This is a genomic window from Leptospira dzoumogneensis (genome assembly GCF_004770895.1).
GTDB lineage: Bacteria > Spirochaetota > Leptospiria > Leptospirales > Leptospiraceae > Leptospira_B > Leptospira_B dzoumogneensis.
On the sequence record NZ_RQHS01000005.1, the window covers coordinates 690,837 to 748,117 of the forward strand.

Genomic DNA, 57,281 nt, shown 5'->3' on the forward strand with positions numbered 1-57,281 from the left:
GAAAAATTTCCGGGATGAATGGTCGTATCCAAAATATGATTTTTATGAATATTTTCAGAAGGAGAATAACAAAGTATATTTCCTTTTTGATCTCTTGCTAAGATCACCGAACCTTCTTTATCGAACTCATACCATTCTTCTAAGATCAGATCCAATGGTTCTTGTCCGAGTGAACCGACCCATGCCCTGAATTCTTCTTTGGTTTTGAATTTGGTTTGTCCTTTTCCGTCATAACCGAAGGAAGAAGTTTTTAATACAGCAGGGAATTTGGAAGTCTCCGCCGCTTTCGTTGCTTCTGCCTTATTTGTGATCGGATAAAAAGGTACAGTAGGAAGTCCTAATTTAGTAAATAATGTTTTTTCTCTGATCCTATGTTGTGCGATCCTAATACATTCCGGACTTGGGAAAACAGGAAGGGAATTTTTTTTAGAATATTCGGAGATAAAATTTAGTTCTGCTCCCGGTATATTCTCGAATTCGAATGTAAGCGCGTCTATGGACTTTAAAAATATTTGAAGTGAATTTTCGTCTTCGTACGGGGCGACCGTTTCGGCAGCTCCTACCAAGGAAGCAGGACTGTTTCTTTCCGGAGAATAAACGGATACCTGATAACCCATTCGGATCGCTTCTTGGGCGAACATTCTTCCGAGCTGTCCTGATCCCATCACTCCAAGCCTTGCAGGAGGAACTAGAATTTTTGTCATATTAGATCTTTGTTCTTGGACAACGCTTCTTCTCTGATATCGTTTCTGTATTGTTCCAATTTTTGTGATAATGTTTCGTCTTGCAGGGACAATATTCTTGCGGCGAGTAGTCCTGCGTTTTTTGCTCCTGCTGTTCCGATTGCAAGTGTTCCCACAGGAACTCCTCCCGGCATCTGCACTATGGATAATAAACTGTCCATTCCGGATAGGGCCTTACTTTGTACTGGCACTCCGAGCACCGGTAAGGTAGTGAGAGAAGCCACCATTCCAGGAAGATGAGCTGCTCCACCTGCGCCTGCGATGATGATCTCAAAACCTTTGGATCTTGCAGATTTAGAAAATTCGAATAATAACTCTGGAGAACGATGTGCGGATACGATTTCCGTATGAGATTCTATCCCGAATTGTTTCAAGATGGAGACTGCTTCTTTCATGGTCTCCCAATCGGAACTGCTTCCCATTATAATAGCTACTTTCGTTTTCACACTAGCAAATTCCTTTAAGATCGATCCAACGGCAAGCCCGAAAACATTTTAAGGACCGTCGGTTTATGAATTTAATTCTTCTACGACCCTTTCTAATTTCATTCCTCTAGAGGCTTTTGCTAATAGATAAGAGCCGGGAGGCACTTCTTTGCGGATCGTCTCCACTAAATTTTTGAGTCCTTCTTCGTCGCCTGGAAAGGAGAAGGATAGAAGTCCCCGACTTGCCTTTTTTTGGAAACTCTTGAGTGCATGAGAAGATTCCGTTCCGAATAGGAAGAGTCCTTTGCAGTTCTTTAGATCCGCCGCAAAACTTCCGATCTCGGTATGGAACTTTCGGGAATAATTTCCTACTTCTTTCATGTCTCCTAGTACTGCGTAAAATCCTTCTTCTCCTGCAATTTGAGAACATGCTTCCAGAGAAGATAACATGGATTCTCTATTTGCGTTGTATGTATCGTTTAGGATTTTATAATTTCCTACTTGGAAATCCAATCGTTTGTCACCGGATCTGAAATTTTTGATCCCGTTCTGTATCCATTCCGTAGGAGTCCCAACTTCTTCCAAAACCGAAATACATAACGCAAGATTTTCCAGTAATTTGATGCCGGGGAGACTCCAATCTAATATAGAATTTAAAAATGAGATCTTAAATCCTTCTCGATTGGTTTCTACGATTTCTATTCTTCTTTTAAGCGGAACTGATTTGAATTTAATCCCGTAACGCAGGCATCTTCGTTTTAGAAAATTCTTATATTCTCCCGTTTCAGGGTAGAACAATATTCCGCCTTTATACATTCCTTCCAAGACTTCCGCTTTTGCTTTTGCGATCCCTTTATGAGATCCCAATAATTCTATATGTGCCGTTCCTATGGTAGTGATGATGGAATAATCCGGCCTTGCCATTTTGGTCAGCCTGGAAATTTCTCCTGCATGGTTCATTCCCATCTCGCATACTACATATCTTGTCTTTGGATTGATATTAAATAATGTGAATGGAACTCCTATCTCATTATTATAGTTTTTTTCAGTGACCAGTAAACCTTCTTCCAATGGTGAAAGACAAGAGGATAAGATCTCTTTTGTGGTGGTCTTTCCGCTGGAACCTGTGACTGCGATCAGTATCGGATTAAATCTAGATCTATGAAATGTAGCAAGTTTTCCTAACGCGAGTAATGTGTCCTTTACTTGGATGGATCTTGATCTTTGTTCAGGAGTGAGACTTTCTAAAACTGGATGATCCTTTTCACATAAAAAATAAGAGGCTCCTTTTTCCAAGGCATCCGATATAAATTCGTGTCCGTCCCTGTTTCCTCTTAAAGGTACGAATAAGGTCCCAGGTTCCACCATTCCGGATGCAGTGCTGATACTTTTGATCTCTGATTCTTTTTGAAAGGAGAAGTCGGACGGACTTTGTAATACCCTTCTTATTGTTTCCGGATCGTATTGGAATGGTGCTTTCATCAGACCCAATATCTTCCTGCCTAAAATACTCGCAGTCTATTTTTAAAAATTCCTCTTGCAGACATCCGGTTCCGGTTTTCAAATATGCGGGATGCGAAAGACCAAGGTTGTTTTAATCGGTTTAGGAAGGATCGCTTCTTCCTTGGAAAAAGATCCGTATAGATCTAAACCCTGCACTCATTCCGGGGTCCTATTCTCTTCTTGGGGCAAAAAAAATTTTGAATTTATAGGCGGAGTCGATCCCAATCCGGATAAAAGGGAAAAGTTTCACAAGCAGTGGAAACTTTCCGACCAGTTGACCTTCTCCAGTCCGGATCAATTGCCTTCTAAATATAAACCTGATCTTGCGATCATCGCGAGCCCTTCCGAATCTCATTATAGAAATGCGTTAGAGTGGATCGAAAGAGGTGTTAAAAATTTTCTGATCGAAAAACCGGTTTGTGAAACTTTTGTACAGGCAAAGGACCTGGAAAAAATTTCCCGCAAAAAAGGGATACGGATTTGGATCAATCATGAGAGAAGATACCATCCTAAATATGATTGGGCGAAGAAGGTCCTGGACTCTCAAAAATACGGACCGATCCGCACCATTCGAGCATCCGTTTTGACTTCCGCTCTGGCTCCGGGCAGGGCATTCCAAGGCAGGACCGGTCCTCTATTCCATGATGGAACTCATGCGGTGGATTTGATCTATTGGTTTTTAGGAAAACCGGATCGGATCCGTTCTTCTTTGACTAGAAGAAAGGGGATCCCGATAGAGGATAGGGCGCTTGCGTTCTTGGAATATAAATCCGGGCCGACAGTGTTTTTGGAAGCCGGGGGAATGAGGAAGTATTTCCAATTCGAAATGGATATTATGACTTCCGAGGCCCGTATCCTTCTATCCAACGATGGTATGAGACTTTTCGTTTCCAAACCTTCTAAGAAGTACAAGGGATTTAATAGTTTGACGGAAGTCTCATTTCCCGAAAAATCATTCCTCGGATCGAACCCTTTCATGAACCTTTATAAAGAAATACGAAATGTTCTTACGGGGAAGTCGGAAAGAATGACCGGGGATATCGGAGAAAATTTAGGCATCATGGAACTTCTACATAAGATCAAAACCGGCGCCGAAATCAGAACGGTTTCGGAAATCTAATCGTATGCCTGCAAGTTCCCAAACCACAAATTCAAATCAATTGCCTTCCTATTCCGCGAGAGGAAGATATTATCGTGGCAGCTTCTTTCTTTGGAAAAAAATATTTAGTCTATTCTGGTATTATAAATTTGTAAGATTATTCCTTTCTTCCAAATCAAGAGAAGAAAGAGAATTAGAATTTTATAAATCGCTGGGCTTGGAGTGCAGGGACTTCTTCCTGAAAATGGGAGGAGTATACGTAAAAGTCGGCCAGTATTTTGCATCACTCGCTCATCTATTCCCCGAAAGTTTCACGGAAGCCTTACAGGACTTACAGGATAGAGTTCCTCCCCATCCTTTTTCAGAAATTAAGGAAAGATTTAAAAAAGAATTCGGAAAAGAGATCGCAGAAGTGTTTCCGGATATTTCAGAAGCACCTTTAGCATCCGCTTCGATCGCTCAGGTACATTCGGCTACTTTTAAAGGCGAAAAAGTAGCGGTTAAAATTTTATATCCGGGAATCGAAGATATTATCGAAAAAGATCTGAAGGCGGTCCGTAAGTTCCTAAAGAGGATCAATCGTTTCCTGGTCACATTCGATTTTAAAATAGTTCATAAGGAAATTGCAAAGTTAGTAGGAAGAGAAACGGATCTTCGTCTAGAGGCTGAGTCCATGGATCGTATGGCCAGATATTTTGCAGAAGAGCCCGATTATGTTTTTCCTAAGCTGATCCCTGATTGGAGCGGCAAGAGTGTTTTGACCGCTCAGTTTATAGAAGGGAAACGTATCACTCAAGCAGGCACATTAAAAAAAGGACAAGCAAAGTCCAGACCCGTAGATCTTTTGATCCGAGCTTATATTCTTATGATATTCGAATATAGGTTTTATCATGCGGATCCTCATCCGGGAAATATGATCTATACTCCCGATGAAAAACTTTGTTTTATAGATTTCGGAGCGGTAGGAGAGATCCCTCCCAGCCAGGCTATCGCTCTTAGAAAGATCATACTTTGCGCAATGACAAAGGATTATCCTGCACTTGTCGAGGCTTTAGACGAGTTAGGACTTGTTTCTAAAAAGGCTGATAGAGAGAAGTTGGAAGAAGTGGTCCGTTATTCCATGGAAAAACTTTCCAAGTTCTTATCCGATACGGATTCATTTAAGAATATAAAGTTCGAACAGATCCATACACCCGAAGATCTGAAATTTTTAAAAGAGATCAATTCAAGTCTTCGCGGACTTCTACGAATGATCCAATTGCCTACCTCTCTTGTTCCATTGGAAAGAGTTCTTGGTCTTCTTGTCGGAATTACCGCAAACCTGGATCCTTATCGTACTGTTTTGGATTATGGTGAAAAACCTTTCAAAAGTTTGGTCTTCCAAGGAGAGAACCAATGGCAGAAGGTTCTGGTCCAGGAAGGTGGCATCTGGGGCCAGGCTGTTTCTTTGCCTGGAGAATTATTACAGGCTGTTAAAAATTTAAACCGAGGCAAGCAGTCCTATAAACTTCCGGATCTGGAACAACATACTAAGAAGATGTATTCTTTAGGTCATCAGATCATCTCTTCTGCATTTGTAATTTTCGGTATCCATTATGGAACGGATAGAATGGACAAGGGGATCGAAACACAAGCAATGGTGGCTTACGGAGTATCCGTTTTCTTCGGAATCCTCCTTGCTCTATCCGTTATCAAAAATAAATTCAGCTCTAAAAGGAATCGTCAGTGAAATATTTCGAAAAGAAATTCTTAGAGGTATACCCGCCTATCTTCATCATCAGTGTAATTGTTGGAACAGTTATAGATCTGGTTACCAAATACATCGCTATACTATATCTAAGACCTCATAACCCGATCGAACTGCTTGGGGATTTTTTCCGTTTAACCCTGACATTCAATACAGGTTTTGTGATGGGTCTCTTCCAAGGATTTCCAAGAACCTCTTTGGCTCTGACTGCAGTCGCGATCTTAGTGCTCATCGCATATCGTTGGAAAAATTCAGACCTAGGACATCCTGCGGGTTGGGCTCTTGTAATGTCCGGAGCATTCGGGAATTTTATAGATAAGTTTTTTGTGAAAATTATAGGGATCGGAGCTGAGTTCGGATTCGTAGAAAATCGTTACGAAGGAAGATTTATCGGAGTTGTGGACTTCTTAGACTTCGATTGGCCGAACTGGCTTTTGATCGATAGATGGCCTGCATTCAACTTCGCAGACTCCTGCGTTAGCGTAGGATTGGTGATCCTGATCCTTACCATGAAAATCGAAGAGGATAAGAAGTAGTTTTGAATTTCCTACAACTCCCCATATGGAAAAAGATCATAAAGAAAAAAGGGACTTCCAACCCGGAGATCATACGTTTCCTCCGAGAAACCTCCGTATTCGGAAAGTTAAAAAGAAGGACCTTACACGAGATCGCAAGATTAGTTCACGTTAGACAGTATTCCGAGGGAGAGGAAATTTTCAGACAGGGAGAAGCCGGAGCCGGATTTTACATGATCTTCGACGGAAAGGTCGCTATCCGTTCCGTTAGGGACGGGATAGAATTGGATCTGGCTCATTTAGACCAGCATTCATTCTTCGGAGAACTTTCCTTATTCTCAGAGGAGAGAAGGACGGCAACTGCAATCGCTCAGGAGCCTTCTACATTGCTCGGGTTTTTCCAACCAGACCTGAAAGAAATTATAGAGACGAAACCTAAGATTGGGATCGAGATACTTTTAAGTCTCACCGGAGTTGTAGTAGAAAGACTCCAGAAAACCAACCAGCTATTGGAAAAAGCATATTATAAGGGCAAACAAAAAAATGCCTGATACGAAACCGCTTTCTACATACGTAATCCGATTTATATTTTTCTTTTTGGTCGGAGCGGCCATCTTATTTTTCGTGATCGGTCTGCAGCTTCTTGTAGTTCCGATCGCACTTTCCTTAATTTTGTTCTATATATTTAATGGAAGTATAAACTATTTTGAAACGCTGGGAGTGCCCAGGATCCTTTCAGTTGCGATCCTTATATTTTTGCTTTGTCTTCCTATATATCTGATCGCGACAGAAGTTGCACCTCCTATCGTTTCCACTTTGCAGCCTATCATGAAGAACTGGAAACAGGATATAGATGATGCAAAGTTTAAGTATTTGGTAGTCGGTTTCCAACTTAGATTCAACGATTATCCTGCGAGCTGGGAAGACACGATCCGCCCTGATGAATTGGTAAAACAGGCGGCTGAATTGATCCACGCTCAAGTAAGCGGTATAGTTTCCGTAATTCCTACATTGATCGGATATTTGGTGGTCACACCATTATTTGCATTCTTGTTTTTGTTAAACGGGAACGGAGTGTATAAGAATATAATCAGTCTTGTACCTAATCGTTATTTTGAAATGACCATAATGGTAGCTGCAAAGATCAACGAACAGATCACCAATTATTTGAGAAGTTTGGTAATCCAAAGTGCGATCATTACCGGGATATCCATGATCGGTTTTTATGTGATCGGCTTAAAGTTCTTTTATATCTTTGCCTTATTTGCCGGGATTGCAAACTCAATTCCATATTTAGGACCTATTATCGGGATGGTCCCTCCATTATTCATGACCTTGACCCAGGGGGCGGGAATTTTTAATCCGAATGGAATCAATGAAGGAATGGGAATGTATGAACTGATGGTTGCGATCTTGGTTGTAGTGCTGATCGCACAAGCAGTAGATAACTTCTTCGTTCAACCCGTTATCATTTCGGACGCAGTTTCTTTACATCCGATCATTGTTGTAGGCGCTGTTACCGTTGGAGGAAGTTTGCTCGGGATAGCAGGGATGCTTGTGGCGGTTCCGCTTGCTGCGATCCTGAAAGTGACGATCGCTTCTCTTTATAGATCCATGAAAGACCATAAGCTGCTTTGAACAAAGCAGCCTGGTGTTTTCTTCTTATTACTCCGCTCCAATTCCTAAATAAACCCTGACTTTTTCGGATTCAAATTTAGCAGTAGCGTTTTCATCCGGAAACAGTTTAGAAAAAATGAATGCGGAAGCAAACGCTAAACTCATGGAAACGATCGCAGGATTTTTGAGCGGGAAGATTGCCTGATCGAATTTAAAAACATCCACCCAAACGGTGGGGCTGAATATTATAAACAATGTAGCCGATACCGAGCCGATCAGAATAGAAAATACTCCGCCTACAGTGCTGAAATTTTTCCAGACAATGGATAAGAATAATGCGGGGAAATTCCCACTGGCTGCAATCGCGAATGCCAGTCCCACCATAAATGCAACGTTCTGGTCTTTGAATAGGATCCCAAGAAGAATGCTGACTATGCTGAATACAACAGTCGCCTTTTTTGCAACGGAAACTTGTTCGTTTTCGGTCGCTTTGCCTTCCGTGAATACATTGAAGTAAAGATCATGAGAAATGGTAGAAGCGGCCGCTAATGTCAAGCCGGCAACCACTGCCAAGATCGTGGCAAACGCTACCGCTGCGATAAATCCTAAGAAAGGTGTTCCTCCGAGTAACTCCGCTAAAAGCGCGGCGGCCATATTCCCGCCCTTATCTATTCCTGCGATCTGTTCTCTGCCGATCAGGACCGCAGAAGCAAAACCTACGATAGGAATGATAATATAAAAGTAACCTATGAATGTAGTTGCATAAGCCACCGATTTTCTGGCTTCCTTTGCATCGGGCACAGTATAAAATCTCATTAGAATATGAGGTAAACCTAATAAACCGAACATTAAAGCAAGTCCCAATGAAATGGAATCGATCGGACTGGAGGCGAATCCTCCAGGTTCCAAAGCAGTCCTTCCGAATTTTGTCTCTACTGCGGAAAATAAATTCTCCAAGTTAAAGCCGAACTGTGCCAGAGACAAAATTACGAGTAGGGTAACTCCGAAAAGAAGAAGGCAGGCTTTGATGATCTGGACCCAAGTAGTCGCGATCATTCCTCCGAACAAAACATACAGAAGCATGACTCCGCCCACGATCACAACTGCCAACTCATAAGGAAGACCGAACATTAAGTTGATCAATTTTCCGGAGCCTACGATCTGAGCGATAGAGTAGGTGATCGTGACTAAAATCCCACCGATAGAAGCAACGATCCGGATGGGTTTTTGTTTTAAACGAAAAGCCAATACGTCCGCAAAAGTATATTTTCCTAAATTACGCAAAGGTTCCGCTAAAAGGAACATGAGTGCAGGCCAACCCACGAGCCAGCCGACTGCATAGATGATCCCATCATAACCTTTTAAGGCAACCATACCTGAAATTCCCAAAAAGGAAGCCGCAGACATGAAATCTCCGGAAAGAGCTAAACCGTTTTGAAACCCAGTAATGGATCTGCCTGCCGCGTAAAACTCGCTGGAAGTTTTGGTCTTTTTAGCGGCCCAATAAGTAATCCCTAATGTAAGAATTACGAATATTACAAAAAAAAGAACGGAGATGAAGTTCGGCTGGCCTAAGGAGGATCCCATTATTTAGTCTCCGATTCTAATTTAGATTTTAATACTTCTACTTCTTGGTCGTAATATCGGTTTGCCCAAAAAACATACAAGAATGTGAGTAACCAAGAGAATAAGATCACGGATGCACCCGCGTACAAACCGTAGTTACCGGTTCCTAGTTTTTCAGTGACCCATTCCTTTTTTAAGGCGATGATAAGTATAAATCCGTAATAGTTCAGGAATAGGAAAAACAATAAAACGAAACTAACTGTCCATCTGGTTCGAACTAATTTTTTAAACTCGATGGATTCGATCAATTGATGAGCTTTTATCTTCATATGAAGTCCTCGGAACGGCGGAGAGAATAGTATTATATCTCCGGTTGGCAAGGATAAAAAGCTTTCTTAAAATAAACCGTTGATCCCGTTTATGTTAACGGTTTTGATGATCTCTTTTTCTTGTTCTGTCTCTGCCACTTTCCAAGTAACTCCCGTTGGAGTGGAAAGCAGACTTCTTCCTATCCTCTTTTTACCGAAAGGGATGCCATAACCGGAGCTTCGAACTAAGAACATTCCATATTGAGAGGAAAGATCGGCGTAATTTTTGAGATCTTGGGAATAGTTAATACCGTTATCCGAAACGGAATCTAAATGGAATGCCAAATTGATCCTGTCAGATTTTAATTTTTCCAGCTTAGACTTGTCTTGGATCTCTTTTCCCGCAAAGATACCGAAACGAAACCCGCCTAAGATCAGAGAGTCTTCTCCAGAGCCTGGGATTGCAGGAGAATCTTCGGAAGATAATCCTTTTACGTCGTACCAATCTACTAGTACTATATTTTGCACGATAGGAATGGAGAATCTTAATTTACCCTCGTCGTCTCTGCGGAACATTCCTCCACCGAAGATCGCACCTTTATAAACTTCCGAGATCGCGAAGATCTCATCTAAAAAAGTTTTAGCGCGAGAGGCCAATGATTCAGGAGAACCATTTCCTCCTCCCGGAAAATATAGCGGTAGAATAAGGAAATCCGATTTTTCCTTAGAAAGTTTGGTTCTTTGTTCGGGAGAAACCGGCTGGGATAGATCCTTTTGGAAAAGGGTAATTTTTACTGAGGTCACTCTTTACCTGCGACTTTGAATTTAATCGGAAAGTATGGAAGGATCCACACCGAAACTATCGTCTTCTCCGTCGCCGGACTCTGCACCAGGACTTAAAATTTCTGCTTCAGGAGCAGTAGTTGCAGCCTTGATACCGAATTCCTTTTCCATCTCTTCCGCGGAAAGTTCAGGAACTCCGCCGAAAAGATCTCCGTTTTCCAAACGTTCGGAAAACGCCAGAGCATAACAATAAGATTCCATAATACACTGCTTTATAGGTTTCTTATTCAATCTCTTTTTGGATTCCATCAGATCGAAAGTCATTAAAGTTTCCATATTGGTCACGATCTCTTTTTTGCCTTTCATATCTGCGATCAATTTGGAAAGAAGTTCCGCTCCCTTCTGAAAAAAGTCCTTAGCGGTAACTCTTACGTTACGCGACTGTTGGCTTCTTTTTGTCTCCAGGGCGGAAGTTTTTTTGGAAGCCTCGATATAATTTGCGCCGGGGTTTTTGAGATGATTTTCCAGTTCTTTATAATACTGGTCGTAGATCCTGAATTGTTCATGGATCCCTCTGGTCGTTTCATAAAGATCGATCAGTTTTTCACGGTAATCCATTTTGGATCCGCCTACGATCGTAGGTTTTAGATCTATCTTTTTGGTGGTCATTACGAAGGAATATTCCTCGTCGAACTCCCTGAAAAATAACCAGGTCAAGAAGGCCTTGTCCCCTGCCGGGATAATATCGTGTTCCCCTCTGGCATCATGACGTTTTCTTAATTGATCCAAAGATAAGGATCTCATAAGTTTTAGGCCGTATTTCAGCTCTTTGCTTAAACCTTCTTCCGGATCGATCGGTTTTTCTTCAGGAGCTTCTTCCGTATCTTCCTCTTCCGGCTGGGCCCCTCCGGAGATTTCGTCTAACTCTTCTCCCTGTTTTCTTTGGCCGAGTTTTTCCTCAGGGAGAATTCCCAGTACATTCTCCATATACGTGCTTAAAAGCGGGATGTTTTTGTCCTCACTTCTGAGAATTGCAAGATATAGCTTATCAAAAATGGTCCCGTATAGAACGTCGAATTCCTGAAGGGCTCTTTTTCTTTTGGTATTATAAACAGTAGCGGGTTTGCCTTCCAGTTTTTCCAGAGCCTGGTAGCCCAAGGTCACTGCTTTTACGTAAGAACCTTGGAATGGATACATATAATACAGTTTTTTGAATATAGAATATAGAGGTTGTCTCACTCTAGAGACCGACACTGGGAGGTCCGGAGCTGCGTTATGCCCTTCTAAAAGCTGGTTCAGCTCGGTACTATCGTAGGCTTTGTGCATTCTGCCCAGAAGCTCAATATAAAGAGGATTTTGTCCGTCCAGTTCCTTTGCGATCTTAGAAGCGTAAGCAGGGTTTCCTAATAGGTCGTTCCCTACAAAGTTCATTTCTAGAAGCGCTTTTTTTCCCGCGATATTCAGCTCGGACATAAAAGCGGGGAGAAGGTCACTGGAAGAAAATGACGTTACGCGGGAGATCCAACATTTGAATCGGACCGCCATACGATTGAAAAAATTTCCCATCTCATCTTCCAAGGCTTTACGATCCATAATTGGATTCGGCTTGGAAGCTACTTGTTTTGCGGACGATCTTCCTGATTGAGAAGATTGGTTTTGCCTTGGGTCTCTTCCCCCGGCTTGGCTTCTTGCACCTTGGCGGATCTGGGGTTGCTCTTTCTGTTTACGAAGAGCTTCTTCCCTTTTTTTATCCTTATCGGAGACTACTTTTCCGCCGGCGGACTGAAACTTGTCGAACATTTCCCGCCTGGCTTTATCATCTAGGTTATTAGCACCGATACTTTTTCTGGTTTTATCGAATTCGGACATGGACTGGATTCCTTGGAAACCGCTCTGATTGTATCTTGGCTTTCTGGCGAAATAAATCAACAAAGATACTTATTTCTTGACATACTCTGAATTCCTGGGCCTGTTATTTTCCCATGATTCTTAAAAGTCTCGCCCGAGAAAATCACCTGGTACTTTCGGTCCAGGAGGATATCTTGATGGATAATTCCCGGGACTTTTACCTGGAGTTCGAGGACAGCGTTCGGGAGGGATATCCCCCCGTGGTCAGCTTTCATTTGGGTCTCGTAAAGTTTATCGACTCTTCCGGGATAGGCATTATCATCAAAGTCAGAAATCAGATCCGGGACCATCAAGGAACTGTGAATATATTCGGGCTAAATAAGTCCCTGCATTCCGTTTTTAGGCTTTCCGGTCTAGACAGAATTGTAAATCTGTACACCATCGAAGAATTTCTGGAGAAATACCCCGACTTTCGGGAATTTCTGACAGTAGAATGAACCGGAAATTCTTCTAAAAAGTTCCAACAAATAGATGAATCAATTCGGCAAGAGTCCTGTAATGAATTTTTCACTTTTAGATTTTATGAAGGGAAAAGCTCTCCGTACTTCCCTGATCCTTTTTTTGACCTTTAGTTTCTCCGGATGTTATCCTTATTTTTTCAAGGACCGGATGTTCCGCTCCGAAGGGATGGGATTTTTCACGATCAGTGTTTCCGATCTGCCTGATTTCGATAAAACTTCCAAGAATGAAGATATTAAATTGGAACATCCTATCCAATTGGATCAGGCCAAAATTAAAGACTATTTTGGAAATTTAAGATATTCTAAACGTTCTTCCGTAGGTTATTTTTCGGATTTCGTATTCTCGGACCATGAATTGGATCTACTCGCAAGGGACCTTCCTTTTACTTTAAAAAATCTGCCGGATGACAAACTTCTTCTTATCATCTCTAAATACGATGATACACAATCGGTGATCTCCTTCGACGAGATTACAAGTTGTGTTCTTTGGGCGGCAGAAGGTAAGATCAATCTTCTATTTGGACGGGTCAAACGTGAGCTTGTGGATAGAGATGCTGCTCTGGATTTTAGCCGTTGGACCAGGATCGAAAAGATCAGACTTGCTCATGGTTTTGACGGAACTGAGATCGCAGAAGGGGAGAATGTGGACTTCGGACAGATCGACGGACTTCCATTGCGTAAATGGGTTGTGTTCGATATGAAGAACCCGAGCAAATATAAGTTCACTCCTAGAAAACAATACCAGCCTGTTAAACTTACCGACGAGAATGATAGACCTTGATCCAAGGATCAAAGTTTAGTTCCTGAATTATCTTATCCGGTTAATACGAACTAAGTAAAAAGCGGCCTTAAACGGCCGCTGCGCAGCGTTTACAAAGACCGTTATGTCTTTCCTCGGCTGGGTGTCTCCAGCAGCGAGGGCATTCTTCTTCTTTAGGTTTTACCACTCTAACTGAGAAATGTTCATCCGAATATTCAGACAATTGTTCTCTGTCTGATTTTTCAAAACCAACTTGAGAAACTGTAAAGATCAGTTCTAGAGCGTCTAGAGAGAAATCCTTTTGTAATTTATTCTCCGCTTTAGAAGAGATTTCCACAGCAGCTTCTAAAGATTTTCCTAATTTACTAGCCTGTCTTGCAAGTTCCAAGGATTTGTGGACCGTTTCTCTTGCTTTTAATGCTTCTTCGAATTTAGCTTCCAGTTCTTTGTTTCTTAAAGAAGAAAGATCCGGGAATTCTTCCGTAAATACAGATTCTTTCTTACCATTCTCTTTCCAAACTTCTTCCGTAGTGAAACTTAAGATAGGGGCGGAGTATATACAAAGAGTTTCTAGGATGATCTGGAGTGCAGTACAGGAAGATCTTCTGGTTTTAGAATCTCTTCTGTCACAGTACATTCTATCCCTGATCATTTCGAAATAATCTTGGGAAAGAGTTACTGTACAGAATAACAGAAGTTTCTGATATACTTGGTGGAACTGATAATTCTCGTAATGGTTTTTGAGTTCCTCCGAGAGCTGTGCTAGTTTAGATAGATAATATTTATCTACTTCTTCCAAATCGGAAACGCCTAGGTTTTGGTCCGAAGAATGTCCTGCCAAATTTCCTAAAAGATATCTGAATGTGTTCCGGATCTTTCTGTAATTGTCAGCGATGATCTTAAGTCCTTCTTTTCCTACTTTTACATCGTCCCTGAAATCCTGGGAGCTGACCCAAAGTCTGAGTATATCCGCTCCGTATACATTGATAATATCCGTGGTTGGATCTATCCCGTTGCCCAAAGACTTGGACATTGCTCTTCCTTGTTCGTCCAAAACATACCCATGAGTAAGAACGGACTTATAAGGAGGAATTCCTCGCAGCGCCATGGAAGGCCAGAGGCTGGATTGGAACCAACCTCTATGTTGGTCTGAACCTTCTAAATATAGATCCGCAGGAGGTTCCCCGCCTCTTTCTTTTAAAACTGCAAAGTTGGAAACTCCTGAATCGAACCAAACATCTAAAATATCTTTTCCTTTTCTAAAAGAAGAAGATCCGCATTTGGAACATTTTGTATCAGGAGGAAGAAGTGAATCCGCAGGTTCGCTGTACCAGATCTCTATTCCTTTGGCTCTTACCAGGTCGGTGAAGAACTTTACGGATTTTGCATCTAGATGAGTTTCATTACAATTTTCGCAAGTGAATGCGGGAATTGGGACTCCCCAGTTCCTTTGTCTAGAAAGACACCAGTCAGGTCTTGTTTCCACCATGGAGCGAATTCTGGTGATTCCCCAGTTAGGTATCCAGCTTACTTTGTCGATCGCCTCTAATGATTTTTCTCTGAGTTGTTGGTAATCTATTTGAAAAAACCATTGTGGGGTCGCACGGAAGATAAGAGGTTTTTTACTTCTCCAGCTATGAGGATAGCTGTGTTCGAACTCTGAATAATGAAGAAGTAAATTTTTCTCTTTGAGCAATTCTACGATCTTAGGATTTGCATCCCAGACCTTGATACCTTTCATCATCGGGAATTCGTCGGTATATCTGCCGTAATCGTCTACAGGTGAATAAGGCTCCAAACCTGCGGCCAAACCGATCTTATAGTCGTCTTGCCCGTGTCCTGGCGCAGTGTGTACAGCCCCTGTTCCAGCATCCAGAGTTACATGTTCTCCGAAAAGAGGAATCGAGTCCTGATCCAAGAATGGATGACGGAATATCATCTTAGAAAGTGTTTCTTGGGAGACTGACTCTTTCTTAGTGAGTTGTACCTCTGCGGCTTTTTCTACCGCTTCTTTTAGTCCATCCGCGAGTAGTAATTCTTCTCCATTAGGAGTTGTATAAAATGAATATGCAAATTTAGGATTAAAGCTGATTGCAAGGTTTGCGGGAAGGGTCCATGGGGTAGTCGTCCAGATCAGACAGAATTTTCCATCCTGTCCTTTGATCGGAAATTTTACATAAATGGAAGGAGATTTATGAGGGTAATATTCTATCTCCGCCTCTGCGTGAGCGGTAGCAAGTTCTATACACCAGTAAACGGGCTTTTTGCCCCGGTATACATAACCTTTTTCGAATAGATTCCCGAAAACTTCTACGATCTTTGCCTCGAAATCAGGGCTCATCGTTTTGTAGATCTTACCTTCTTCCCAAAAACATAAGAAACGAGAAAGGTCCTGTCCCTGTTTTTGAACATACTGTTCGGCGTAATCTCTACAAAGTTTTCTTAATTCTTCCGGACCGATCTCTTTCGCTTTTTTTCCCAGGTTCTTTAGGACTTGGACTTCGATAGGGAGACCGTGACAGTCCCAACCAGGGATCATATCTGTTTGGTAGCCCGCAAAAAATTTGGACTTAACGATCATATCCTTTAGGATCTTATTAAGCGCATGCCCGGTATGGAAGTTACCGTTCGCATAAGGAGGTCCGTCATGAAGAATGAACTGAGGCCTATCCTTTCTTTTTTCCCGCATTTTACGAAGGATCTTTTCGGACTGCCAGGTTTTGATCTGATCGGGCTCTCTTGTGGAAAGTCCTGCCTTCATCGGAAAATCCGTTTGAGGGAGTATTACGGTATTTGAATATGGATTCTTCTTATCTTCTTCTTTCATGGGTTAAAATTCTATCTTCACTTTAGGCAGAAGTTTTCTTGCGGATTCTATTTGAGAAGGTTTTAATCCGGTCTCTTTTAGGATCAGAAGTCTTAGCTTAGGATGGCTTGCTAAAAATCCTAAGTTTTTAGGAAAAGATGTGATCTTTCTATTTCTTGCCAGATCCAAAACTTCAAGTTTAGGAAACCCCATAACCGTATCTATATCGGATTCTTTGAATTCTATCTTATTAGAATCCAAGTAGATAGCTTCAATGGAAGTCCCTGTCAGTTCTGTAGGAATTCCAACGAAGTCATTATTTCCCGCGAAAAAAAATCTGAGTTTAGAAAGTTTGGAAACTGAAGCGGGGAGTCTTTCTATATCGTTCCCATAAATATTCAAATGTTCTAAATTACTCCAGTCTCCCGCATTTTCCGGAAGAGAAGTAAGTTCGTTCATTCTTAGATCGAGCCATTTCAGGTTCGGAAAATTGAATAGAGCAGGAGGAACTGTTCCAAGTTTGCCAAGACCCAAATCCAATTTTTCGATAGAGGCAGGGTTTTTAGAAGCTTCGCTCAGAATTTCGGAAGCAGGGCGTCTACAATCTGAAATTATAAAAGCTGCACAAAGGATTAAATAGGCGATACCGATTTTTTGGCTGGTTCTCATTTGAATATTTCCTCTAAACCGGATTCATAAACCGATTTTAGTTCGTTCGAAGCCAAGGAAATTCCGTATCCTTGTATCTCGAGTTTAGGATCTGATTCTACGGTTCCGATAGAATGGAAGTCCAAACCTTTAGAGGAAACCAGTGACTTTATACTTTCTTCTTTTCCTTTTTCGTAACCGATCAGAACGGAACCTGAACTTTCTCCGAAAAGAGTAAGGTCTTTTCTGGATTGTTTGATTACGTTTAAGTCGGCCTTGATCCCGAGTCCGGAGAGTATTGCGATTTTTGCAAGTGCTACTCCGATCCCTCCAAGTGAAAGGTCCTTCGCGAACGATAGGCTTCCGTTCTTTCTTAAAGAGACTAATACTTCTAATAAAGATTTTTCGTCTGCGAGATCGAATTTAGGGATCTGGCCTTGTACTTTACCTAAGAAAGCTTTTTGGTATTCACTTCCGCCTAAGCTTGGATTAAATTTACCGATGAGCGCGATAGAAAGTCCTGCTTTTTTAGGAGCCCCCCAGACTACTTCCTTTTGATTATCCAGAATTCCCACCATACCGATGGTTGGAGTAGGGAAGATCGGTCCCTCAGGTGATTCATTATAGAAGGAAACGTTTCCTCCGGTCACCGGAAGTCCTAAAAATCTACAAGCATCTCCCATTCCACGAACACATTCTGAAAACATATAATAGTTTTCCGGAATATAAGGATTTGCAAAGTTTAAGTTATTGGTGACACCGAGTGGCTCAGCGCCCGTAACTGCTACGTTTCTTGCAGCTTCACAGACTGCGAGTGCCGCTCCCCAATACGGATCCAAATAGGTAAATCTGGAATTACAATCAGTTGCGGTAGCCAATGCCATGTCCGTTTCAGGGATTGCGGACAATCCTCCATCGGCACCCGGTCCGATCAGTTTGACTAGACCAACTTCTGTATCATACTGCTCTATGATCGGTTTTCTGGAAGATATATTCCAAGAATTTAATAGTTTAAGTAGTTTTTTGCCTGCTTCATTCTCTTGCAGGTCTTGCGTGGAATCAGGAGTCCAGGAAGAAACTTGATCCAAATACGCAGGACGTTTTGTCTCTCTGACATATCTAGGAGCGCCTCCGCCTAAAACTAAAGTATCGGCTGGGATCTTAGCCTTCAGATTTCCGTCTTTATAAACTTCTAATAGGCCGGTATCGGTAACTTCTCCGATCTGAACTGCGTTTAAATTCCATTTTTTGAATATAGCAACCAGTTCTTCTTCTTTCCCTTTTTGTGGGATTACCAACATTCTTTCTTGGCTTTCGGAAAGCATCGCTTCATAAGCATTCATTCCGGTTTCACGGAAAGGAACCAGATCCAGATTGATCTTCATTCCGGATTTTCCTTTGGCACTCATCTCGGAAGTTGCGCAGGAAATTCCAGCGGCACCCATATCCTGGATACCGACTAAAAGTTTTTTCTGGATCGCTTCGAGTGACGCTTCCATCAGTAGTTTTTCCATGAATGGATCTCCTACTTGGACGGCGGAACGTTTGGATTCCGATTCTTTGGTTAAATCCTTGGAAGCAAAGGATGCACCGTGGATACCGTCCCTTCCGGTGGTGGAACCAACAATGAATACTGCGTTACCCACCTTTCCTCCGGTGGTTGCGCTTGCCATTTGGTCATGCCTGACGATACCGACAGTCATTGCATTCACCAAAGGGTTTTTGGAGAAACATTCGTCTATGAATAGTTCTCCTCCAGAGACTGCGATCCCTAAAGAGTTACCGTAATCTCCGATCCCTTTTACCGCTCTGGATAATAAGTATTTGTTTCTGGATTCGTCAGGGTTACCGAACCTAAGAGAGTTTAAAGATACGATGGGTCTTGCTCCCATTGTAAAAATATCCCTCATGATACCGCCGACTCCTGTGGCTGCACCTTGGTAAGGTTCCACTGCAGTAGGGTGATTATGACTTTCTATTTTGAAAACAACTGCCAGTCCTTGGCCAATGTCCATGGCTCCGGCATTCTCTTCTCCCGCTTGGGCCAAAAGTTTATCAGACTTTGTAGGAAGAGTTTTTAATTGAAGGATAGAATTTTTATAAGAGCAATGCTCCGACCACATTGCGGAGAAAATCCCGAGTTCTGTGGAGTTAGGGAGTCTGCCTAGGATTTCCTGGATTTTGCTAAATTCTTCTGAGGTAAGACCGTGTTCGAGAGCGTCTTGGAGGGAGACGGATTCTTTTTCCATTACGGGACCAGTTTTTCGGACTTGGCCCCCACTGAAAACTATTTTAGGGCAGGGATTTCACCCCGTTAGGAAAGAGTTATAAATATTTGTATATTGCCAAGTATAAAGGAATAGCCCCGAATATCGCTGCGATCATCCATCTGGTTTGGGTTTGGATGGATTCCTGTAAAGAGCCTATCTTTTCGTGGACCCTGGCAAATTCCTTATATACATCCGTGAATTGTTCTTGGATCTTTCCGAAACCTGCATGCATTTCTGCTCGCAGCTTGCCTGTCTCTTCCACGAGTCTTCTTTCGTATTTTTCCATAGATAGTTCGATCATCGTTTTATTCCCAAATTGTTGATGCTTTTGAATGAATTCCGTTAACTCTTCCGTGACTTCCTCTCCAAGAGATTCTTTTAATTTTTTGGGAGGTTTCGGGACTAATTCTAAACCCATAATCTATCTCCTTGAAGCAGTCTTTGCAACCACTTCTCTCGAAGGCAGGTCGAATTTTGTATATCCCGCGCGTATTTTTTTTGTTTTTTAGAAATTTTTAATATTCTTATTTTTATTTTGGAATCTGGAATCCACATTCCAGAAAAAAACTCATCAATTTTGATTTGTGTAAATATGATTTGTTTAGAGAGAAGTCTTTCTTGCAGAACTACATTAAATTTTTATAAATTAATAGGCGGGGAGAAGGGCAGGAATTCCCGCCCTTTTGTTTTAAATATTATAGTAATTCCTGCGGTAATATAAAAGAGGTCTTTTGGAGTCATCGGATACTGCGAATAATACTCTTCCGATCACTATTGTATGGTCTCCTCCATCCACTTGTTTTTCCAACTCACATTCTATTCTGGACAATGTGCCGTTCAAATATGGCACTCCATTATGCCCTAGGTCACAGGCCAGCTTTTGGATCAGCTCATGTTTGTCTATTTTGCCGGATGCAAATTGGTTGGAAAGTTCCTGTTGGTCGGAAGATAGAATGTTCACAGTAAAGAGACCGGAAGCAAGCAGGGGATCATGACTTGTTATATTCTTCTGAAGATTAAAAAGAACCAAAGGTGGATCCAAAGAAAGTGAGCTAAAGCTGCTAACGGTTAATCCTCCGGCTCTAGTGGTGTCTGAAAAAGTAACCACAGTTACACCGGATGCAAAATGGGAGAGTGAATTTTTGAATTCGTCCGTGCTGAAAGACATAGTTATTAGATTGTTTTTAGATCCTATTTGTAAAGTTGGAATTCTTAAAAAAAAATCGGATTTCACGACCAAAGCCGACCTCAAGTGTAATTGAATATGTCGGCGGATCGTTTTTAAACCTTTTAAGACTTCTTAATATCCGCCCAAGGTCTTTCTTTTTCCAGTTGTCCTGCTAATCGGAAAAGTACATCTTCTCTTCCCCTTTTGGAAGTGAATAACATTCCTATCGGTAGACCAAGAGTCGTTTTGGAAAGTGGAACAGACATTGAAGGCTGCCCAGTAAGATTTGCCAGCTGTGTAAAAGGAGTCCTGGAAAGATTTTTTTCTACAAGTTGGTCCACCATACCGCTGGCCAAAAGTAATTTTCCTGTTCCTATCCTGCCGATGATCTGCATTGCAATTTCTTCATATAGTTTAGGTGCAAGTTCTCCGATTTTAGCGGGAGGTTCCGCAGTGGTAGGAGTCAGATAAAGATCATAATTTTCCAAAAAGGATTCCGAGATATAGGCCGCTTCATCCCAATACCGGATTGCGGATACAAATTCTCCCGCGGATATGGATCGTCCAAGCAATCCTAAGATCCAAGTAGTGGATTCCACATCTCCCATCTTCGCTTTTCTGCCTAATACTTTGTCTAAGCGGGAGATCTCAGAAGCGACTTCTCCGAAATACATGGTTACGTATGCTTTTGCCAAACGTTTCCCATCCACCTGAGGAGAGTTCTCTTCTAGTTTATGACCCAAAGATTTTAAAAGCTTCACTGTGTCGTGTAACGCGTCTATATGATCTTGGTTAACGGGAGTTCCGATGGGAGAAGAGAATGAATATGCGATCTTTAGTTTGCCTGGAGACTTCTTCGCCTCGGAAAGATAAGAAGTTTTATTTTTCTCCATGGAGAATGCTTCTTCTATCCCGACGCCTGAGACTAGATCCAAAACTGCAGCGCTGTCCCTAACTGATTTAGTAAGAACATGATCTTGAGAAGCACCTTGCCAAACTCTTCCGTAAGGACGGACCGGAACTCTTCCTCTAGTCGGTTTTAATCCGAATAGTCCGCAATACGCTGCGGGAATTCTGATAGATCCTCCGCCATCCGAACCGGTTGCAATAGAACTCATTCCGGATGCAACTGCTGCTCCTGCTCCGCCGCTGGAACCACCTGGAGTTCTTTCCGGATCCCAAGGATTTCGAGTTGGTCCGTGAAATTTTGGCTCGGTGATTCCCATCAGAGCGAATTCGGGAACATTCGTAGTACCTATAAAAACAAATCCCGCATTTCTGAGCCTAGAAACAAACACGCTGTCATCGGATGGAATGTAATTTTTGTAAGCCTTGGAACCTGAAGTGATCTTCTGTCCCTTCACATGATGTAATAGATCTTTAATAAGAAGTGGAACTCCGTAAAAGGGTCCCTTAAGTATCTTTCCGGATCTCAATTCTTCTCTTGCTTTGTCGATCGTGTTCAAAACGACTGCGTTCAATTCCGGATTAAATCTATCTATCTTTGCTTCAGAAAAATCTAATAATTCCTTGGGTTGGATCTTCTTCTTTCGGATCAGATCGGCAAGACCGATACTATCATAAGAATCGAATGGAAATTTTGTAGTACTCATATTCTTCCGCCAGAATGGATTTAGGACTCGGTCGAAGGGCCAAATCCAGACAGAATACTGGGAACCATTTACCGAATAAAACGCTCTAAGGGAGAGAGGCATAAAGCTTCCCTCACTTGGGTCAAGGATATTCCCCGGCCAAAGGGAATTTTCATTTATAGAATCGCAGCTAAAATCAGGATAGGTAAATATCGGTGTTCGGAATCATGGATTTATTGGCAAAATACGGCAAACTTAGACGCGGGGCAGGGGCTGTGCTCGTTTTCGTCTTCAGTTTGGCGATCGAGGCCGATACCGAACTGGACAAACAGTTTTTATCCGCGGTGAAAGAAGGAGATCTTCGTAAGGTAGAGTTACTTCTGAACCAGGGCGCCACAGTGGATGCCAAGGATGATGATGGCCGCACCGCGATCATGCTCGCAGAAGGCGAGGACGTAGTTGAGTTTCTTATCAAACATGGAGCGAATATCAACGCCCAGGATGTGGATGGGAACTCGGTATTATTCTATCGTTTACTTCCTATCTTAAAAGTAAAAATTCCGGATATGGACGATCTTGCAGAGGCAAAACGTCTGATCGAATCCGGTGCATTGGTGGAATACACTGCTCGTAAGGGTGAGGACCAAAAACCGGTCTCTTTACTCAATATGGCGATCCGTAACCAAAGTCTTGTTTTAGTAAAATTTTTGATAGAGAACGGTGCTAACCCAAATCATGACCCGGGTGGGATCGAAGAATATCCGCTTTTTTTAGCAGTAGGAGGAGCTTCTTCTCCTTCTAATCTTGCCATAGCGGAATATTTACTAGCAAACGGTTCCAAAGCAGTGTTCACTAGCAGATTGAAAGATGTTCATACTGCGAGCGGAACCTACCAGATTGGCGCAAGAAATGCATTTCATTATGCTACAGAGCCCAAACAGACCGACCTAAAAATTTTAGATGTTTTAGCTAAGGCTGGGACCAATCTAAATCATAGAGATGCAGAAGGAAAAACTCCTCTCATGGAAGCCATCCTCAGAAAAAATGTTTCTGCAGCCCAGAAATTGATCCAACTCGGATCCGACCTCACACTTGCGGATAACCAAGGTAAGACGGTATTAGATCTGGCAAAAGAATATCATCTGGATGAAATAGAGCGGATTTTGGCCGAAAAACTTTCCTCCAAGACACAATAATACAAAATCTCTTTAGTATACAGTTTTTAGAGTATACCGAACTGAGATTTCGGTATACTATTCTTTTTTCTAAAAACCTCTAACAATTGTAAGGTTGTCATGTAGATCCGTCGTCATATCAACGTTATATAGGCGAAAATTTCTTTCATGATCGTTCCATGCGAAGACAAAGTTGATCCTCCCCGAGAAAGCTCGGATACAAAAACCAAAGAGAAAGCCTTAGGTCAATTCTTCACGCCCTCCGGTTTAGTAGGGCCGATGTTGGAATGGGTTTCCGAAACCAAAGCCGCATTGGAAGGAAAAAAGATCAAAGTTTTAGATCCAGGAACGGGAGAAGGAATTTTTTTCCAAGAATTCCAGGATCGTTTTCCGAAATCTGACAGCGAGTTTTACGGTTGGGAGATAGATCCTATCCTACATGAGAAGTGTATACAAAACTTGGAGAAGGCCGGGATCTCCAAAAATCGTTTTCATCTGGTATTAGGGGACTTCCTGCAAAACGAAAAGAAAGAAAACTACGATATCATACTCTGTAATCCTCCTTATCTTCGCCTGAGCCATTCCAAACATGGAAAAAAAATGATCCGTCAATTTGCGGAGGACATTAAAGAGGAAATTCCAGGGACAGCGAACTTATATGTTTTCTTTCTACTGCGTATACTAAGGCTTTTAGGACCTGGGGGAAGGGCTTCCATTCTTGTTCCTTATGAATTCTTGAATGCGGGATACGGAGTTCCGATAAAAAAAGCGATCATTCAATCCGGATATCTTCGTCGTATACTTATCTTAGATTCTTCCTGGTCCTTGTTCACTGGAGCTGTTACTTCTTCCTGTATACTGTTCCTGGAAAATTCAAGGGAGAACGAAGAAGGTTTTCTTTGGTCAAGGACCTCATCATTCATTAAAGGAGAAAGTATAGAGCTTTCCGAGATGGTCTGGAGAAAAATCCATCCTGATGCAGAAGCAAAGTGGACTAGATTATTGAGCGATGACTCGGAGCCGGTACAAAAAATAAAAAATGATGATAAAAATTCACCTAACAATAATTATGTGACTATGTCCGAAGAGAATCGTCATGGATGGGTCCCTATTAAGGAATTCGGAAGTTTTAGGAGAGGAATCGCGACAGGGGACAACGGATATTTTCTTTTATCCGAAAAAGACGCTTCGAACTTATCTATTCCTCGAAACTATCTTAGGTCTTCTATTCCGAAAGCTCAGTATGCTCTTTCTCCATTTTTTACCGGAGATGATTGGAACACTTTGAAATCTCAGGGAGCCAAGGTCTGGCTCTTAGATGCAAAAGAAGTTCCGAACACTAATGAACAAGAAGGTATCAACAAATATCTGGAAGAAGGAATAAAACGAGGTGTACCTAAACGCTTTCTTCCTTCTAAAAGAAAACCTTGGCATTCTCAGGAAAACAGAGGACCTTGCAGGATCTTAGCTACTTCTTTTCATAGAGCAGAAGTAAGATTCGTATTCAATCAAAGTCCTGCGGTCCATCTCACATGCTTTCATGGATTTTCCGCGAAACCCGAATATGCTCATTTCGAAGAATATTTATTTGCCTATCTGATCACTCCTCATGTCCGCAAAGAGTTGGAATCTAGAACTAGAGAATACGCTCAAGGGCTGCGAAAAGTAGAACCTGGAGATCTGAATTCTCTTCTTGTACCTGATTTTAGAAAATTAAAAGAAGCGGAGAAGGAGAAGATCGGAAAATTACTCCATAATTATAGGAATATGATCCGCCCTTGGACTCCAGGCCGAAGACAAAAAGGGGAAAAAGGCATCCGAAACCCGGAAGAAGAAGCAATACTCAAAAGTATTGAGACTGAATTCTTAACCGGGTTATAAGAGAAACTACTTTAGATTTTTATAAAGTTTATCTAAAAGCCGGACTAGGTCCTTCTTTTCCGGCTCGGTAAAACCTTTATAAAGACCCGCAAGCAATGATCTGGAGATCCCAAGCATCACAGGTCGGATAGAATATGCCTTGCGTGTAAGTTGTAGATTGACCACCCTTTGGTCCTGGGTGTCTCTCACTCTTTCCACATAACCTAGATCTTGCAGTTTATCCACAAGTGCAGTCAGAGTCGACTTGTCTCTGTCTATCATCCTGGCAATATCCTGCATCGGAACTCTTTTTGACATTGCAAGAGCGAATAGAATATCCGCATGGGTAGTGGTTAGCTGGCCCAGGCCCTTGTCCTTCAGTTCCGAATTCAGACGTCTGTGGAATTCGTCCCTGATCCTAGAAATCAGATAAATGATCGTGCGAGGATTCATTTTAGAATGCCTTGCCTATCAGGCGAATTGGTAGAGATAGATCACTTCGCCGATAGCAGCAGGTTTTGCGGCGCCTTCTACTTCGAAACTAAGCTTTAAAGTCATTCTTGCGGTCCCTCTTAGGTCCTTTAATTCCACAAGTTCCGCTCTGAGTTTGAGTTTGGAACCCACCTTAACGGGATCTAAAAAACGGAGTTTTTCCATTCCATAGTTGATCCCCATTTTGATATTTCTCAATTCTAGGATCTGGCTTAAAAGATAAGGAGCCATAGAAAGTGTAAGATAACCGTGAGCGATCGTAGTTCCGAAAGGGGATTCTTTTGCGGCCCTTGCCGGATCGGTGTGGATCCATTGGTGGTCCAAAGTTGCGTTTGCGAATGTATCGATTTGTGCCTGGGTGATTTCGTGAGCGTCGGATACGCCTAGTTCTTTTCCTTCGTATGCCTGTAGTTCTGCGAAGCTGGATAGTACGAGTTTAGCCATTTGATTTTGTCCCTATCAATTCTGGATCTATATGTCCAATATCCTAAGCCCGTAAATAGTTTTGTCACCAACTTTTTAGGTAAAACCAGAACGACTGTTCTGTTCGTTACCCAAAGTTTTCACGCAGAGAAGAAGAGGAAAAAGAGTCGCAGAGAGGAATTGGCACGCAGAGGCGCAAAGACGCAGAGTTTTGTATAGGGTTACTTTAATAATATTTTTCCGTGACCCTTGTGTTCTCTCCGCGGCTTCGCGTCTCTGCGTGAGAAAAAACTGCGCCTCTCTTACCTGATCCTTACTTTAGAAAAATTTAAAGTTCTTTACAGAGGATTAGAACAGTCGTTCTGTTTTTTTCGAAAAAACTCTGCGCGACCTCTGCGGCTCTGACAAGCGTATTGAAAGACGTTCTCATTTCGAAAAAAGGAAAATTGTAAAATTCGAAAATGATAGAATCCGGTCTTCCGACCTCTTGCAAAGGCCCCTTTCGGGATTTTAGATTGACATAGGTGGGTAATCGAGTTTGATAGAAGTTAGATATGGGAAGTTCGCCGGACCATCTAGGCCCCCTGCTGATTCAATTCCTCTTGGGAGTAGGATTCTCCGCTCTCATACTCGGACTCGCGTTCCTTCTAAACCCCAAAAAAAAATCCAAACCTCATGATACTTTTGAGTGCGGAGTACCTTATTACGGGGATGCAAAGGGATTGTTTAATATCAAGTTCTACTTGGTCGCAGTTCTTTTTATACTTTTCGATATAGAAGCGATCTTCCTTTTCCCTTACGCCGTGAATTTAAAATCATTCAAAGAGGCGGGACTCGGGAATTTTCTCTTGATAGAGATGTTTGTTTTTATTTTCACCCTCGTGGTTGGACTGTATTATATTCGGAAGAAGGGGGCCTTAGAATGGGATTAAACGAACAACTCGCTCAACCCGGATCGTCTTACGGAGATTCTTTTCAGATTGCGACTGTAGACTCGGTCATCAATTGGGGAAGAAGTTACTCCTTATGGCCTTATCCATTCGCGACTGCGTGTTGCGGGATAGAATACATGAGTACTTCCTGTGCGGATTATGATATCGCCAGGTTCGGGGCGGAAAGACCTTCTTTCTCCCCTAGACAAGCAGACATGATCTTAGTTTTAGGGACCATCACTTATAAAATGGCTCCGGTGCTTCGTGAAATTTACGACCAATTAGCCGAACCAAAATTTGTGATCAGTTACGGGGCCTGTGCTTCTTCCGGTGGAATGTTCCATGCTTACTCTGTTTTACAGGGAATCGACAGGATACTTCCTGTGGATCTGTATGTTCCAGGTTGTCCTCCACGACCGGAAGCACTTTTAGACGCCGTAATCAAACTTCAGGAAAAAGTAAAAACCCAAGGGTTAGAAGCCAGAAGACAGGAAGTAATGGATAAGATCCGGGAAATGAACGAAAGAAACAAACCCCTGGTCGTCCAATGAAAGAAACAATCCAGAGTTTCCTAAAAGACAAATTCCCTCATTTTATTTCCAAGGAAGAAGAAATACTCACAAATCTTCCTACATTCTTCTTAAAGCCGGAAGGTATCGTTCCTGTTCTTTTCGCTTTAAAAACGGCGCCAGGGATTGAACTGAATTATTTAAACGATCTGACTGCAATCGATTGGTTGGGCAAAAAAACCCCAAGATTCGAAGTCTGTTACCTTCTCCGCTCCGGAAATAAATCCTCTACAAAAGTACAATTCCGCGTCGCATTAGAAGAAGATGAACAAGTTCCGAGTATCATCAGCATCTTCAAAGGTGCGAACTGGCCGGAGAGAGAAGTTTACGATCTATTCGGTATCCGTTTTGCAGGACATCCTAGAATGGATCGTCTCATCATGCCTGATAATTTCCAAGGTCATCCATTAAGAAAAGATTATCCTCTCGAAGGTTTCGGTCAGGATTATCTGGTAGAAGACCTTCTTACCATTCACTTAAAAGAAGATATGGAGGCTTAAGATGACAGCGATGTACGAAAAAACCGCGGAACATTTCAGCCTCAAACAGAAAAAACTCCCAGAGGGACATCTACTTGTGAACCTGGGTCCTTCTCACCCTTCTACTCATGGGATCTTACAGAATGTGATCCAGCTAGATGGAGAAAGAGTTGTGGATGCGGAATCCGTGATCGGATATGTGCATCGCAGTTTCGAAAAATTAGGAGAACGTTATACTTATAATCAGTTCTTAGTTTGTACTGACAGAATGAACTACGTATCCACTCCTTTGAATAATATCGGATGGATACTTGCTGTAGAAAAAATGCTCCAGATAGAAGTTCCGGATAAGGTGACTTACGTTCGTATGATCGTCTCCGAACTTTCTCGTGTGATGGACCATATCATTTGCAACGGTATTTTGGGTGTGGACCTTGGCGCATTCTCCGGAATGTTGCACTTATTCCATCATAGAGAGAATATCTATCAAGTTCTGGAAAAACTCACCGGTGCAAGACTTACTACTACGTTCTGTAGAGTGGGCGGACTCGAAAAAGATATTTATCCTGAATTCGAAAAGGATGTGAAGACAATCATCAAGGGTCTTCGTCCTGCGATAGAAGAGTTCCAGTCATTACTCGTAAATAATAGAATTTTTATGGATAGAACGGAAGGTGTGGGAGGTATCTCTGCGGAAGATGCTATCTCTTACGGTTATTCCGGTCCTAACTTGAGAGCTGCGGGAGTTCCTTGGGATATTCGTAAGGACGATCCTTATATGTTCTATGATAAGGTGGACTTCGATATTCCTGTGGGAGAGGACGGTTCCGTTCTTCACAGGACTTTGGTTCGTATGGAAGAGATGAGACAATCTCTTAGAATAGTAGAGCAGCTCATCAATGGTCTTCCGACAGGTGCTCACCACGCGGATATGCCTCATATTTATCTTCCTGATAAGAGCAAGGTTTATAAGAATATGGAAGAGTTGATCTACCATTTCAAATTGATCATGCACGGTATCAAAGTTCCTAAGGGAGAATATTATATGGCAACCGAGGCAGCTAACGGCGAGCTCGGATTTTATATCGTTTCCGAAGGGGAGAAGTCTCCCTGGAGAGTGCATGTTCGCAGGCCATGTTTCTGGTTTTATCAGTCTTTTCCTGAATTAGTGAAGGGTTCACTTCTTGCGGATACGGTCGCTACTATGAGTTCTATGAATGTGATCGCAGGGGAGTTGGACTGCTGATGAGTTATCAATTTTCCTCCCAATCGGTTGCAAGACTAGACAAACTACTGGAGATGTTCCCTGATAAAAGAAGTGTGATCCTTCCAGGGTTGTACCTCCTACAAAAGGAACAAGGGTATGTAGACAGAGAAGGAATGGAAGCTCTTGCGGACAAGATAGGTTCTCCCATTTCTCTCGCTCAAGTATACGGGGTTGCTACCTTTTATACCTTATACAATAAAAAGCCCGTAGGTAAGTATCATATCCAGATTTGCGGAACTTCTTCTTGTTATATGAGAGGGAATGATAAACTCGAAAAACATATTTGCTCTCGTTTAGGAATTGAAATAGGAGAAACCACTCCCGACAAAAAATTCACTTTGGAAGAAGTGGAATGTTTGGGTGCCTGCGGATACGCTCCAATGGTACAGATCAACGATGCATATTATGAAAATCTAACGTTCGAAAAAATGGATGAGATCCTGAAGGATTTGACCTAAGGGGAAACGTTATGGCAGAAATGAAAATCCTCACTAAATTTATAGATGATCCCCGTTCCAATGAATTGGAATTTTATGAATCGGTTCACGGCTATGACGGGATGAAAAAGGCTCTGTCGATCGCGCCGGAAGAAATTATAGAGATCGTCAAAAAATCAGGTTTGAGGGGAAGAGGGGGAGCAGGTTTCCCTACGGGACTCAAATGGTCCTTTATTCCTAAAGATATCCCGAAACCTAAATATCTTATCTGCAATGCGGATGAGGGAGAACCTGGAACATTCAAAGATCGTAAACTGATTGAGAACCTTCCCCACCAAATCATCGAGGGAATGGTGATCGGAGCTAAGGCGATCGGTGCAAACAAAGGATTTTTTTATATCCGCGGAGAGTTCAATAAAGGGATCGACTCCATGCAGAAGGCAATCGACGAGGCCTATGCAAAAGGATATCTGGGGAAAAATATCCTAGGCAGTGGTTTTGATTTTGATCTGGTATTATATGCTGGGGCAGGCGCTTATATCTGCGGAGAAGAGACTGCGCTCATCAATTCTTTGGAAGGTCGCAGGGGCCATCCAAGATTAAAACCTCCATTTCCTGCGGTTTCCGGTTTATATCGTTGTCCTACAGTGGTGAATAACGTGGAAACCTTCTCCACTGTTCCTCATATTTTGGATAAGGGCGCTGACTGGTATTCTAAGATAGGTACTGAAAAATCCCCAGGCACTCGTTTATTCTCGGTATCGGGTCATGTGAAAAAACCTGGAGTGTACGAGATTGAACTCGGAACTCCTTTATTAGAATTAGTGAATGATCTTTGCGGCGGAATGCTGGATGATGTTCCGTTAAAAGCGGTGATCCCAGGCGGTTCTTCCGTTCCTATCTTAACTGCAGAAGAATGTAAAACTGCAAATATGGATTTTGAATCCATGGCGGCTCATAAAACAATGCTTGGTTCCGGTGCGGTAATCGTGATCGGAGAAGGTACCGACCTGGTCGAGACAACATATAGATTTGCAAGATTCTACGCTCATGAATCCTGCGGGCAATGTACTCCTTGTAGAGAAGGTACTCATTGGGTGAGGGATCTACTACATAAGATCAGAGAAGGAGAAGGAACAAGTGCGGACTTGGATCTGATCCTTTCTTTAGCCAGAAATATGGAAGGTGGAACTACCATCTGTCCTCTTTCCGACGCATGCGTGGGAGCAGTCAGACCTACTATCTTAAAATTCAAACATGAATTCGAAGCCAGATTAAAAGACAAAGCAGGCAAAGAAGAACAAATTCCTGCTCAGACGGGAGTCTGAACCATGGATTGGAATATAGTTCTACTCTGGTTATTAAAAAGTGCGCTTTTTTTTCTAGTGTTCATCACCGCTTGTGCGTATTATACATTAGCAGAACGTAAAGTAGCAGGATTTATCCAGGACAGAAAAGGTCCAAACCGCGCGGGCCCTCTCGGTTTATTACAACCTTTGGCCGACGGGATCAAGTTCTTAACTAAGGAAGAGATCTTTCCTAAAAATGTGAATAGGGTCATGTATTTGATCGCACCTGCGATCTCCATGACCTGCGCGATCATGGCTTGGGCTGTGGTTCCTTTGGGCGGGACCGTGATCTTGCCTGAATTTTTGGCGAGAGAAGTAGGATTTACTTCTTTAGATCTGCAAATCGCGAATCCTGATACCGGGATCTTGTTCTTATTTGCGATCTCCAGTCTTTCCGTTTACGGGATTATCTTAGCGGGTTGGTCCAGTAATAATAAATATTCTTTGATCGGTGGGATCCGTGCTACCGCTCAGATGATCAGTTACGAATTGCCTCTGGGTTTGTCTGTTGCGGCTATCGTGATCTTGACCGGATCTTTAAAACTCACGGACATCAATGATGCTCAGATCGGTCTTTGGAATATTTTTAAACTTCCAGGCTTTATTGCATTTTCAGTTTTCGTGGTGGCTATGTTTGCGGAAACAAACAGGCTTCCTTTCGATTTAGCGGAAGCGGAATCCGAATTAGTAGTTGGATTTCATACAGAGTATGGTGCATTCAAATTCGCGTTATTCTTCATTGCGGAATATATGAATATGATCACCATGAGTTGTGTGGTTACCATTTTATTCTTTGGTGGATACCATCTTCCTTTTGGTTGGTTAAGCGGTTCGGTTTGGCAGGCCTGGGCGGGACTCGGTTTCTTTACTCTTAAGGTCTTATTCTTCGCATTTTTATTCATGTGGGTGAGATGGACCCTGCCTAGATTCAGATACGATCAGTTGATGACTATCGGCTGGAAAAAAATGATCCCTTGGGCGGTAGCGAATATAATAGTCGCAAGCGTTTACGTTAGTTTGGACGGTTTCTGGAAATGGTAGGAATATTCGATAATCCTCAGCTTCTGCTCTTTTTTATATTCAGCGGAGTATTGGTTGCCGGAGCATTGGGAGTTGTTTTTCATCCGAATCCTATCAGTTCTGCGGTTTTACTCGTGCTTTCCTTTTTTGCGTTAGCCGGAATTTATGCGGTTATCGGTTCCGTTTTCGTGGCAACCATGCAGGTTTTGGTCTATGCGGGTGCCATCATGGTGCTTGTGGTTTTTGTTCTGATGCTTCTATCTTTGCACGATGAAGGGATCGCAAAACTTTGGGATCATCCGCTTAAAAAAGTTTTGGTCCTTTCTGTTGTGGCATTGCTCGCTATTGTGCTAATCACTTCCGTTAGAGAAGGAATTCCGAATACGGAAGCTTCTCCTAAAGGATATTCTGATTCCGGTTCTTACGAGTATACATTATCCAAATCGGAAGAAGGTAAGGCAGGAGTGATCGCAGAAGGGAACACCGCAGCGGTAGGAAGTTCCATGTTTTTGGATTATCTTCTTCCTTTCGAAATAGTTTCCATATTACTTTTAGCAGCCGTACTTGGCGCAGTTATATTAGGAAAAAAGAATTTAGGTAAAAAAACAGAAGAAGGGGAGCCATGAATCCGGGAATTCTGAAACCAACTCTTGCGGGAATTCCCGTAGAATATCTGCTGATCCTTGCCTGTATTATTTTTTCCATCGGTGTAGCCGGTGTTTTGTTCAGAAGAAGTGCGGTAGTCATCTTCATGAGTATAGAACTCATGTTGAACTCGGTAAATTTGGTATTTGTCGTTTTTTCAAAATCACTTCATCAGGTACAGGGAGAAGTGGTCGTATTTTTCGTGATGGCAATCGCGGCAGTAGAGGCGGCGATCGGTCTCGCCCTGGTGGTTGCAATTCACAGAAAGAAAAAGACAAGTTTCGTAGACGAAATGAATTTAATGAAATGGTAATGCGATGAGTTGGGAAATCCTTATATCCGTTCTGGCTTTTTCTCCTCTTCTTGGGTCCGTATTAAACGCATTATTCGGAAGATATTGGAAAGGTCTCTCGGGGCCGATCGGGACCTCATTGTCTTTCGTATCCTTTGCTGCGAGTGTATTCGCTTATCTGCAATTCCATCCTTTGGAAAGACAAGATGCTCAGATTATAACTCTATTCAATTGGGTAGATGTCGGGAATTTCAAAGTGGATCTCGCATACCAAGTAGATCAACTTTCACTTTTTATGGCACTGATCATCACAGGGATCGGAAGTTTGATCCATCTTTATTCCATCGGATACATGAAAGGGAATCCTGGGATCGGAAGATTTTTTTCTTATCTGAACTTATTCGTATTCTTTATGCTCCATTTGGTTTTAGCGGAAAACCTGGTGGTCCTATTTTTCGGCTGGGAAGGTGTAGGACTTTGTTCTTATCTTCTGATCGGATTTGATACTCATAAGGAGAACGCTGCACAAGCAAGTATTAAAGCTTTTGTTACCAATAGGATCGCCGACTTGGCGATGATAGGAGGGATCGCGCTTACTTATTGGCTGGCAGGTTCCGTTTCCTTTATTACAATTTCTGAATCTTTGCCTCAGGCAAAGTTTTTACTGAACGCTCTTCCTTTTGTGGCGATCTGCTTCTTTATAGGTGCAATGGGTAAGTCCGCTCAGTTCCCGTTCCATGTTTGGCTGCCGGATGCGATGGCTGGTCCGACTCCGGTTTCCGCTTTGATCCACGCTGCAACGATGGTGACTGCAGGATTATTCCTGATCGCAAGATTGAATTTTATTTTTATTTTAGTTCCTAAGGTCGGCTTTTGGATCGTTTGTATCGGAACATTCACTGCATTTTTTGCAGCGACCATTGGTGTTTATCAGAACGATATTAAAAAAGTTTTAGCGTATTCCACTGTTTCTCAGTTAGGCTATATGTTTGTGGCGATGGGAACCGGTGCTTATGTGGCGGGGCTTTTCCATTTACTAACTCATGCATTCTTTAAGGCACTATTGTTCTTGGGTTCCGGCTCAGTGATCCATGGATTATCCGATGAGCAGGATTTAAGAAGAATGGGAGGACTCAAGTCCCAGATGAAGATCACTTGGTGGACCTTCCTTTTGGGAACCCTGGCGATTGTAGGAGCTCCACCATTCAGCGGATTTTTCTCTAAGGATCTTATCCTCGAGAAAGCGTTCTATTTTCATCCTGTATTCTTTGGAATGGGGATCGCTACCGCGTTCTTAACCACATTCTATATGTTCCGCTTAACGTTCTTGGCGTTTACCGGTAAATCCAGGGTTTCTAACCATGTACATCCTCATGAATCTCCTTGGACTATGACTGTGCCATTGGTGATCTTGGCATTAGGTGCGGCATTCTCCGGATATTTACTCATTCCTGAATCCTTAGGAGGAGGAATTGATTTCTTAGAGAAATACTTCTCTCCTGTTTTTGCAAAAGGGTTACTGTACTATTCTCAGCAAAAAGGTGCTTTGGAAGCTCATCATTTAAGCCATGAGTTGGAACTCCTACTAGCTGGACTTTCTTTAGGAGCAATCTTGCTTGGAGTAGGGGTCTATTGGTTCTTCTTCGGTAAAAAGGAGAAGTTACCATTGGATGAGTCCTCTTATACAGGTTGGAGAATTCTTCCTGCAAATAAGTACTTCATAGATGAAATTTTCAAAAACGTTTTGATCGGGCCGATCTCCGCTCTATCCGAATTTTTATCCGAAGTTGTAGAGAAACGTTTGATCGATAGAGTTTTGACCGGAACCGGAAAATTTTCCGGAGGCGTTGCCTCGATACTTCGCAGGGTCCAAACAGGAACCGTGGTAGATTACGCTTTTCTAATCGTCTTAGGGACCGTTTTGATCTTGTCCGTATTCTTATGGAGGGGAATCTAAGTGCCCCAGTACTATTTAAGCATTCTATTATTTTTGCCTGTTTTAGGGATCCCTTTCTTATTCTTTTCTAAAAACGAAAAATGGATAAGACTTTGGTCTTCGATCGTAACTCTTGGAGTGTGTGCGATGACCATGCCTCTCTTTTTGGAATTCTTGAAAGGAGACAGCGGTTTTCAATTTACGCACCATATCTGGAACTTTCTGAAATTACAGTCAGGAGGTTTGGATTATCATATAGCGATAGACGGATTCTCCTTATTGCTCGTAGCGATGTCCGCACTTCTATTCTTTCTTTCCGCCTTATCCGCTTTTTCTAATGTAAAGCATAGGGTCAGGGAATTTTTTATACTTCTTCTTTTAGTAGAAACAGGAGTGATCGGAGTATTTCTTTCAGTCAACCTGATACAATTTTACGTTTTCTGGGAATGGATGGTCCTACCTTTCACATTGATGGTAGGGATCTGGGGGGAAAAAGGAAGAATTAAGGCTGCGATGAAATATCTGGTATTCTCATTTACCGGATCCGTTTTCATGCTCGCGAGTATTTTAGTTTTATATCATTACACTCACACATTCGATCTGGAAGAATTGGCAGTAGTATCTCTGAATTCTATTCCTGCGAATATTAAGTTTTGGTTATTCGTAGGATTCAGTTTCGCATTCGCGATCAAGGTGCCTCTATTTCCTTTCCATACTTGGATGCCTGATGTTCACGAAGAAGCTCCAACTGTAGGTTCCGTGGACTTGGCGGGGATTCTATTGAAGATCGGACTATTCGCCTATGTTAGAGTAGTGATCCCGATTTTCCCTCAGGTATTTTTGGAATATCGTAATCTACTTACCGCTCTTGCTGTTGCAGGGATCGTTTACGGGGCTCTGGTCGCTTTAACTCAGAAAAACAGTAAACGCCTGGTTGCATTCTCTTCTCTTTCTCATATGGGATTCTGTATTTTAGGGATCTTAACACTTACCGAAGAAGGTGTGGCGGGCGGAATGCTCCAAATGGTGAATCATGGATTCACTTCGGGACTTTTGTTCTTTATATTAGGATTTTTACATGAACGAACAGGAAGTAATGAGTTAAAGGATTATTCAGGCCTTGCTAAATCAGCTCCATTCTTGGCAGTTGCGATCGGCCTGGCCGCTTTTGCGAGTGCCGGTCTTCCAGGTACAAACGGATTCGTGGGAGAATTTTTAGTTCTGATCGGAACTTTTAAATACAGTCTTCTGTATGGATTCTTGGCAGGAACTGCAGTCATCTTTGCTGCAGGGTATATGTTGTATTTTGCTCGAAACTTACTATTCGGAGAGCCGAATTCATTATCTTCCGGTTTGACCCCTTTAAATGCGCGGGAGAAGTTTATAATCTCTATAGTTGCAGGAATTATAATATTAACCGGGATTTTCCCCAATATTCTACTAACGTATTTGAAACCAAGTGCGAGAGTAGTATTGAACCTGACTTCTAAACAAGCACTGCAAGAAAGAGCCTTTTTGGAACAGGAAGGTACTCTGAAAAACACTAAAAAGAAATTTATAAATTATAGGACCTTGGGTGCCGAGCCTCCTAGTTATGAGGATAGGATCAGTTCCGGAAGAGGAGCAGGGATCCCAGGCAAAAAGACGGTATCTCAAGAGGCGGAAGAATGAATTTAATTCCAAATTCCAACGATCTAATTTCTATACTTCCGATCCTGGTACTTTCCGGAGGAGGGATCTTATTACTTGGATTGCAGTTCTTTTTCCAAGGATTCGAATTTAGGATCGTAAGATTCACTTCCGGTTTGGTTTTGATCGCCGCATTCTTCTCCTTATTCGTTTCTCAATCGAATCCCGGGTTAGGATCCTATTTTTCAGGACATTATGAGATTTCCACCATCGGCTTTTGGTTCGGGGCATTATACCTGATTGCAGCATTCTGTACTGTTCTTGCTTCCCCGAGAGTATTAGAACAACATAATATGGAATTTCCTGAATTCTATCCTCTTCTTCTTTTCTCAGTGGTAGGGATGTTCCTAATGACTTCCGGAACGGATACGGTTACCATCTTTGTCGGCCTCGAATTAATGTCCGTATGTTTGTATGTTCTGGTAGGAATGGCAAGAAGTGATGTTTATTCTTTAGAAGCCAGCTTGAAGTATTTTCTTTTAGGAAGTTTTTCCACAGGATTTTTCCTATTCGGAATGGCGTTCTTATTCGGAGGATCAGGCACAACTCATCTACAGGATTCGTTAAAACCTTTGCTCAGTTCAGGATTCGATTCCAATTTTACTAAGATCGGATTATTACTTCTATTGACCGGGATCTCATTCAAGATCGCATTATTCCCTTATCATTCTTGGACTCCGGATGCGTACGAAGGCGCCTTAACTCCGGTTACCGGATTTATGGCTACAGCTTCTAAGTCCGCTTCTATGGGATTATTGCTGGTTGTATTTTCAAAACTTCCTATTTCCAATTCAGGCGGAGAATGGACTTGGATCATGGGAATTTTAGCTTTGATGTCCATGACTTACGGGAACTTCGTAGCTTTAAAGCAGACAAGTTTAAAAAGAGTTTTGGCATATTCTTCCATTGCTCATGCAGGCTATGTGGTCGCGGGGATCTCCTTAGGCGGGAAAGAAGAAGCGTTATTCTACCTGATCGTATATTCTTTCATGAGTTTAGGAGCATTTGCTATTCTTTCTTTCTTGGAAGAAGGCAATCGCCACGTAACGTATGAATCTATCGCCGGACTCGCAAAGTCCAGACCTTGGACGAGCTTCACACTATTGATATTCTTCCTATCTTTAGCTGGAATTCCTCCTTTGGGTGGATTCTGGGCGAAATTATTCCTATTCCAAAAGATCGCAGAAGGAACGGATCAGATCTCAAGATTATTGCTCATCGGAGGGATTGCAAACTCCGCATTAGCATTATATTATTATGTTAAGGTGGGGATACTTGCCTATATGAGCTCTGAAGAAGGAGAAATTTCTAAATTAGATCCTCCTAAAGCAAGTTACGGAGTTCTGTTCGTATCCGCAATTTCTTTGGCGGCAGTGTTAGTCGGGTGGTATTTTATCCAGCCTAAGGATTTGAATAGTCTCAAGTTCGCAAATAAATCTGCAGAATTACAAAAGTAAGATGTCCGGTTTTAAAAACTTACTCTCTTCAGTTAAAGAATATTTTGAGCCTATTCCCAAGTTCGATGGAGAGAATGCGAAGTTCAGAGAGGCAATCTATCTTTATTCCAAAAATCGTTCCGAGAAAAACTTAGAAAAACTTTCCGCCGAACTTACCAAGGCTTACTTTCTGATCCCTCATGCCGGCGCGGATGCGGCTCCTAAAAAGGTAAAACCCAAGAAAAAAGCGGCCGCTAAAAAAAAGAAGAAGACTCCTCCTAAAAAAGGGCCTGAACCTATCATATTATTATACGTAAGCGATGAACGCGGCAGGGTATTCTTACCTGCATTCTCACATCCTTCCGAAGCGATCCGTTATTTTAAAAAAGAAACTGCTCTTGTTCCTATCACTGCCAGAGAATTGTGGGCCTTAGGTCTGCAGAACAAAGGGGTTTCCGGGGTTGCTATCGATCCTGGCTCTACGTTATGGTTGCTCTCCAGAGATCATTTGGAATTATTGCAAAAAGAAAAATAATCCTTCTTTTTTATCGAACTCGATCCCATGTGTTCTTCTTTTCGAATATATATTTTTAATTTTCTTCTTTTATCCGTTTTGTTCACGAACTGTATTTTGGTTTCCAGATCCGAACTTTCTTCTCCTTCCGCCTTAAACGAGGGAAAAGTATTAAAACATTATAAAAAAGCTTCTATTAAAGTGATCTATATTCCTGAAAAGGATGATCACGCATATAATTTGGAAGAGGAAGAGCAAAAGAATAGGGAAGAAACTTGGACCAATCTTTTAGTTTCCGCGTATGAGGATTCAGGATTGTTCAAAGAGGTAAGTACTTCCTCCGATGGAGATCTTAAGGTCCAGATTAAGATCGTGGAATCCCAAGCCGAAGACAGGGGAATGGATTATACATTTTCCAAAGGCTGGGGCTTTCGTCCATATAGAGAAGAGGGCTCTTTCGCTATGAGCACTGACTATTATAATTCTAAAGGTGAACTTTTAGGTTCGGTAGACTTAACCGAAAAATACGATTACTATTATCAGATTTTCTTTATATTCCTCATGCCTTTTTATTCTCCGGGCGGAGAATACGAAAGATTAGGACGTTTTATGGGACTAAAAACTTTGGATAGGGCTCTATCTAAGGAAATTTTTATCCCCAAAAAATGATCTTCAGATATTGTCTGAAGTAGTTCACCCAGATCCCGAACAAGATCAAATTGCTCGAAGCAAAAATGATCAATCTATGAATAACGTTATTATATGTGAGATGGATCAAACTATGTGCGAACCTGAATCCCACATAGATCCAAGCCAGTTTAAAATTTAAAGGATCAATCGAGTTAGTTAGATATTGTATCAGGCAGATCAGATAGAATAAGAGCGGCATTTCCAATAAGTTCATGTAATTCCGATTTGGAATAGTTACCCAATGAGGGACGTTTTTGGATTCTCCGAATTTAAAATCATCGACGATCACTTTTCCGATAAATCCTGCGTATAAGCGACGTATCGGGATCTGTAATAAAACGAAAAAAGTCAATAGAGCTAACGCTCCGATCGGAAGAAGCCAATATTCTTTTTGCATTTCTAAACCTTTGGATCGAAAAGAATTTTATATGAAATACTTTTGCTTTTAATCTGCAAGCAAAAGACACAGAATTTCAAAATCTTCCATTTCTATTTTCATTGACTCCTAGGGCTTTTTGAATAATCTATAGGCCCTTTATCTTCGTCTTATAACCTTATATTGAAAATGCAAGAATCCCTGGAAAAGTTAGTCTATCACTGGATACAAAACGATTGGGAAGTTTTCCAGTTCATTCAAACCGAAGGTTTGGATGGTGTTTGGGTTTTGGATCTTTCGGATAGAAATAGATTTTGGATCAATCCAAAGCTCAAATCTGTTCTTGGATTTTCGGGATCCGACTCCGATCTTTCTTCCGTTCATTGGAAGGATCTATTCTTTAAAAAAGATCATGAGCTGATTGATCCTCAAATAGATAAGATCCAAGGATCAACAACTCTTTCCATTCGTTATAAGACACTCTCCGGTGCGGAACTCGAGACGGATACTAAACTTAAAATCCTAAAGAACGGGTCCGGCGATCAAATTTGTATCGGAGGAATTAAGATCATCCAAGGATCGGAGATCCATTCCTTAAAAAAAGAATTAGATTTTCTTTTTCTGATAAATACTCTTCCGGATCTGGTTGGCTATTGGGATTCCAATTTGATCAATCGATTGGCGAATGACGCCTATCAAGAATGGTTCGGGATAGAGACGAAAAAGATAGTAGGTCAGCATATAAGGACGGTTTTAGGCGATCAGTTATTCGAATTAAATTATCCTTATATACAAGGCGCTTTAAAAGGAGAAACGCAGTTATTTGAAAGAAGGGTACCTTCTCCTGACGGGCAGCATTCCAGATATACATTAACAAAATATATACCTGACTTCAGGGATGGAAAGGTAGTAGGATTTTCGGTAATCGTTAACGATATTTCTGAGATCCGAAATGCGGAGCTCGCTAATCTTCGTCTGGCAAAAATTGTGGAGTCTTCCGACGACGCGATTATCGGCAAAGACTTGGATGGTAGTATTATATCTTGGAATCATGGGGCGGAGAAAATTTTCGGTTATAGTTCTGCGGAAATGATAGGAGCTAAATTTGATCTATTGGTTCCGGACGAATCCAAACCTTTAGAATCCAGGATCAATCTTAAGATCAAATCTGAAAAAGAGAACCTCCAGTTTGAATCGGTTCGAAAGGCAAAAGACGGTCATTGGATCGAAATGTCCATCACGCTCTCTCCTATGTTCGATTCCTCGGGAAAGATGACAGGTTCAGCGGAGATCGCAAGAGATATTGGCGAAAGAAAAAGAATGGAAAGTTCTTTTAGAAGCGCATTCGAATATTCTGCGATCGGAATGGCCATCTTAGATCCGCAGGGAAGATGGATGCAAGTGAATGGAAATCTGATTAAGTTACTTGGATACGATTGGGAAGAATTGTCCAAGCTTACTTTTAAGGACATAACTTACGAGGAGGATCTTGGAAAAGATCTTCAGTTGTTATCGGAGACTTTGGACGGTAAAAGGTCAGGTTATCATTTAGAAAAACGTTATATTAAAAAGGACGGAGAGATCGTATGGGCCCTTCTTTCCGTGGCATTGGTCCGAGATGCAGACGGGAGACCCAACCATTTTATCTCCCAGATCATGGACATAGACGAGATCAAAAAGGCCGAGGAACAATTACGTCATGCAAAAGAACTTCTGGAACAGACGAATAAGCTGGTAAGGATCGGTGTCTGGGATCTGGATCTAAAGAACAATAACGAAACCTGGTCGGGTGTTACAAGGGAAATGTTCGAAGTTCCTTCCGATTTTGAACCTAGTAAAAGAGGAACATTAAGATTCGTTAAAGAAGGAGAAAATCGAGACAAAACTTTCGAAGCAATCTCTAAGCTTATAAAAGATGGTGAACCTTACGATCTAGAAATCCAGTTGGTCACGGCAAAAGGGAACGAACTTTGGGTCAGGATCGTAGGGAGCGCGGAATTCGAGAATAAAGAATGTGTCCGGATTTACGGAGCATTCTACGATATTGATAAAAGAAAGAAGGCGGAACTGGAATTGTTCCGAGAAAAATCCAGGCTTTCCGCATTCGTTGAACATGCTCCAGCCGCAGTCGCTATGTTTGATGAGGAGATCAAATATGTAGCAGTCAGTGAAAGATGGTTAACCGAATATCAGATACCCGGAAAAAATATAGTAGGTCTCTCTCATTACGAAGTATTTCCGAATGTTTCTAAAGAATGGAAGGAAATACATCAGAGATGTTTATCCGGAGAAGTTTTAAAGAATGATGAAGATGTATGGAGACCCGAGGGTTGGGACCATGACCAATATCTTCGCTGGGAAGTAAGGCCTTGGTACCAGTTGGACGGTTCTATAGGCGGGATCATGATGTTCACCCAGGACATCACTGAAAGTTGTCTGCAAAGAGAAGAATTAAAAAAAGCAAAGCTGGCCGCCGAACAGGCGAATAAGGCAAAATCCGATTTCTTGGCAAATATGAGCCATGAGATCAGAACTCCTTTGAATGGGATCATAGGGTTCTCCGATCTACTCCTGAGAACTTCCATGGATTCCACTCAGCATCAATATATGATGACCGTATTTCAGTCCGCCGAGTCATTGCTGGATATTATCAATGATATATTAGATTTTTCTAAAATTGAAGCGGGGAAGCTGGAATTATCCTACGAAAAAACGAATCTTTTGGAACTTTGCAGTCAGATCGTAAATACGATCAAGTTCCAAGCCCAAAAAAAAGGATTAGAAGTAATAGTAAATGTCGCCTGGGACGTACCCCGTTTCGTAAAAGCGGATAGTATAAGGCTTAGACAGATCATAGTGAACCTGTTCAGTAACTCGGTAAAGTTTACCGAACAAGGTGAGATAGAATTTAAGATAGAACTTATTAAAAAAATATCGGAAACAGAAGGAGAGTTTAGGTTCTCCGTAAGAGATACAGGTATCGGGATCGCACCCGACGCGAAGGACAAAATATTCGAAGCATTTACTCAAGGAGATGTATCTACCACGCGCAGGTTCGGAGGGACCGGTTTAGGGCTCGCAATCTCCAATAAACTTTTATCTATAATGGGCAGCGGTCTCCAACTGAAAAGTGAATTAGGAAAAGGAAGCACATTCTATTTCGATCTTAAACTGAATATTTCCGAAACTGTGGGAGAAGATTGGATCAGACTTCGTTCGATCAGGAAGGTTTTGGTCGCAGACAAGGATCAAGAAAACGTAAAATTGATCGGAGAAATGTTGTCCATGCAAAATATTCCTGCGGACTTTTCCAAAAACGGAGAGGAGATGCTACAAACATTATCCAGCGGTAATAGATATGATATCATTCTGATGGATTCCGAAATGCCGGAAGGAGACGGCCTTGAGTTAGTTCGAAAAGTAAGAGAAGATCTAAAGATCAGAAGCGAGGATCAACCGATCGTATTGATCGTAAATCCGGAAGAAGGAGAGCTAGTCACCGAGAAGTCCAGAAAGCTTGGAGTCCAAGAAGTGATCTCTAAACCGATCCATATGCAAAAACTATTCGATATTCTCGCTAGAAATCAGATCTTTAAAGAACCATTCGAATTCCCTTTGAATAGAAGAGACCAAGAAGGAGCTACTATTCACAAAACTGCTACTGTTTTGATCGCAGAAGATAACTCGGTAAATATGATGCTCGCAAAAAGTATCGTCAAAAGGATCCTCCCCAAGGCAAAATGTATAGAGGCGCTGACTGGAAAAGAGGCAGTCGATAAATTTAGAGAGATCAACCCCGATCTGATCTTTATGGATATACAAATGCCGGAGATGAACGGTTACGAGGCTGCTAAGGCGATCCGTATATTAGAAAAAGACGGGCATAGGGTTCCTATCATTGCGGTAACTGCAGGTATCGTTTCCGGTGAAAGAGAAAGATGTTTAGAAGCAGGCATGGATGATTATATCAGTAAGCCTGCGGTAAAAGCGGATTTTGCCCGGATTATATTCCGCTGGATGAGTTGATCGTACTAAACTATTTTGATCTTCTTCCAATAGGTCCAGGATCTTAAGATCCATTCCATCGGGCCTAAAGAAAAGTTACTCTTCCAAATTAGAGAAAATGCTCCCCAAAAAATCCAAATAGGAACGGTTAAAAGTAGAACAATATAACTACCTATTTGATCGAAATAACCCAGTCCCCAGCCGCAAAAGATCCAGGTGCAAACCAAGGATTCACCCAAATAACAGGTTAAAGAGAATTTTCCCATCGTCTCGAACCAAATTCTGTCTGCAAAACTTCTTCCTGAATGATAATAATTTCCTAGTAAATACACATAACAGAATGTGAGTGCAGGTGCGCTGAAAGTATCCGAGATCGCGTACAGTATCTTTAAGAATACGTTCGGATTTTCAGGAAGAATGTGGCGGGAATGTAATGTATATACAAGATTCCCTAAAATACCTAGAACTAAGGCCCAAGGAAAAATTTTTTTAAATCCGGGTTTTGTTTTTTCCCAATCGGTAAAGATCGAATTTTTAGCGGCGTAAAATCCGAGTGCAAACATAGAAAGAACGGTAGGCCATTGATAAAATACCAGAAATGGAATGGAAAGAATGGTATCCTTAGTTCTCTGCAAATTACTTTCCCAGAACCCGCCTAAATACGCCTTCCTGCTTTCTTCCAATAGGCGGGGAAGGTTTGCCTCTAACTGGGATTTGAATTCTACTTCTGCCAAACTCATACCTATTCTGCAAAATACGGCAACTGTCAGACAAACTAGGGAAAGTTTAAATAACCAAGAAGAAGTCCTGTTCCTTAAGAACCAGAGCAAAGCGCCTAAAATCGCATAAGAAAGAAGGATATCCCCGATGAATAAAAAGATCCCATGAAGAAGTCCTAATATTCCTAAACCGAATATTCTTCTGAAATATCTGGATCTGGAATTTGTTTCCGGATTATTCTCTAATTGGATAAAAAATCCGTAACCGAATAAAAAGGAGAACAACACGTAAAATTTAGATTCAAAAAAGAATGCCACGATCCAAGAAGCTATCGAATCCAAAAGAGTGGAATTTTCTCCTAAGGAAGCGACCAGATACATAGGTTTAGAAAAGTAGGGCAGGTTGACTACGAGTATCCCTAATAGTGCAAATCCTCTTAAAAAGTCTATGAAACCTATCCTATCTTTCATGTTCGTACCTTAATGTTTAGGTTTCCAGTTCCAAGTGAATGCAAGCAGGGCTATGGCTAAGATCGCGGACGAGAATATTATAAATATAGAATATTCCCAGCGAAACCAGGAATATGTACTCATCCATCCTAATCCTTTGGAAAGTGCAGTCCTTCCTAAATAACCGAATAAACCTATAAATCCTGCGGCAGTCCCGACCGCTTTTTTAGAAGTAAAATCCAGTCCGGCAACTCCTAATAACATGACAGGTGGATAAATAAAAAATCCGACCACGCCGAATAGTGTAAGATCCGCCCATAAATATCCGGAAGGAATAAGTAATATCCCGAATAATGCGAATAAGATTGGGACCATACATACCAAGCTGACTAATCCTCTTTTTCCTCCCACTTTGTCGGAATACCAACCGACTAGTAAGGTAGAGCCTATTCCGGCGAATTCGTAGATTAGAGTGCTGATCCCTCCTTTTTCTAAACTCGCTCCTTTTGCGAATTTTAAATAAGAAGGCCCCCAATCAGTCAGGCTGTACCGGACTATATAAACGAAAAAGTTGGCTATTGCAAAAACCCAGATATACTTATTTAGAAGCACCAGATCTATAAAAATTTCCTTAAAGCTGAGTTCTCTTTCCGATTCGGAAACTTTTGCGGAATCAGTTTCGGTTCCCGAATACTCTTCGATGGAAGGAAGTCCAACGGATTGAGGTGTGTCTAATAATCTGAAATACAAATAGACCGCGGTTAAAAATGAAAGGGCGGCAGGAATATAAAATGCGTTTCTCCATCCGAACCAAGAAGCGCTATAAGCTGCGATCACTCCTACAAGCCCGCCCCCTACATTATGTGCAATGTTCCAAACCGCAAATTTTTCCCCTCTTTCTTTGACGGAGAACCAGTGGCCTAAGGATCTCCCGCAAGGTGGCCAGCCCATTCCTTGGAACAGGCCGTTTAGTCCCCATAAAACAAAATGTGTTTGGTAATCGGAAGAAGCGCCGAAACATATATTACAAATTCCTGTTAGAACTAAACCCAGCGGCATGAAGATCTTAGGGTTACTTCTGTCCGATAAGGCCCCCATCAGGAATTTTCCGATCCCATAGGAGATTGCGGTGATCGCTAAAATATTTCCGATCTGTTCTTGTGAATAAGAGAGTGCCTGACCTATTTCTTTGGAAACTACCGGGAAATTGTTCCGAACGGTGTAAAAGACGGAATATCCCAAAAAAGTGGCTTCTAAAATTCTCCATCTGAACTTTGGATAAAGAGTTTTGACTTCCGACTCGGGGCGTAATGGTTTAGAAGGGCTGGGTAGGATCCAGGAAAGCAGGCCGTTTATCATCGATCAGGAAGAATGATCGTATATTGTAGGACGCACAAGTAGAATTTGATCAGAAATGTCTAAATCCGGATTCTTTAGGAGAGTAAAATTTTCCTTCGTAGGAATATCTTACATGAGGAGATTCACCTTCTTCTAAGGAAAAAACATTTCCTATCTTTCGGATGGATATTCCTTCCCAAGAAGTAGGCAATTCTTCGGGAGATAAAAATAGAAGTTCTAATTCTTCTCCGGATATTAAAACTCCTTCTATCCCGATTGCTTCTTTAACCCCGTTCTCAAACGGTAATTTGTCCAAATCCAATTCTATCCTGACACCGGAAGATCTAGCTAATTTGAATACGTCCTGTTTAAGTCCGTCAGTCAGATCCATTCCGGCATGTATTCTGTTTTTTGAATATAGAGAACGGCTTAAGTTCAGTCTGGATTTAGGTCTTAAATGTCTATCCAAAGCGATCTTTTTGACTTCCGGAGAAAGGGAAATATGGGCGCCTTCTAATATTTTATAACCTAAAAGAGAAGCACCTATATGACCGCTCAAATATACATTGTCCCCGGGTTTTCCTCCCTTTCTGTCTACAGGAGAAGTCGATTTTCCTAATAGAGTTAAAGTTAAGTTTAACTCTTGGGTCCTATAAGTGTCTCCACCGCAGAGTTCTATCTCGTAAGAACTTAACGCTTTCTTAAATGAGTCTATGAACGGTTCTAAAAATTCCTTTCGATTACAGGAAGGAGAAAGTCCAAAATTGAAAAATGCCTTCTGAGGAGTCCCGTTAGCCGCTGCTATGTCCGATACGTTAACTTCTACCAATTTGTTTGCCAAATCTTCGGGACGACTCCAGTCCAAACGGAAATGAGTTCCTTCGGCTATCGTATCTGTTGTGATCAAGTTTCCTTCTTTGTCCGAGTAACAGTCGTTTTCCTGTTCTTTTCCGGGAGGATATAAGTAGGAGATGAGTTCTTCTTCGTTCAAGCGCTTTCCAATATCTAAAAATCTTGACTTTGTTCTATTTCAACCCTAGTATAAGGCCATGAAATCACGTATAAATTCTTTTTATCAATTCGCACTGATTTTTTCAGTATTCTCTCTTGCTGGAAGTTTGCAATTCAATTCGTTATCTGCAGAGTCTTCCTGCAAATATTCCGTGAGCCAAGAGGCAACCGGCCTTGAGTGGAAAGCTTTTAAATTCACCGAAAAAACCGGAGTGGGTGGAAAATTTACCAAGGTAAGTATTGCCGGAGCTAAATCTTCGGCTAATGTTCCGGATGCATTAAAAGGTTTAAAATTCTCTATCGATCCTTTGGATCTGGACAGCGGAAATGCGGAAAGAGATCCTAAGATCAAGGGGGCTTTTTTCGGAAATCTGAAAAAGAGCGGAAAGATAGAAGGATCGGTATCTTCTGCAAAACTAGATGCTGATGGAAAATCCGGAACTGGTGTGGTTAAGCTTCATTGGAACGGAGTGAGCAAAGACGTTCCTTTACAGTTCACTTTAACTGGAGAAGTTTTAGAAGCAAAAGGTTCTTTAGATGTAAATCATTGGAATGCAGGAAAGGCTTTAACCGCATTAAACACAGTTTGTAGCGATCTTCATAAAAGCAAAGATGGTAAATCCGTTCTTTGGCCGGATGTGGAAATTACTATTAAATCCACATTAAAGAAAGATTGTAAATAGAACTTGAGATGCGGAGAGGCGCATTCGGTCTTCTCCGCATTCTATTAGAAATTTAGGATATTCTTATCCTTCAGCCGCCCCCGCCGGAGGTGTCCGGCCTATAACAAATACAAAGTATCCTTAAAGCTTGATCACAGGTTGGAGCTTGTACATTAAACCAGGTATCTACCGTAGAAAGAAGCGGGCTTCCAGCGTATCCACCGTAAGCTGTAGTATTATCAATCCCATCGTTACATGTGCCGCCAGAGGCATAATTTCCACTTACATCACTATAGGTCCAGAAATTGGTGCTGCCTAAGCCTCCAGCTTCTAATGTCACATGCAGATCCAAGGTGAAAAAAGAAGCTAGATCGTCCGCGAGTATAGTGCCCGTAGGCCCCCCTCTCATCGGTATATTAGTAGGAATATCTGCATATAAAGATGTTAAATTATTAGCATATACTAGGCTTGTAGACACCAATGCAGCAGTGCTTTCGCATCCCACATCCAATATTGGAGCGAAAGGACGTTCTTGTTTACAAATAGTCGATAAGCTGGAGTCCAGGTTGCCCGCGCCAAAAATAGATAAGTTTCCACCATAAGGAACACTGGTGGAATATACATAGATTCCGGAGGGAGCAGAGAAGAGGCTTAGCAGGCTTGCAACGGGACTACAGCTTCTATCCTGGTCCGAGCAGATTTTGTCGGAAATACAACCGTTAGATAGAACACAAAAAAATAAAATGGTAAGAGTTCGAAACTTCATCCAACCAAGGATAAAATTGTATTAATCCATAAGCAAGAAATTATATCTTCTATTCTATGCTAGACCGAAACTCCCTCGGGCGATATCCTTATATTATTAATAACAAATACAAATAATCGGATGAGATTCTGAACATGAGGGAGCCGCTGTTAAGGGCCAGTTTGTAGTAACGTCCGTAGGAGATCCAATTGCACCTGCGGCTCCAGTATCCGTTCCTGCAATACAATTGTCCGCAGAGTTATTAAGACCTCCCGAACTAGAAAATGTCCAAAATGTTTGGGATGTGACACCGGCTTGTTCGAAGGTTAAGAGTAATCCACCAAACAGATTTGACCAAGAGTTAGCGATTATCTCTCCTCTTGCTCCTCTCACGGGATAGCTTCCATTATTCGGGACACCATAGAGTCCTGAAAAATTTGCAAGATAGGTGGAAGAAGAAGAGGAAACTAAAGGAAGGACATTCATACAACTTGGATTAATGATGGATGCAAATAAACGATTTACGGTGCAGATATTATGAAGGCTATCTTCGAAAGTGGATCCGTAGGTTGCTAAGTTTCCTTGGTAGCTGGTTTGAGTTGAATATAAATATATCCCTTGAGGAGCGGAGATCATGGAATATATCTGTTCCTGGATGCTGCAATTTTTGTCATTATCAGAACAAACTTTCGAGCTCATACAAGCGTTCGAGGAAAGAATTAAAAAGAAGAAGGATAACTGGATAAAAAATTTCACCGCACGATTAAAAACCAAACGTATCCTTTTGGCAAGAAATTTCTGGCTAAAATGAGGAAATGAAAAGGTCTCAATAACAAATACATAGGACTTTCCTGTACATATCGCATGTATCGACGTCAAAAAGCCCAGTCCAATCATTATTTAAAGAGTTCGGATCTCCTTTAACTCCAGTATTTCCGTTGTCAAAAAATTGTCCGTTTCCGCAACTATCGGAGGCGGTATATACCCCTTCGCCGGTAAAGGTCCAAAATAGTTCTGACGTAACTCCTGCTTGGTTCATGGAAAGGAGCGGGGGAGTAGAAAATGTGGTGAGGAGATTCCATTGGCTATATATCAATTCTCCTCTGGCTCCTCGAACCGGCAAGGTCCCATCCAGGGAAAAATCGGTTGTATAAGTACTGATACCGGAACTGTCAGAATGAGTAAACGGAAGAATATTGCTGCAATTCGAAATGATCTGAGCGAACGATCTCGCTTCGTAACAAATATTCATCATACTGAGCTGCAGGTTTGATCCGTATGCAGCCAAATTTCCTTGGTAGGATCTTTGAGTGGAATACAAATAAATCCCAGGAGGAACGGAGATATAAGAATATAAAATTTCGTTAAAATTGCAACTTCTGTCCTCTGAGGAGCAGGTTTTGGCGTTGATACAAGCGTTTGAGTGAAAATATAAGAAGAAGAATAACGGCGCAAAAAATTTCACAACACAATTCAAGACCGAATGGTTAGTGTTCACAAGAAATAATTGTCCCTGCATTGCAGATACAACACTCCTGAAAAGAGTTGTACAAAGTCCAAGGAATCCCCCATTCCCACTTGACTAAATTATCTAAAAGTATTTTATTCTGCCAAGATGCGTCCAAACCTTAAAGTCCGTTCTATAATTTTTTTCCTACTGGCAATGGTTCTAACTCCAAGTCTTTTATTTGCTGATCAGACAATTCTTCTCCGCAAAGGAGGCAAAGTAATCGGTAATGTAGTAGGCCAAAACGAGAAGACGATCACTGTTCAATCGGAAACCGGTAAACAGACCATCAACAAAAGAGATATATTAAAAATTATTTATAAAGATATCACAAGAGAAGAAGAGAACCGCATCCGTAAAGAAGAAGAAAAGAAGGTCCAGGAAAACCCTCAAGTAGTGGAGGAACCTGTCCCGATCCTCCCGCCTCCTGCTTCTACAGAACCTAACAGAAGCAGATGGAGTGCGGTATGGCGTTCCGCAATTCTACCTGGCTGGGGACAATGGTATACTGATAATAAGCTGGAAGCAAAGATCACAGGCGGAGCATTCTTAGTCAGCCTGGGATACGCAGGGTATTCCAGATCCGAAGCAGAATCTGCAAAAAGCAAATATGATGATGCTGTCTCTAAAAGTAGCACCAATGGAGCTTATATTTACGGCGGTGGAATTGCAAACTTCTACCTTCTCACAGTAGTTCCTGGAGCAAGGGCGGATTATGATAGTTCAGTCCATGCTTATAATACTTCCGTGTATGTATTGGGCGGAGTGTATCTGGCTCAATTGGTCCGTACATATTTCCTGGGAAAATCTTGGGAGCGGGGGACTTCTGCCAATCCGGTAGCCTGGACGGTCGTACCTAAGCCGGATTGGTCCGCCGGAAGAATGGGATGGGGCGCTGAAGCAAGTTTTAGCCTTGGTTTTTAGTAATTTTGTCCGTATTTCCTTGACCCCTTAGGTCGGTACGCGAAATTGGCCAATACAGGACATACCCATGCCAATCGTATCTAAACCGCATAGAACTCCTTCCTTAAAAAAGGAACAAGCTAATAAAGCTTGGTACGTAGTCGACGCTGAAGGTAAAACCTTAGGTCGTCTCGCTTCGGAGATCGCTACTAGACTCCGCGGTAAACATAAGCCTACTTTTACTCCCAACGTTGATTGTGGAGATAATATCATAGTTATCAATGCTGCTAAGGTAGCTGTGACTGGAAATAAAGAGACTCAAAAAGAATATTTCCATCACTCTCGTTATCCAGGTGGTATGACAGCTACTACTCTCCAAAGTATGAGAGTAAAACATCCTGAAAAAATCCTGTATGAAGCAGTAAAAGGTATGCTTCCTAAAAGCAAACTCGGTGCTGAAATGTTAACTCATTTCAGAATTTTCCCAGGAACCGAGCATAATCTCGGCGCTCAAAAGCCGATCAAACTGGAACTCTAGGAGATATTAGAATATGGCAAGCGCCAAGGAAATCTGGGCAGTAGGTCGTCGTAAAAACGCAATCGCCCGCGTAAAATTAAAAGAAGGTTCCGGTAAAATTGTAATCAATGATAGAGATTACAAAGATTATCTGCAAAACAGCCGCTCTAATATTAAAGAAGCTATCACTGCTTTAACTCTGATGAATGTTACCGAAAAGTTCGATCTTAAGGTAAACGTTTCCGGAGGAGGGATCATCGGACAAGTCGGAGCGATCCGTCATGCACTTGCAAGAGTGATCTGTCGTTATAATCCCGAGTTCAGAGCTACTGTTAAAAAAGAAGGCCTTCTGACTCGTGACCCACGTATGGTGGAACGTAAGAAATACGGTCTACACAAAGCACGTAGAGGAACTCAGTTCTCTAAACGTTAATCTACGCTTTTTAGATCTTTTTTTGGGAATGCCTGAAGTTCTTGCCATCAAGACCTCGGGCATTTTCTGTTTTTAGGGGTATCATGAATTTTAAAAAAGTTTCCGAAGTCCGCAAAATCTTTTTGGATTATTTTAAGGAGAAGGGCCACACAGTAGTTCCTTCATCCTCTCTGTTGCCTGCGGGAGATCCTACACTTCTATTCACTACTGCGGGAATGGTCCAGTTCAAACCTTTATTCACCGGTGCAGTAGAACTTCCTTATACAAGAGCGACTTCCGCACAAAAATGTCTTAGAACTACCGACCTGGAGAATGTCGGTAAAACGGAAAGGCACTGTACATTCTTCGAAATGCTCGGGAATTTCAGCTTCGGAGATTATTTTAAAGAAGAAGCTATCGAATACGCATTGGACTGTTCCGTAAATCATCTTGGATTTCCTAAAGAAAAGATCTGGATCACAGTATTCGAAAATGATGATGAAGCGGAGAAGATCTGGATCTCCAAAGGTATTCCTAAAGACAGGATCACTCGCCTGGGCAAAAAAGATAATTTCTGGGGACCTGCAGGAGACAGCGGCGCTTGTGGACCTTGTTCGGAGTTATACTTGGACAGAGGACCTGAAAAAGCTTTTCCCGATTGTGGAGTTAAATACGAGTGTAAGCCTGGCTGCGATTGCGATCGTTTTTTAGAATTTTGGAATATAGTATTTAACCAGTTCAACCAAGACACGGAAGGAAATCTTCATCCTTTGAAACAAACCGGTATCGATACTGGTTCCGGCTTGGAGAGAGTGGCTTTACTTTTACAAGGAGTTGATTCCGTTTATGATACGGATGAGCTTAGAGGAATTATCTCAGAAGTAGAAAAAATCTCGGGTAAAACTTATAACGAATCCACTAAAGTCCCTTTTAGAGTAATTACCGATCATATTCGTTCCGTATTATTCACAGTATCCGACGGGATCTATCCTGATAGAACAGGAAGAGGATATGTTATACGTCGTTTGATCCGTAGAGCGGTATTATTCGCCAGAAAATTGGATCTAAGAGAACCTTTCTTATACAAACTGGCGAAATCAGTATGCAATATTTATAAAGAAAGATATCCAGATCTAGAAAAACATATCTCCTCCGTAGAAAGAACACTTCTTGCGGAAGAGGAATTATTCCTCAAAACATTAGAGATCGGTTTGGAAAAGATAGAAGTTCTTGTTTCCAAAACTAAATCCGAAGGTTCCAGCACATTCTCCGGAAAAGACAGTTTCTTACTTTATGGAACTTACGGTTTTCCAGCGGAGATGACGGAAGAGATCGTAGCGGAGCATGGACTTTCTTTTGATCGTAAAGGATTCGAAGATGAATTGGAGAAGGACAGGCAATCCTCTCGAGAGACCTGGAAAGCAAACAAAGTTTCCTTATTCACTGGGATCAAAACCGATAAGACACAATTTCTGGGATACGATGCCTTAGAAACGGAGTCGGATCTTAAATTTATATTCTTAGATAATAAACAAACATCGGAACTCAAGGAAGGAGATTCCGGAGTATTGGTATTTTCTTCCAGCCCATTCTACCCGGAAGGTGGAGGACAGGTGGGAGATATTGGATTTATTCGAAAAGGACAATCCGTCTTTAAGGTTTTAGATACCCAAAAAGAAAATGATATCATTCTTCATATCGGGACCGTTCTTTCCGGAAGTTTTGCAGCCGGAGACAAGGCAAAATTAGAAGTGGAGAAGGAAAGAAGAGAAAGACTCAAATTCCATCACTCCGGAACTCACTTGCTCAACGGCGCTCTCAGGAATCTTCTCGGAAATCATGTTCTTCAAAAAGGATCCATCGTTTCTCCTGAATATCTGCGTTTCGACTTCTCTCATCCAAGTCCTTTAAGTGTAGAAGAAATTCGTAATATAGAATCCTGGGTGAACGAAAGTATCGGCCGTCATATCGCCGTCGAAACTAAGGTGCTTCCTATAGAAGAAGCTAAGAAGACCGGAGCGGTCGCTGCATTCGACGAAAAATACGGAGACAGTGTAAGAGTTCTTCAGATGGGAGATCGTTCCCTGGAATTCTGCGGTGGAACCCACGTAGGAAATACCGGAGATATAGGTTACTTCTTCATTAAAAAAGAATCCAGCCCAGGTGCCGGAAACAGAAGGATAGAAGCAGTGGCAGGCCCACTGGTTGTGGAAACCTTCCAAAACAGATTTGCGGAATTAACGGAATTCGTCCAAAATCTAAATCTTAAGATCAAAGATGAGTTAGGCGCAGAAGGGGCTTCCCTTTCCATCAAAACTGTAATTCCGGGACCGGATGAGATCAGATCTTTGTTTGAGTCCAAAGGTGCGGATGCAGTAGTTTCTCTCAGAGATCTTTCCGAAAAACTATCCGTTGAATTGGAAGAAACACAATCCAAGTTCTTAAAAGAGAAAAAGAATAAAGAATCAAAAGATTTTGAGAATAATCCGGATATAATTGCGAAAGTATTCGAAAATCCTAAAGTGATTGGATCTGTTAAAATTGTTTCTGCGATATTTGAGTCCAAAGATGCAAAGGCATTAAAAGGACTTTCCGATAATATCAAAGTCAGAGAGAAAGAAATAGTGGCCATTCTTGCCAGTAAAAATGCGGAAGACGCAAGTATAGTGATCACTTGTTCTTCTTCTTTGGTTGGAAAGATACATTGTGGAGAACTCGTAAAAACTGCCTGTGAAATTTTAGGCGGGAAGGGCGGCGGAAAACCGGACATGGCACAAGGCGGAGGAAAGGAAGTTTCCAAAGTAGAAGAAGCAGTCAGATCCGCATTAGAAAAAGCAAGTTCCAGTTTGAACGGGGGAAAATAAAATGAGCGATCCATCATTCGATGTTGTTTCCGAAATAGATAGACCTGAATTACAGAATGCGGTCACCCAAGCGATCGCAGAGATCAAGAACAGATTCGATTTTAAAGGTTCCAAGTCGGAGATCAAACTGGAAGAAGAGAACCTGACTCTCACATCGGATAACGAAGCTAAGTTGGAAAGTGTGATCGATGTTCTCATCAATAAGATGGCTAAAAGAGGACTCGGTCTCAAGTCTTTTGATTTTAAATCCAAATTGGAACCTGCTACGGGTAATACTGTTCGTATGAAAGTGAAAATACGGAACGGTCTCGAAAAAGAACAAACAAAAGAGATCACTAAGATCGTGAAAGATTCTAAACTGAAAGTGATCCCTACTATCATGGGAAATTGTGTTAGGATCCAAGGTAAGAAGAAGGATGATCTTCAGGAGATCATGAGACTCCTAAAATCTGCCGATCTTCCTTTTGATGTTCAATTCCAAAATTTTAAGGGTTAATCAACTACTTCTCCGGTAATCAATATTCCGGAAGAAGTCTCTGATTTCTGGGTTTTTTAGTTCCAATTTTTGGAACCTTCTGGTATAGTATTCTTATGCGAAGGAATAGGATTATCTCCAGGTCTACATTGGTCGAATTCTGGAAAAAACATCCTAAAGCAAAAGATCCCTTATCTGCTTGGTATGAAGAAGCCAAAAAATCTTTTTGGACCGAGCCTAAGATCATCAAAGAAAGATATAGGTCTGCGGATTTTCTTCCAGGCAACCGTGTGGTATTCAATATTGGTGGGAACAACTATCGGATTATCGTAAAAATAGAATATAAGTTTGGTGGAGTTTTTATTCGATTCGTCGGAACTCATTCCGAATACGATAAGATAAATGCAGAAACTATTTAGCTCGCAGGCAAAGGAGTTTTATTATGACAACGATGATCAACGTACAACCTGTAATCACTAAAACCGATCATAAACTCGCCCTAAAACGGATCGAAACCTTAATGGACAAGGGAAATAAAACAAGATTCGACGAGATCGAATTGGAAACACTTTTCGTTTTAGTCAGCAATTACGAAGAAAAACATATTCAGATATTTCCTCCGGATCCTATCGACGCTATTCTATTTAGAATGGAACAACAGGGTCTTACCCAGGGAGATATTGCTAAAATTTTAGGTTCCAAACAGAGGGCCTCCGAGTATTTGAATAAAAAGATCCCTCTTTCTATAGAAGCGATCCGAAAGCTGAATGATTCTCTGGGTATTTCAGGTGATATTTTGATCCAAAAATATACTACAAAAGGATAAACGGATTTTTTATTTTCAAGCGGCTTGACAAAACCTTTCGAAACGACAAGGGTCTAATTTAAGTATGAAACATTTTATATTTCTCGCAATTATTTCACTTTTTCTGATCTCAGGACTCTCTGCAGAAGAAGAAAATCCGATCAAGTTCAAGATAGAAAAGTCCTCTTCTTCCGGTTATCTTTTGAAAGTAGTTTACCCTGAAAATTTCGGAGTCCAAAAAGAAGCTCCACATAGAATTTTACTCAATCCAGGATCCGGATTAAAAGTAGTTTCCGCAGATCTAAAACTGAAAGGTAAAACTTCTACCCGTAAAAAAGAATATTTCGAATCAGTGGAACCTATGCAGGTAAAACTAGAAGGAAAGGGTGAATTGGAAATTCACGCTAAAATTTTTTACTGCGATTATAACAGAAATATCTGCATCCCTGGAAAGATATTACAAAAAGAAACTATACAATAATTGAATAGTTCGATTTAAAAAAGAAAAAGCGGCCAAGAGCCGCTTTTTTTATGTGAATCTGTTTTTAGATTTGTTTGTAGGAATTCCTACATTTCGCTTTAAATTACTTTTTAATTTCTATCTTCAGATCCGGTTGAGATACATGAAATAAATAATATGTTTTTCCGTTGATCGGCTTGGAAACTTTTACGAATTTACCTTTTGAATCCACTAACTCTTTTAGGAATTTACGATCGGTTGGGCGAAATGAGTCTCCCTTCTCCGCTATAAAAAGATTTAAGGCTCTTTTTTTGGCCAGATCCAATGCTTCGTTTTCGTTCCCGTCCAAGGAAGACACAACAACTTGGTAAGTGGATGAACTGATAAAACCTTCGGTAGCTTTGACGAACTGGTCGTCCTCGGTTGGAGCGGATTCTTCCACTACATTTTTAGGAGTTTCTTTTTTAGGTTCTTCCGTTTGAGGAGTTTTACATACGGAGATAAAAGAAACAATTAGTAATGCAAAAATGGTTTTTGTATACATGAGATGGATTCCTTTGTTATGGAATTATTTTAGATTCTAAGGTTCGCTTAAGTAAATCCGCATCCACAACCCTAAAAACAAATGTGCAGCTTTTAGGGTCGCTATAATCTTCTCTGTATAAGAACAGTTTATCCAAAAGCCAAGCGAAAGAAGCTCGGTAGGTTAAATAATCGGCATTTAAGATTTCCGTCTTCTTCTTTTCTTTTTTTTCCTCCGGAGAATCGTCCTCTACCGGGGATTGTACGTTTTGGGTGGCAATAGAAGCAGCACCCATAGGAGAATTGGATTTGGTCCGAACTGCTTGGGGTGGTCCGGGAAGTGGTTCATATTTCGGAACGGTGGAATTCACTCCCACTCCTATCCA

Annotated in this window: 57 protein-coding genes (2 of these 57 cut by a window edge); 33 read left to right on the forward strand and 24 right to left on the reverse strand. The window is 41.6% G+C overall.

The features are described from left to right. The 3 genes from EHR06_RS04660 to EHR06_RS04670 all read right to left on the reverse strand — a co-directional run. Positions 1-704, reverse strand: the 5' portion of a protein-coding gene (locus tag EHR06_RS04660; RefSeq protein WP_135755916.1) for a 5-(carboxyamino)imidazole ribonucleotide synthase. 415 nt of this gene lie to the left of the window's left edge; 704 of the gene's 1,119 nt are visible here — the first part of the coding sequence; it begins with the start codon at positions 702-704; its stop codon lies off the left edge, out of view. Next, the gene (purE, locus tag EHR06_RS04665) at positions 701-1,189 is read right to left on the reverse strand and encodes a 5-(carboxyamino)imidazole ribonucleotide mutase (protein ID WP_086448343.1); all 489 of its coding nucleotides are present in this window, start codon (positions 1,187-1,189) and stop codon (positions 701-703) included. The genes EHR06_RS04660 and purE overlap by 4 nt, the downstream gene beginning before the upstream one ends. 63 nt (positions 1,190-1,252) lie before the next feature. Beyond that, complete coding sequence (locus EHR06_RS04670) at positions 1,253-2,650, reverse strand: UDP-N-acetylmuramoyl-tripeptide--D-alanyl-D-alanine ligase (RefSeq protein ID WP_135755917.1); 1,398 nt, start codon at positions 2,648-2,650, stop codon at positions 1,253-1,255. 91 nt (positions 2,651-2,741) lie between these two features. On the opposite strand from EHR06_RS04670, the gene EHR06_RS04675 reads away from it, so the two are divergent. From EHR06_RS04675 to EHR06_RS04695, 5 genes are read left to right on the forward strand one after another with little or no spacing between them, the layout of a single operon-like run. After that, on the forward strand, positions 2,742-3,791 hold the full coding sequence (locus EHR06_RS04675) for a Gfo/Idh/MocA family protein (protein WP_135755918.1): 1,050 nt from the start codon (positions 2,742-2,744) through the stop codon (positions 3,789-3,791). A gap of 4 nt (positions 3,792-3,795) precedes the next feature. Next, a complete protein-coding gene (locus EHR06_RS04680) occupies positions 3,796-5,499 on the forward strand; it encodes an ABC1 kinase family protein (protein WP_135755919.1) in 1,704 nt (567 codons plus the stop codon). Next, positions 5,496-6,053: a lipoprotein signal peptidase gene (locus tag EHR06_RS04685; protein ID WP_008594863.1), complete on the forward strand. Its 558-nt coding sequence runs from the start codon at positions 5,496-5,498 to the stop codon at positions 6,051-6,053. Before EHR06_RS04680 ends, EHR06_RS04685 begins: the two co-directional genes overlap by 4 nt. Positions 6,054-6,055: 2 nt before the next feature. Beyond that, positions 6,056-6,583 carry a cyclic nucleotide-binding domain-containing protein gene (locus EHR06_RS04690; RefSeq protein ID WP_135755920.1) on the forward strand — a complete coding sequence of 176 codons (528 nt, stop codon included), beginning with the start codon at positions 6,056-6,058 and terminating at the stop codon, positions 6,581-6,583. Further along, entirely contained in the window at positions 6,576-7,670 is a 1,095-nt protein-coding gene (locus EHR06_RS04695) for an AI-2E family transporter (RefSeq protein ID WP_135755921.1), read from the forward strand. The genes EHR06_RS04690 and EHR06_RS04695 overlap by 8 nt, the downstream gene beginning before the upstream one ends. 27 nt (positions 7,671-7,697) lie before the next feature. Here EHR06_RS04695 and EHR06_RS04700 read toward each other — a convergent pair whose 3' ends face one another. From EHR06_RS04700 to EHR06_RS04715, 4 genes are all read right to left on the reverse strand, one after another. Then, positions 7,698-9,236, reverse strand: coding sequence for a sodium:solute symporter family transporter (locus EHR06_RS04700; RefSeq protein ID WP_135755922.1), 1,539 nt, complete (start codon positions 9,234-9,236; stop codon positions 7,698-7,700). Continuing rightward, complete coding sequence (locus EHR06_RS04705) at positions 9,236-9,544, reverse strand: DUF485 domain-containing protein (protein ID WP_135755923.1); 309 nt, start codon at positions 9,542-9,544, stop codon at positions 9,236-9,238. Before EHR06_RS04705 ends, EHR06_RS04700 begins: the two co-directional genes overlap by 1 nt. Before the next feature lie 66 nt (positions 9,545-9,610). After that, the gene (locus EHR06_RS04710; protein ID WP_135755924.1) at positions 9,611-10,327 is read right to left on the reverse strand and encodes an amidohydrolase; all 717 of its coding nucleotides are present in this window, start codon (positions 10,325-10,327) and stop codon (positions 9,611-9,613) included. A 21-nt stretch (positions 10,328-10,348) separates the two neighbouring features. Beyond that, positions 10,349-12,175 carry a hypothetical protein gene (locus EHR06_RS04715; protein WP_135755925.1) on the reverse strand — a complete coding sequence of 609 codons (1,827 nt, stop codon included), beginning with the start codon at positions 12,173-12,175 and terminating at the stop codon, positions 10,349-10,351. A gap of 113 nt (positions 12,176-12,288) precedes the next feature. On the opposite strand from EHR06_RS04715, the gene EHR06_RS04720 reads away from it, so the two are divergent. Continuing rightward, positions 12,289-12,651 carry an STAS domain-containing protein gene (locus EHR06_RS04720; protein WP_100724141.1) on the forward strand — a complete coding sequence of 121 codons (363 nt, stop codon included), beginning with the start codon at positions 12,289-12,291 and terminating at the stop codon, positions 12,649-12,651. A gap of 61 nt (positions 12,652-12,712) precedes the next feature. Then, positions 12,713-13,456 (forward strand): LA_1326/LA_4305 family lipoprotein, encoded by a 744-nt coding sequence (locus tag EHR06_RS04725; protein WP_135755926.1) that lies wholly within the window; start codon positions 12,713-12,715, stop codon positions 13,454-13,456. 67 nt (positions 13,457-13,523) lie between these two features. On the opposite strand, the gene ileS is transcribed toward EHR06_RS04725, so the two are convergent. The 6 genes from ileS to EHR06_RS04755 form a co-directional block, all read right to left on the reverse strand. Next, complete coding sequence (ileS, locus tag EHR06_RS04730; protein WP_135755927.1) at positions 13,524-16,262, reverse strand: isoleucine--tRNA ligase; 2,739 nt, start codon at positions 16,260-16,262, stop codon at positions 13,524-13,526. 3 nt (positions 16,263-16,265) lie between these two features. After that, positions 16,266-16,910: a leucine-rich repeat domain-containing protein gene (locus tag EHR06_RS04735; protein WP_135755928.1), complete on the reverse strand. Its 645-nt coding sequence runs from the start codon at positions 16,908-16,910 to the stop codon at positions 16,266-16,268. Continuing rightward, positions 16,907-19,138, reverse strand: coding sequence for a phosphoribosylformylglycinamidine synthase subunit PurL (purL, locus tag EHR06_RS04740; RefSeq protein ID WP_135755929.1), 2,232 nt, complete (start codon positions 19,136-19,138; stop codon positions 16,907-16,909). Before purL ends, EHR06_RS04735 begins: the two co-directional genes overlap by 4 nt. A 76-nt stretch (positions 19,139-19,214) precedes the next feature. Beyond that, complete coding sequence (locus tag EHR06_RS04745; RefSeq protein ID WP_135755930.1) at positions 19,215-19,577, reverse strand: LA_3696 family protein; 363 nt, start codon at positions 19,575-19,577, stop codon at positions 19,215-19,217. A gap of 270 nt (positions 19,578-19,847) precedes the next feature. Beyond that, positions 19,848-20,327 (reverse strand): flavin reductase family protein, encoded by a 480-nt coding sequence (locus EHR06_RS04750; RefSeq protein WP_135755931.1) that lies wholly within the window; start codon positions 20,325-20,327, stop codon positions 19,848-19,850. Positions 20,328-20,449: 122 nt separating this feature from the next. Beyond that, a complete protein-coding gene (locus EHR06_RS04755) occupies positions 20,450-21,940 on the reverse strand; it encodes an amidase (protein WP_208757738.1) in 1,491 nt (496 codons plus the stop codon). Positions 21,941-22,146: 206 nt separating this feature from the next. Here EHR06_RS04755 and EHR06_RS04760 point away from each other — a divergent pair, with 206 nt between their 5' ends. After that, entirely contained in the window at positions 22,147-23,115 is a 969-nt protein-coding gene (locus EHR06_RS04760; RefSeq protein WP_135755933.1) for an ankyrin repeat domain-containing protein, read from the forward strand. A gap of 147 nt (positions 23,116-23,262) precedes the next feature. Further along, positions 23,263-24,975: an HsdM family class I SAM-dependent methyltransferase gene (locus EHR06_RS04765; protein WP_135755934.1), complete on the forward strand. Its 1,713-nt coding sequence runs from the start codon at positions 23,263-23,265 to the stop codon at positions 24,973-24,975. 6 nt (positions 24,976-24,981) lie between these two features. Here EHR06_RS04765 and EHR06_RS04770 read toward each other — a convergent pair whose 3' ends face one another. Both EHR06_RS04770 and EHR06_RS04775 read right to left on the reverse strand, forming a co-directional pair. Then, positions 24,982-25,407 carry a MarR family winged helix-turn-helix transcriptional regulator gene (locus EHR06_RS04770; protein WP_008594860.1) on the reverse strand — a complete coding sequence of 142 codons (426 nt, stop codon included), beginning with the start codon at positions 25,405-25,407 and terminating at the stop codon, positions 24,982-24,984. A gap of 18 nt (positions 25,408-25,425) precedes the next feature. Then, entirely contained in the window at positions 25,426-25,890 is a 465-nt protein-coding gene (locus EHR06_RS04775) for a MaoC family dehydratase (protein ID WP_008594866.1), read from the reverse strand. A gap of 533 nt (positions 25,891-26,423) precedes the next feature. Here EHR06_RS04775 and EHR06_RS04780 point away from each other — a divergent pair. The 14 genes from EHR06_RS04780 (at position 26,424) to EHR06_RS04845 (ending at position 39,103) form a co-directional block, all read left to right on the forward strand. Beyond that, positions 26,424-26,801: an NADH-quinone oxidoreductase subunit A gene (locus tag EHR06_RS04780; protein WP_036089115.1), complete on the forward strand. Its 378-nt coding sequence runs from the start codon at positions 26,424-26,426 to the stop codon at positions 26,799-26,801. After that, positions 26,792-27,352 carry an NADH-quinone oxidoreductase subunit B gene (locus EHR06_RS04785; RefSeq protein WP_008595348.1) on the forward strand — a complete coding sequence of 187 codons (561 nt, stop codon included), beginning with the start codon at positions 26,792-26,794 and terminating at the stop codon, positions 27,350-27,352. The genes EHR06_RS04780 and EHR06_RS04785 overlap by 10 nt, the downstream gene beginning before the upstream one ends. Continuing rightward, complete coding sequence (locus tag EHR06_RS04790) at positions 27,349-27,870, forward strand: NADH-quinone oxidoreductase subunit C (protein WP_135755935.1); 522 nt, start codon at positions 27,349-27,351, stop codon at positions 27,868-27,870. The genes EHR06_RS04785 and EHR06_RS04790 overlap by 4 nt, the downstream gene beginning before the upstream one ends. Before the next feature lie 10 nt (positions 27,871-27,880). Next, positions 27,881-29,095 (forward strand): NADH-quinone oxidoreductase subunit D, encoded by a 1,215-nt coding sequence (locus EHR06_RS04795; RefSeq protein WP_135680157.1) that lies wholly within the window; start codon positions 27,881-27,883, stop codon positions 29,093-29,095. Next, positions 29,095-29,574, forward strand: coding sequence for an NADH-quinone oxidoreductase subunit NuoE family protein (locus tag EHR06_RS04800; RefSeq protein ID WP_135755936.1), 480 nt, complete (start codon positions 29,095-29,097; stop codon positions 29,572-29,574). The genes EHR06_RS04795 and EHR06_RS04800 overlap by 1 nt, the downstream gene beginning before the upstream one ends. Before the next feature lie 11 nt (positions 29,575-29,585). Then, positions 29,586-30,881, forward strand: coding sequence for an NADH-quinone oxidoreductase subunit NuoF (nuoF, locus tag EHR06_RS04805; protein ID WP_135755937.1), 1,296 nt, complete (start codon positions 29,586-29,588; stop codon positions 30,879-30,881). Between the two features lie 3 nt (positions 30,882-30,884). Then, positions 30,885-31,943 (forward strand): NADH-quinone oxidoreductase subunit NuoH, encoded by a 1,059-nt coding sequence (gene nuoH / locus EHR06_RS04810; protein WP_135755938.1) that lies wholly within the window; start codon positions 30,885-30,887, stop codon positions 31,941-31,943. Further along, on the forward strand, positions 31,937-32,548 hold the full coding sequence (locus EHR06_RS04815; protein ID WP_135755939.1) for an NADH-quinone oxidoreductase subunit J family protein: 612 nt from the start codon (positions 31,937-31,939) through the stop codon (positions 32,546-32,548). The genes nuoH and EHR06_RS04815 overlap by 7 nt, the downstream gene beginning before the upstream one ends. Then, on the forward strand, positions 32,545-32,880 hold the full coding sequence (gene nuoK / locus EHR06_RS04820) for an NADH-quinone oxidoreductase subunit NuoK (protein ID WP_020768973.1): 336 nt from the start codon (positions 32,545-32,547) through the stop codon (positions 32,878-32,880). The genes EHR06_RS04815 and nuoK overlap by 4 nt, the downstream gene beginning before the upstream one ends. 4 nt (positions 32,881-32,884) lie before the next feature. Continuing rightward, positions 32,885-34,816: an NADH-quinone oxidoreductase subunit L gene (gene nuoL / locus EHR06_RS04825; RefSeq protein WP_135755940.1), complete on the forward strand. Its 1,932-nt coding sequence runs from the start codon at positions 32,885-32,887 to the stop codon at positions 34,814-34,816. Next, on the forward strand, positions 34,817-36,466 hold the full coding sequence (locus EHR06_RS04830) for a complex I subunit 4 family protein (protein ID WP_135755941.1): 1,650 nt from the start codon (positions 34,817-34,819) through the stop codon (positions 36,464-36,466). It abuts the gene before it with no gap. Continuing rightward, the gene (locus EHR06_RS04835) at positions 36,463-37,941 is read left to right on the forward strand and encodes an NADH-quinone oxidoreductase subunit N (protein WP_135755942.1); all 1,479 of its coding nucleotides are present in this window, start codon (positions 36,463-36,465) and stop codon (positions 37,939-37,941) included. Before EHR06_RS04830 ends, EHR06_RS04835 begins: the two co-directional genes overlap by 4 nt. Before the next feature lies 1 nt (position 37,942). Then, positions 37,943-38,455: an SseB family protein gene (locus EHR06_RS04840; RefSeq protein ID WP_135755943.1), complete on the forward strand. Its 513-nt coding sequence runs from the start codon at positions 37,943-37,945 to the stop codon at positions 38,453-38,455. 96 nt (positions 38,456-38,551) lie between these two features. Beyond that, complete coding sequence (locus EHR06_RS04845) at positions 38,552-39,103, forward strand: hypothetical protein (protein ID WP_244288493.1); 552 nt, start codon at positions 38,552-38,554, stop codon at positions 39,101-39,103. Here EHR06_RS04845 and EHR06_RS04850 read toward each other — a convergent pair. Then, the gene (locus EHR06_RS04850) at positions 39,087-39,521 is read right to left on the reverse strand and encodes an MAPEG family protein (protein WP_135755945.1); all 435 of its coding nucleotides are present in this window, start codon (positions 39,519-39,521) and stop codon (positions 39,087-39,089) included. The two genes, EHR06_RS04845 and EHR06_RS04850, sit on opposite strands and share 17 nt — an antisense overlap. Positions 39,522-39,689: 168 nt before the next feature. Between EHR06_RS04850 and EHR06_RS04855 the strand changes: the two genes are divergently transcribed. After that, on the forward strand, positions 39,690-43,526 hold the full coding sequence (locus tag EHR06_RS04855; protein ID WP_135755946.1) for a PAS domain S-box protein: 3,837 nt from the start codon (positions 39,690-39,692) through the stop codon (positions 43,524-43,526). A 5-nt stretch (positions 43,527-43,531) separates the two neighbouring features. Here EHR06_RS04855 and EHR06_RS04860 read toward each other — a convergent pair whose 3' ends face one another. From EHR06_RS04860 to thiL, 3 genes are read right to left on the reverse strand one after another with little or no spacing between them, the layout of a single operon-like run. Further along, a complete protein-coding gene (locus tag EHR06_RS04860; protein ID WP_135755947.1) occupies positions 43,532-44,695 on the reverse strand; it encodes a DUF418 domain-containing protein in 1,164 nt (387 codons plus the stop codon). A gap of 9 nt (positions 44,696-44,704) precedes the next feature. Beyond that, positions 44,705-46,033 (reverse strand): MFS transporter, encoded by a 1,329-nt coding sequence (locus EHR06_RS04865; protein ID WP_135755948.1) that lies wholly within the window; start codon positions 46,031-46,033, stop codon positions 44,705-44,707. Between the two features lie 49 nt (positions 46,034-46,082). Beyond that, positions 46,083-47,003 carry a thiamine-phosphate kinase gene (gene thiL, locus EHR06_RS04870; RefSeq protein WP_135755949.1) on the reverse strand — a complete coding sequence of 307 codons (921 nt, stop codon included), beginning with the start codon at positions 47,001-47,003 and terminating at the stop codon, positions 46,083-46,085. A gap of 58 nt (positions 47,004-47,061) precedes the next feature. Here thiL and EHR06_RS04875 point away from each other — a divergent pair, with 58 nt between their 5' ends. After that, the gene (locus EHR06_RS04875; RefSeq protein WP_135755950.1) at positions 47,062-47,706 is read left to right on the forward strand and encodes a YceI family protein; all 645 of its coding nucleotides are present in this window, start codon (positions 47,062-47,064) and stop codon (positions 47,704-47,706) included. Between the two features lie 70 nt (positions 47,707-47,776). Here the strand turns inward: EHR06_RS04875 and EHR06_RS04880 are convergent, their stop codons facing one another. The 3 genes from EHR06_RS04880 to EHR06_RS04890 form a co-directional block, all read right to left on the reverse strand. Next, positions 47,777-48,451 carry a hypothetical protein gene (locus tag EHR06_RS04880; protein ID WP_135755951.1) on the reverse strand — a complete coding sequence of 225 codons (675 nt, stop codon included), beginning with the start codon at positions 48,449-48,451 and terminating at the stop codon, positions 47,777-47,779. 96 nt (positions 48,452-48,547) lie between these two features. Continuing rightward, positions 48,548-49,129, reverse strand: a complete 582-nt coding sequence (locus EHR06_RS04885) for a hypothetical protein (protein ID WP_244288494.1) — start codon at positions 49,127-49,129, stop codon at positions 48,548-48,550. Positions 49,130-49,256: 127 nt separating this feature from the next. Next, complete coding sequence (locus tag EHR06_RS04890) at positions 49,257-49,949, reverse strand: hypothetical protein (RefSeq protein ID WP_135755952.1); 693 nt, start codon at positions 49,947-49,949, stop codon at positions 49,257-49,259. Positions 49,950-50,093: 144 nt separating this feature from the next. Here EHR06_RS04890 and EHR06_RS04895 point away from each other — a divergent pair, with 144 nt between their 5' ends. From EHR06_RS04895 to mpl17, 8 genes are all read left to right on the forward strand, one after another. Then, a complete protein-coding gene (locus tag EHR06_RS04895; protein WP_244288495.1) occupies positions 50,094-50,861 on the forward strand; it encodes an LA_0442/LA_0875 N-terminal domain-containing protein in 768 nt (255 codons plus the stop codon). 67 nt (positions 50,862-50,928) lie between these two features. Continuing rightward, positions 50,929-51,378 carry a 50S ribosomal protein L13 gene (rplM, locus tag EHR06_RS04900; RefSeq protein ID WP_135755954.1) on the forward strand — a complete coding sequence of 150 codons (450 nt, stop codon included), beginning with the start codon at positions 50,929-50,931 and terminating at the stop codon, positions 51,376-51,378. 13 nt (positions 51,379-51,391) lie between these two features. Then, positions 51,392-51,790, forward strand: coding sequence for a 30S ribosomal protein S9 (rpsI, locus tag EHR06_RS04905; protein ID WP_135586262.1), 399 nt, complete (start codon positions 51,392-51,394; stop codon positions 51,788-51,790). A gap of 83 nt (positions 51,791-51,873) precedes the next feature. Further along, the gene (gene alaS / locus EHR06_RS04910) at positions 51,874-54,633 is read left to right on the forward strand and encodes an alanine--tRNA ligase (protein ID WP_135755955.1); all 2,760 of its coding nucleotides are present in this window, start codon (positions 51,874-51,876) and stop codon (positions 54,631-54,633) included. Between the two features lies 1 nt (position 54,634). After that, positions 54,635-55,129 (forward strand): YajQ family cyclic di-GMP-binding protein, encoded by a 495-nt coding sequence (locus EHR06_RS04915; RefSeq protein ID WP_135755956.1) that lies wholly within the window; start codon positions 54,635-54,637, stop codon positions 55,127-55,129. 95 nt (positions 55,130-55,224) lie between these two features. Next, on the forward strand, positions 55,225-55,527 hold the full coding sequence (locus tag EHR06_RS04920; RefSeq protein WP_135755957.1) for a type II toxin-antitoxin system HigB family toxin: 303 nt from the start codon (positions 55,225-55,227) through the stop codon (positions 55,525-55,527). A gap of 23 nt (positions 55,528-55,550) precedes the next feature. Continuing rightward, complete coding sequence (locus EHR06_RS04925) at positions 55,551-55,934, forward strand: helix-turn-helix domain-containing protein (RefSeq protein WP_208757739.1); 384 nt, start codon at positions 55,551-55,553, stop codon at positions 55,932-55,934. Between the two features lie 64 nt (positions 55,935-55,998). Continuing rightward, positions 55,999-56,394, forward strand: a complete 396-nt coding sequence (gene mpl17, locus EHR06_RS04930; protein ID WP_135755958.1) for a cell surface protein MPL17 — start codon at positions 55,999-56,001, stop codon at positions 56,392-56,394. 103 nt (positions 56,395-56,497) lie between these two features. Here mpl17 and EHR06_RS04935 read toward each other — a convergent pair whose 3' ends face one another. Both EHR06_RS04935 and EHR06_RS04940 read right to left on the reverse strand, forming a co-directional pair. Further along, positions 56,498-56,917, reverse strand: a complete 420-nt coding sequence (locus tag EHR06_RS04935) for a lipoprotein (protein WP_135755959.1) — start codon at positions 56,915-56,917, stop codon at positions 56,498-56,500. A 16-nt stretch (positions 56,918-56,933) separates the two neighbouring features. Continuing rightward, positions 56,934-57,281, reverse strand: the 3' portion of a protein-coding gene (locus EHR06_RS04940) for a hypothetical protein (RefSeq protein ID WP_135755960.1). Its footprint extends 273 nt past the window's final position; 348 of the gene's 621 nt are visible here — the last part of the coding sequence; its start codon lies beyond the right edge, outside the window; it ends in the stop codon at positions 56,934-56,936.

Excerpts from the sequence above, each read along its gene's own strand:
- EHR06_RS04760 (WP_135755933.1), top strand. The coding sequence starts at position 22,147 with ATGGATTTATTGGCAAAATACGGCAAACTTAGACGCGGGGCAGGGGCT.
- ileS (WP_135755927.1), bottom strand. The coding sequence starts at position 16,262 with ATGAAAGAAGAAGATAAGAAGAATCCATATTCAAATACCGTAATACTC.
- EHR06_RS04860 (WP_135755947.1), bottom strand. The coding sequence starts at position 44,695 with ATGAAAGATAGGATAGGTTTCATAGACTTTTTAAGAGGATTTGCACTA.
- nuoH (WP_135755938.1), top strand. The coding sequence starts at position 30,885 with ATGGATTGGAATATAGTTCTACTCTGGTTATTAAAAAGTGCGCTTTTT.
- EHR06_RS04725 (WP_135755926.1), top strand. The coding sequence starts at position 12,713 with ATGAATTTTTCACTTTTAGATTTTATGAAGGGAAAAGCTCTCCGTACT.
- EHR06_RS04850 (WP_135755945.1), bottom strand. The coding sequence starts at position 39,521 with ATGCAAAAAGAATATTGGCTTCTTCCGATCGGAGCGTTAGCTCTATTG.
- EHR06_RS04835 (WP_135755942.1), top strand. The coding sequence starts at position 36,463 with ATGAATTTAATTCCAAATTCCAACGATCTAATTTCTATACTTCCGATC.
- EHR06_RS04880 (WP_135755951.1), bottom strand. The coding sequence starts at position 48,451 with ATGAAGTTTCGAACTCTTACCATTTTATTTTTTTGTGTTCTATCTAAC.
- EHR06_RS04750 (WP_135755931.1), bottom strand. The coding sequence starts at position 20,327 with ATGTCTTTCAGCACGGACGAATTCAAAAATTCACTCTCCCATTTTGCA.
- EHR06_RS04720 (WP_100724141.1), top strand. The coding sequence starts at position 12,289 with ATGATTCTTAAAAGTCTCGCCCGAGAAAATCACCTGGTACTTTCGGTC.
- EHR06_RS04765 (WP_135755934.1), top strand. The coding sequence starts at position 23,263 with ATGATCGTTCCATGCGAAGACAAAGTTGATCCTCCCCGAGAAAGCTCG.
- rplM (WP_135755954.1), top strand. The coding sequence starts at position 50,929 with ATGCCAATCGTATCTAAACCGCATAGAACTCCTTCCTTAAAAAAGGAA.
- EHR06_RS04875 (WP_135755950.1), top strand. The coding sequence starts at position 47,062 with ATGAAATCACGTATAAATTCTTTTTATCAATTCGCACTGATTTTTTCA.
- EHR06_RS04775 (WP_008594866.1), bottom strand. The coding sequence starts at position 25,890 with ATGGCTAAACTCGTACTATCCAGCTTCGCAGAACTACAGGCATACGAA.
- EHR06_RS04795 (WP_135680157.1), top strand. The coding sequence starts at position 27,881 with ATGTACGAAAAAACCGCGGAACATTTCAGCCTCAAACAGAAAAAACTC.
- mpl17 (WP_135755958.1), top strand. The coding sequence starts at position 55,999 with ATGAAACATTTTATATTTCTCGCAATTATTTCACTTTTTCTGATCTCA.
- EHR06_RS04800 (WP_135755936.1), top strand. The coding sequence starts at position 29,095 with ATGAGTTATCAATTTTCCTCCCAATCGGTTGCAAGACTAGACAAACTA.
- EHR06_RS04715 (WP_135755925.1), bottom strand. The coding sequence starts at position 12,175 with ATGTCCGAATTCGATAAAACCAGAAAAAGTATCGGTGCTAATAACCTA.
- EHR06_RS04695 (WP_135755921.1), top strand. The coding sequence starts at position 6,576 with ATGCCTGATACGAAACCGCTTTCTACATACGTAATCCGATTTATATTT.
- EHR06_RS04755 (WP_208757738.1), bottom strand. The coding sequence starts at position 21,940 with ATGAGTACTACAAAATTTCCATTCGATTCTTATGATAGTATCGGTCTT.
- EHR06_RS04865 (WP_135755948.1), bottom strand. The coding sequence starts at position 46,033 with ATGATAAACGGCCTGCTTTCCTGGATCCTACCCAGCCCTTCTAAACCA.
- EHR06_RS04780 (WP_036089115.1), top strand. The coding sequence starts at position 26,424 with ATGGGAAGTTCGCCGGACCATCTAGGCCCCCTGCTGATTCAATTCCTC.
- EHR06_RS04815 (WP_135755939.1), top strand. The coding sequence starts at position 31,937 with ATGGTAGGAATATTCGATAATCCTCAGCTTCTGCTCTTTTTTATATTC.
- rpsI (WP_135586262.1), top strand. The coding sequence starts at position 51,392 with ATGGCAAGCGCCAAGGAAATCTGGGCAGTAGGTCGTCGTAAAAACGCA.
- EHR06_RS04785 (WP_008595348.1), top strand. The coding sequence starts at position 26,792 with ATGGGATTAAACGAACAACTCGCTCAACCCGGATCGTCTTACGGAGAT.
- EHR06_RS04885 (WP_244288494.1), bottom strand. The coding sequence starts at position 49,129 with ATGAGCTCGAAAGTTTGTTCTGATAATGACAAAAATTGCAGCATCCAG.
- EHR06_RS04745 (WP_135755930.1), bottom strand. The coding sequence starts at position 19,577 with ATGGGTTTAGAATTAGTCCCGAAACCTCCCAAAAAATTAAAAGAATCT.
- EHR06_RS04770 (WP_008594860.1), bottom strand. The coding sequence starts at position 25,407 with ATGAATCCTCGCACGATCATTTATCTGATTTCTAGGATCAGGGACGAA.
- EHR06_RS04890 (WP_135755952.1), bottom strand. The coding sequence starts at position 49,949 with ATGCAGGGACAATTATTTCTTGTGAACACTAACCATTCGGTCTTGAAT.
- EHR06_RS04700 (WP_135755922.1), bottom strand. The coding sequence starts at position 9,236 with ATGGGATCCTCCTTAGGCCAGCCGAACTTCATCTCCGTTCTTTTTTTT.
- EHR06_RS04895 (WP_244288495.1), top strand. The coding sequence starts at position 50,094 with ATGGTTCTAACTCCAAGTCTTTTATTTGCTGATCAGACAATTCTTCTC.
- nuoF (WP_135755937.1), top strand. The coding sequence starts at position 29,586 with ATGGCAGAAATGAAAATCCTCACTAAATTTATAGATGATCCCCGTTCC.
- alaS (WP_135755955.1), top strand. The coding sequence starts at position 51,874 with ATGAATTTTAAAAAAGTTTCCGAAGTCCGCAAAATCTTTTTGGATTAT.
- EHR06_RS04840 (WP_135755943.1), top strand. The coding sequence starts at position 37,943 with ATGTCCGGTTTTAAAAACTTACTCTCTTCAGTTAAAGAATATTTTGAG.
- EHR06_RS04675 (WP_135755918.1), top strand. The coding sequence starts at position 2,742 with ATGCGAAAGACCAAGGTTGTTTTAATCGGTTTAGGAAGGATCGCTTCT.
- EHR06_RS04855 (WP_135755946.1), top strand. The coding sequence starts at position 39,690 with ATGCAAGAATCCCTGGAAAAGTTAGTCTATCACTGGATACAAAACGAT.
- EHR06_RS04670 (WP_135755917.1), bottom strand. The coding sequence starts at position 2,650 with ATGAAAGCACCATTCCAATACGATCCGGAAACAATAAGAAGGGTATTA.
- nuoL (WP_135755940.1), top strand. The coding sequence starts at position 32,885 with ATGAGTTGGGAAATCCTTATATCCGTTCTGGCTTTTTCTCCTCTTCTT.
- EHR06_RS04920 (WP_135755957.1), top strand. The coding sequence starts at position 55,225 with ATGCGAAGGAATAGGATTATCTCCAGGTCTACATTGGTCGAATTCTGG.
- EHR06_RS04790 (WP_135755935.1), top strand. The coding sequence starts at position 27,349 with ATGAAAGAAACAATCCAGAGTTTCCTAAAAGACAAATTCCCTCATTTT.
- EHR06_RS04735 (WP_135755928.1), bottom strand. The coding sequence starts at position 16,910 with ATGAGAACCAGCCAAAAAATCGGTATCGCCTATTTAATCCTTTGTGCA.
- EHR06_RS04915 (WP_135755956.1), top strand. The coding sequence starts at position 54,635 with ATGAGCGATCCATCATTCGATGTTGTTTCCGAAATAGATAGACCTGAA.
- purL (WP_135755929.1), bottom strand. The coding sequence starts at position 19,138 with ATGGAAAAAGAATCCGTCTCCCTCCAAGACGCTCTCGAACACGGTCTT.
- EHR06_RS04925 (WP_208757739.1), top strand. The coding sequence starts at position 55,551 with ATGACAACGATGATCAACGTACAACCTGTAATCACTAAAACCGATCAT.
- nuoK (WP_020768973.1), top strand. The coding sequence starts at position 32,545 with ATGAATCCGGGAATTCTGAAACCAACTCTTGCGGGAATTCCCGTAGAA.
- EHR06_RS04705 (WP_135755923.1), bottom strand. The coding sequence starts at position 9,544 with ATGAAGATAAAAGCTCATCAATTGATCGAATCCATCGAGTTTAAAAAA.
- EHR06_RS04935 (WP_135755959.1), bottom strand. The coding sequence starts at position 56,917 with ATGTATACAAAAACCATTTTTGCATTACTAATTGTTTCTTTTATCTCC.
- EHR06_RS04680 (WP_135755919.1), top strand. The coding sequence starts at position 3,796 with ATGCCTGCAAGTTCCCAAACCACAAATTCAAATCAATTGCCTTCCTAT.